At 70.5% G+C, this 56,603-nt stretch carries 54 protein-coding genes and 3 pseudogenes (1 of these 57 running past the window's edge); 13 read left to right on the forward strand and 44 right to left on the reverse strand.

Annotated elements, in window-relative coordinates; all coding sequences use genetic code 11:
* The 4 genes from BUS84_RS11045 to BUS84_RS11060 form a co-directional block, all read right to left on the reverse strand.
* Positions 1-652: the 5' portion of an alpha/beta hydrolase gene (locus BUS84_RS11045; RefSeq protein ID WP_074311099.1), read on the reverse strand. 365 nt of this gene lie to the left of the window's left edge; 652 of the gene's 1,017 nt are visible here — the first part of the coding sequence; its start codon is at positions 650-652; its stop codon lies beyond the left edge, outside the window.
* A 129-nt stretch (positions 653-781) separates the two neighbouring features.
* A complete protein-coding gene (locus BUS84_RS11050) occupies positions 782-1,729 on the reverse strand; it encodes an acetyltransferase (RefSeq protein ID WP_244298470.1) in 948 nt (315 codons plus the stop codon).
* A gap of 202 nt (positions 1,730-1,931) precedes the next feature.
* Positions 1,932-3,131 carry a low temperature requirement protein A gene (locus BUS84_RS11055; RefSeq protein ID WP_074311101.1) on the reverse strand — a complete coding sequence of 400 codons (1,200 nt, stop codon included), beginning with the start codon at positions 3,129-3,131 and terminating at the stop codon, positions 1,932-1,934.
* A 206-nt stretch (positions 3,132-3,337) separates the two neighbouring features.
* Positions 3,338-4,873 carry a flavin-containing monooxygenase gene (locus BUS84_RS11060; protein ID WP_074311106.1) on the reverse strand — a complete coding sequence of 512 codons (1,536 nt, stop codon included), beginning with the start codon at positions 4,871-4,873 and terminating at the stop codon, positions 3,338-3,340.
* A gap of 220 nt (positions 4,874-5,093) precedes the next feature.
* On the opposite strand from BUS84_RS11060, the gene BUS84_RS41195 reads away from it, so the two are divergent.
* From BUS84_RS41195 to BUS84_RS41205, 3 genes and pseudogenes are all read left to right on the forward strand, one after another.
* Entirely contained in the window at positions 5,094-5,357 is a 264-nt protein-coding gene (locus BUS84_RS41195) for an AraC-like ligand-binding domain-containing protein (protein ID WP_084757338.1), read from the forward strand.
* A pseudogene (locus tag BUS84_RS41200) lies at positions 5,284-5,667 on the forward strand (cupin domain-containing protein); the annotation flags it as partial. The gene BUS84_RS41195 and the pseudogene BUS84_RS41200, both read left to right, overlap by 74 nt.
* An 81-nt stretch (positions 5,668-5,748) precedes the next feature.
* A complete protein-coding gene (locus tag BUS84_RS41205; RefSeq protein WP_425293447.1) occupies positions 5,749-6,057 on the forward strand; it encodes a helix-turn-helix transcriptional regulator in 309 nt (102 codons plus the stop codon).
* Between the two features lie 44 nt (positions 6,058-6,101).
* Here the strand turns inward: BUS84_RS41205 and BUS84_RS11070 are convergent, their stop codons facing one another.
* The 13 genes from BUS84_RS11070 to BUS84_RS11130 all read right to left on the reverse strand — a co-directional run bounded on the left by BUS84_RS11070 (position 6,102) and on the right by BUS84_RS11130 (position 19,700).
* Positions 6,102-7,043 (reverse strand): sensor histidine kinase, encoded by a 942-nt coding sequence (locus BUS84_RS11070; protein ID WP_244298471.1) that lies wholly within the window; start codon positions 7,041-7,043, stop codon positions 6,102-6,104.
* A gap of 127 nt (positions 7,044-7,170) precedes the next feature.
* Entirely contained in the window at positions 7,171-8,388 is a 1,218-nt protein-coding gene (locus tag BUS84_RS11075) for a PP2C family protein-serine/threonine phosphatase (protein ID WP_244298472.1), read from the reverse strand.
* A 211-nt stretch (positions 8,389-8,599) separates the two neighbouring features.
* Positions 8,600-9,109, reverse strand: coding sequence for a hypothetical protein (locus BUS84_RS11080; RefSeq protein WP_074311114.1), 510 nt, complete (start codon positions 9,107-9,109; stop codon positions 8,600-8,602).
* Positions 9,110-9,123: 14 nt separating this feature from the next.
* The gene (locus BUS84_RS36610; RefSeq protein ID WP_084757340.1) at positions 9,124-9,906 is read right to left on the reverse strand and encodes a hypothetical protein; all 783 of its coding nucleotides are present in this window, start codon (positions 9,904-9,906) and stop codon (positions 9,124-9,126) included.
* Positions 9,903-11,159: an MCE family protein gene (locus BUS84_RS11090; RefSeq protein ID WP_074311117.1), complete on the reverse strand. Its 1,257-nt coding sequence runs from the start codon at positions 11,157-11,159 to the stop codon at positions 9,903-9,905. The genes BUS84_RS36610 and BUS84_RS11090 overlap by 4 nt, the downstream gene beginning before the upstream one ends.
* A complete protein-coding gene (locus tag BUS84_RS11095; protein ID WP_074311119.1) occupies positions 11,156-12,583 on the reverse strand; it encodes an MCE family protein in 1,428 nt (475 codons plus the stop codon). The genes BUS84_RS11090 and BUS84_RS11095 overlap by 4 nt, the downstream gene beginning before the upstream one ends.
* On the reverse strand, positions 12,580-13,830 hold the full coding sequence (locus BUS84_RS11100; RefSeq protein ID WP_208869574.1) for an MCE family protein: 1,251 nt from the start codon (positions 13,828-13,830) through the stop codon (positions 12,580-12,582). Before BUS84_RS11100 ends, BUS84_RS11095 begins: the two co-directional genes overlap by 4 nt.
* Positions 13,830-14,810 (reverse strand): MCE family protein, encoded by a 981-nt coding sequence (locus tag BUS84_RS11105; protein ID WP_074311123.1) that lies wholly within the window; start codon positions 14,808-14,810, stop codon positions 13,830-13,832. Before BUS84_RS11105 ends, BUS84_RS11100 begins: the two co-directional genes overlap by 1 nt.
* Entirely contained in the window at positions 14,807-15,838 is a 1,032-nt protein-coding gene (locus tag BUS84_RS11110) for an MCE family protein (protein WP_074311125.1), read from the reverse strand. Before BUS84_RS11110 ends, BUS84_RS11105 begins: the two co-directional genes overlap by 4 nt.
* Positions 15,835-17,118, reverse strand: a complete 1,284-nt coding sequence (locus tag BUS84_RS11115; protein ID WP_074311127.1) for an MCE family protein — start codon at positions 17,116-17,118, stop codon at positions 15,835-15,837. The genes BUS84_RS11110 and BUS84_RS11115 overlap by 4 nt, the downstream gene beginning before the upstream one ends.
* Positions 17,119-17,120: 2 nt before the next feature.
* Complete coding sequence (locus BUS84_RS11120; protein WP_074311129.1) at positions 17,121-17,924, reverse strand: MlaE family ABC transporter permease; 804 nt, start codon at positions 17,922-17,924, stop codon at positions 17,121-17,123.
* A gap of 1 nt (position 17,925) precedes the next feature.
* Positions 17,926-18,696, reverse strand: coding sequence for an MlaE family ABC transporter permease (locus BUS84_RS11125; RefSeq protein WP_074311131.1), 771 nt, complete (start codon positions 18,694-18,696; stop codon positions 17,926-17,928).
* A complete protein-coding gene (locus tag BUS84_RS11130) occupies positions 18,693-19,700 on the reverse strand; it encodes an ABC transporter ATP-binding protein (protein WP_074311133.1) in 1,008 nt (335 codons plus the stop codon). The genes BUS84_RS11125 and BUS84_RS11130 overlap by 4 nt, the downstream gene beginning before the upstream one ends.
* A 166-nt stretch (positions 19,701-19,866) precedes the next feature.
* Between BUS84_RS11130 and shbA the strand changes: the two genes are divergently transcribed.
* Together shbA and BUS84_RS11140 are read left to right on the forward strand one after the other, a co-directional pair.
* Complete coding sequence (gene shbA, locus BUS84_RS11135) at positions 19,867-20,439, forward strand: RNA polymerase sigma factor ShbA (RefSeq protein WP_074311135.1); 573 nt, start codon at positions 19,867-19,869, stop codon at positions 20,437-20,439.
* Positions 20,436-21,320: an anti-sigma-D factor RsdA gene (locus tag BUS84_RS11140; RefSeq protein ID WP_074311137.1), complete on the forward strand. Its 885-nt coding sequence runs from the start codon at positions 20,436-20,438 to the stop codon at positions 21,318-21,320. The genes shbA and BUS84_RS11140 overlap by 4 nt, the downstream gene beginning before the upstream one ends.
* A gap of 47 nt (positions 21,321-21,367) precedes the next feature.
* On the opposite strand, the gene BUS84_RS11145 is transcribed toward BUS84_RS11140, so the two are convergent.
* Positions 21,368-22,147: an alpha/beta fold hydrolase gene (locus BUS84_RS11145; protein WP_244298563.1), complete on the reverse strand. Its 780-nt coding sequence runs from the start codon at positions 22,145-22,147 to the stop codon at positions 21,368-21,370.
* Positions 22,148-22,313: 166 nt separating this feature from the next.
* Complete coding sequence (locus tag BUS84_RS41210; protein ID WP_425293428.1) at positions 22,314-22,676, reverse strand: YdeI/OmpD-associated family protein; 363 nt, start codon at positions 22,674-22,676, stop codon at positions 22,314-22,316.
* 329 nt (positions 22,677-23,005) lie between these two features.
* Between BUS84_RS41210 and BUS84_RS11155 the strand changes: the two are divergent.
* Positions 23,006-24,171, forward strand: a pseudogene (locus BUS84_RS11155) (D-alanyl-D-alanine carboxypeptidase family protein).
* A 56-nt stretch (positions 24,172-24,227) separates the two neighbouring features.
* Here the strand turns inward: BUS84_RS11155 and BUS84_RS11160 are convergent.
* The 9 genes from BUS84_RS11160 to BUS84_RS11200 all read right to left on the reverse strand — a co-directional run bounded on the left by BUS84_RS11160 (position 24,228) and on the right by BUS84_RS11200 (position 33,705).
* Positions 24,228-25,067 (reverse strand): amino acid ABC transporter ATP-binding protein, encoded by an 840-nt coding sequence (locus tag BUS84_RS11160; protein WP_074312488.1) that lies wholly within the window; start codon positions 25,065-25,067, stop codon positions 24,228-24,230.
* A 5-nt stretch (positions 25,068-25,072) separates the two neighbouring features.
* Positions 25,073-25,867: an amino acid ABC transporter permease gene (locus tag BUS84_RS11165; RefSeq protein ID WP_074311141.1), complete on the reverse strand. Its 795-nt coding sequence runs from the start codon at positions 25,865-25,867 to the stop codon at positions 25,073-25,075.
* A 79-nt stretch (positions 25,868-25,946) separates the two neighbouring features.
* Positions 25,947-26,765 carry a basic amino acid ABC transporter substrate-binding protein gene (locus tag BUS84_RS11170; protein ID WP_074311143.1) on the reverse strand — a complete coding sequence of 273 codons (819 nt, stop codon included), beginning with the start codon at positions 26,763-26,765 and terminating at the stop codon, positions 25,947-25,949.
* A gap of 210 nt (positions 26,766-26,975) precedes the next feature.
* The gene (locus BUS84_RS11175) at positions 26,976-27,578 is read right to left on the reverse strand and encodes a LutC/YkgG family protein (RefSeq protein ID WP_074311145.1); all 603 of its coding nucleotides are present in this window, start codon (positions 27,576-27,578) and stop codon (positions 26,976-26,978) included.
* Entirely contained in the window at positions 27,575-29,008 is a 1,434-nt protein-coding gene (locus tag BUS84_RS11180) for a LutB/LldF family L-lactate oxidation iron-sulfur protein (RefSeq protein WP_074312490.1), read from the reverse strand. Before BUS84_RS11180 ends, BUS84_RS11175 begins: the two co-directional genes overlap by 4 nt.
* Before the next feature lie 17 nt (positions 29,009-29,025).
* Positions 29,026-29,802, reverse strand: coding sequence for a (Fe-S)-binding protein (locus tag BUS84_RS11185; RefSeq protein ID WP_074311147.1), 777 nt, complete (start codon positions 29,800-29,802; stop codon positions 29,026-29,028).
* Between the two features lie 2 nt (positions 29,803-29,804).
* Positions 29,805-30,254 carry an FGGY-family carbohydrate kinase gene (locus BUS84_RS11190; RefSeq protein WP_084757341.1) on the reverse strand — a complete coding sequence of 150 codons (450 nt, stop codon included), beginning with the start codon at positions 30,252-30,254 and terminating at the stop codon, positions 29,805-29,807.
* A gap of 84 nt (positions 30,255-30,338) precedes the next feature.
* Positions 30,339-33,308, reverse strand: a complete 2,970-nt coding sequence (locus BUS84_RS11195) for an alpha-L-rhamnosidase C-terminal domain-containing protein (RefSeq protein WP_074311149.1) — start codon at positions 33,306-33,308, stop codon at positions 30,339-30,341.
* A 226-nt stretch (positions 33,309-33,534) separates the two neighbouring features.
* The gene (locus BUS84_RS11200) at positions 33,535-33,705 is read right to left on the reverse strand and encodes a hypothetical protein (protein ID WP_208869577.1); all 171 of its coding nucleotides are present in this window, start codon (positions 33,703-33,705) and stop codon (positions 33,535-33,537) included.
* 543 nt (positions 33,706-34,248) lie between these two features.
* Here BUS84_RS11200 and BUS84_RS11205 point away from each other — a divergent pair.
* The 3 genes from BUS84_RS11205 to BUS84_RS11215 all read left to right on the forward strand — a co-directional run bounded on the left by BUS84_RS11205 (position 34,249) and on the right by BUS84_RS11215 (position 37,032).
* Positions 34,249-35,217, forward strand: coding sequence for an integrase core domain-containing protein (locus tag BUS84_RS11205; RefSeq protein WP_244298473.1), 969 nt, complete (start codon positions 34,249-34,251; stop codon positions 35,215-35,217).
* 455 nt (positions 35,218-35,672) lie between these two features.
* Positions 35,673-36,557, forward strand: coding sequence for an MHYT domain-containing protein (locus tag BUS84_RS11210; RefSeq protein ID WP_074311153.1), 885 nt, complete (start codon positions 35,673-35,675; stop codon positions 36,555-36,557).
* Positions 36,558-36,645: 88 nt separating this feature from the next.
* Positions 36,646-37,032: a GIY-YIG nuclease family protein gene (locus BUS84_RS11215; RefSeq protein WP_244298474.1), complete on the forward strand. Its 387-nt coding sequence runs from the start codon at positions 36,646-36,648 to the stop codon at positions 37,030-37,032.
* Positions 37,033-37,115: 83 nt separating this feature from the next.
* Here BUS84_RS11215 and BUS84_RS11220 read toward each other — a convergent pair whose 3' ends face one another.
* A complete protein-coding gene (locus tag BUS84_RS11220) occupies positions 37,116-37,826 on the reverse strand; it encodes a hypothetical protein (protein ID WP_143728324.1) in 711 nt (236 codons plus the stop codon).
* 11 nt (positions 37,827-37,837) lie between these two features.
* Positions 37,838-38,764, reverse strand: coding sequence for a NucA/NucB deoxyribonuclease domain-containing protein (locus tag BUS84_RS38615; protein WP_167627017.1), 927 nt, complete (start codon positions 38,762-38,764; stop codon positions 37,838-37,840).
* Positions 38,765-38,796: 32 nt separating this feature from the next.
* Here BUS84_RS38615 and BUS84_RS40895 point away from each other — a divergent pair.
* Positions 38,797-39,422, forward strand: a pseudogene (locus BUS84_RS40895) (nucleotidyl transferase AbiEii/AbiGii toxin family protein).
* 43 nt (positions 39,423-39,465) lie between these two features.
* Here BUS84_RS40895 and BUS84_RS11235 read toward each other — a convergent pair.
* The 11 genes from BUS84_RS11235 to BUS84_RS11285 all read right to left on the reverse strand — a co-directional run bounded on the left by BUS84_RS11235 (position 39,466) and on the right by BUS84_RS11285 (position 51,159).
* Complete coding sequence (locus tag BUS84_RS11235; protein WP_074311159.1) at positions 39,466-39,936, reverse strand: UPF0158 family protein; 471 nt, start codon at positions 39,934-39,936, stop codon at positions 39,466-39,468.
* A 144-nt stretch (positions 39,937-40,080) separates the two neighbouring features.
* Entirely contained in the window at positions 40,081-41,091 is a 1,011-nt protein-coding gene (locus BUS84_RS11240) for a hypothetical protein (protein ID WP_143728325.1), read from the reverse strand.
* Positions 41,084-42,517, reverse strand: a complete 1,434-nt coding sequence (locus BUS84_RS11245) for a rhamnulokinase (RefSeq protein ID WP_074311163.1) — start codon at positions 42,515-42,517, stop codon at positions 41,084-41,086. The genes BUS84_RS11240 and BUS84_RS11245 overlap by 8 nt, the downstream gene beginning before the upstream one ends.
* Positions 42,514-42,717 carry a helix-turn-helix domain-containing protein gene (locus BUS84_RS11250; RefSeq protein ID WP_074311165.1) on the reverse strand — a complete coding sequence of 68 codons (204 nt, stop codon included), beginning with the start codon at positions 42,715-42,717 and terminating at the stop codon, positions 42,514-42,516. Before BUS84_RS11250 ends, BUS84_RS11245 begins: the two co-directional genes overlap by 4 nt.
* A 30-nt stretch (positions 42,718-42,747) precedes the next feature.
* Positions 42,748-44,781 (reverse strand): bifunctional rhamnulose-1-phosphate aldolase/short-chain dehydrogenase, encoded by a 2,034-nt coding sequence (locus tag BUS84_RS11255; RefSeq protein ID WP_074311167.1) that lies wholly within the window; start codon positions 44,779-44,781, stop codon positions 42,748-42,750.
* 36 nt (positions 44,782-44,817) lie between these two features.
* Positions 44,818-45,999, reverse strand: coding sequence for an L-rhamnose isomerase (rhaI, locus tag BUS84_RS11260; RefSeq protein WP_074311169.1), 1,182 nt, complete (start codon positions 45,997-45,999; stop codon positions 44,818-44,820).
* On the reverse strand, positions 45,996-46,349 hold the full coding sequence (locus BUS84_RS11265) for an L-rhamnose mutarotase (protein WP_074311171.1): 354 nt from the start codon (positions 46,347-46,349) through the stop codon (positions 45,996-45,998). Before BUS84_RS11265 ends, rhaI begins: the two co-directional genes overlap by 4 nt.
* A gap of 63 nt (positions 46,350-46,412) precedes the next feature.
* Positions 46,413-47,495 (reverse strand): rhamnose ABC transporter substrate-binding protein, encoded by a 1,083-nt coding sequence (gene rhaS / locus BUS84_RS11270; protein ID WP_143728326.1) that lies wholly within the window; start codon positions 47,493-47,495, stop codon positions 46,413-46,415.
* Between the two features lie 37 nt (positions 47,496-47,532).
* Positions 47,533-48,588, reverse strand: coding sequence for an ABC transporter permease (locus BUS84_RS11275; RefSeq protein WP_084757343.1), 1,056 nt, complete (start codon positions 48,586-48,588; stop codon positions 47,533-47,535).
* A complete protein-coding gene (locus BUS84_RS11280; protein ID WP_084757344.1) occupies positions 48,578-49,639 on the reverse strand; it encodes an ABC transporter permease in 1,062 nt (353 codons plus the stop codon). Before BUS84_RS11280 ends, BUS84_RS11275 begins: the two co-directional genes overlap by 11 nt.
* Positions 49,636-51,159, reverse strand: coding sequence for a sugar ABC transporter ATP-binding protein (locus BUS84_RS11285; RefSeq protein WP_074311175.1), 1,524 nt, complete (start codon positions 51,157-51,159; stop codon positions 49,636-49,638). Before BUS84_RS11285 ends, BUS84_RS11280 begins: the two co-directional genes overlap by 4 nt.
* Positions 51,160-51,466: 307 nt before the next feature.
* On the opposite strand from BUS84_RS11285, the gene BUS84_RS11290 reads away from it, so the two are divergent.
* A complete protein-coding gene (locus BUS84_RS11290; protein WP_074312496.1) occupies positions 51,467-52,498 on the forward strand; it encodes a LacI family DNA-binding transcriptional regulator in 1,032 nt (343 codons plus the stop codon).
* A 204-nt stretch (positions 52,499-52,702) separates the two neighbouring features.
* Here the strand turns inward: BUS84_RS11290 and BUS84_RS11295 are convergent, their stop codons facing one another.
* Positions 52,703-53,677: an RNA-guided endonuclease InsQ/TnpB family protein gene (locus BUS84_RS11295; protein ID WP_074311177.1), complete on the reverse strand. Its 975-nt coding sequence runs from the start codon at positions 53,675-53,677 to the stop codon at positions 52,703-52,705.
* A 76-nt stretch (positions 53,678-53,753) separates the two neighbouring features.
* Between BUS84_RS11295 and BUS84_RS38200 the strand changes: the two genes are divergently transcribed.
* On the forward strand, positions 53,754-53,921 hold the full coding sequence (locus BUS84_RS38200) for a hypothetical protein (protein WP_159451009.1): 168 nt from the start codon (positions 53,754-53,756) through the stop codon (positions 53,919-53,921).
* A gap of 106 nt (positions 53,922-54,027) precedes the next feature.
* Here the strand turns inward: BUS84_RS38200 and BUS84_RS11305 are convergent, their stop codons facing one another.
* The gene (locus BUS84_RS11305) at positions 54,028-54,693 is read right to left on the reverse strand and encodes a potassium channel family protein (RefSeq protein ID WP_074311181.1); all 666 of its coding nucleotides are present in this window, start codon (positions 54,691-54,693) and stop codon (positions 54,028-54,030) included.
* Between the two features lie 451 nt (positions 54,694-55,144).
* Between BUS84_RS11305 and BUS84_RS11310 the strand changes: the two genes are divergently transcribed.
* Positions 55,145-56,197 (forward strand): FUSC family protein, encoded by a 1,053-nt coding sequence (locus tag BUS84_RS11310; RefSeq protein ID WP_244298476.1) that lies wholly within the window; start codon positions 55,145-55,147, stop codon positions 56,195-56,197.
* On the opposite strand, the gene BUS84_RS11315 is transcribed toward BUS84_RS11310, so the two are convergent.
* The gene (locus tag BUS84_RS11315; protein ID WP_143728327.1) at positions 56,194-56,451 is read right to left on the reverse strand and encodes a hypothetical protein; all 258 of its coding nucleotides are present in this window, start codon (positions 56,449-56,451) and stop codon (positions 56,194-56,196) included. The genes BUS84_RS11310 and BUS84_RS11315 overlap by 4 nt on opposite strands.
* Positions 56,452-56,603: the final 152 nt, after the last annotated feature.

Here is a 56,603-nt window from a genome sequence, read left to right on the forward strand (position 1 = left end):
GCAGGATGCGGCGCCCGTACAGGACGATGAGCGGCTTGACGGCGAACGCCGGCGCCTGACGCGGATCAGGGCCGAAGAACGGCGACAGCAGCAGCAGGCGCCGCACGACGTCGCCGCGGACCTGGGCCAACCAGGCGGCCAGGACCGCGCCGCCTGAGATCCCCACGACACCGACCTCGTCCCCGAGACCCGCCGCGACGGTCAGCGCCTGGGCGGCGTACGCGGTCAGCTCACCGGCCTCGACCTGGTGATGGGCCCGCCGGTCGACTGTGCCGTGGTGGGGGGAACGCGGCACCCAGACGTTGTAGCCACGGGCGAAGAACTCCTCGGCCAGCTCGTCGTACTGGTCCGGCGCGTGGGTGTATCCGTGCAGCAGCAGCACGACCCTGCCGGTACGAGAGCCGTGGCTCAGCAACCGGCTGCGCGACTCCGGCCGGACCTGGGGATCCGCGGCCTCGGCCGCCATGATGGTGTCGGCGACACGGGTGGCGGCGGCGAAGTCGAGCGGCTGCGCGGGTGCCCCACGGGGTTCACGGCGGCGTAGCGGCCAGAGATAGAGCGCGACGACCGCAGACACGAGCAGCGTCAGCCCGGCCCCGACGAGGGCCACGCAGTAGTCGAAGAAGGTCTGGTGGTCGCCGATCAGGTCCATCGACGCTGGGCCTGGTGGTGGGTGCTGGCAACGATCTTCGGCACCGCCAGATCCTCCCACCGAGCACTCGGTCGATGCGGCGGTGGGTACGGGGTACGCCCTGGTGGTGCCAGGGCGTACCCCGATCAGCTAGTCCAGATGGCCGGCGGCGACCGCCGGACCGGGCTGGGCCGCCGGAGCGGGCGGGGTGCCGGTTGCCGGCGCGAAGACGACCCGTGAGCGCAGCTGCCGGAACCCGGTCCGTTCCAACTCCGCCAGCACCCCCACCCGGTGGGCGTCGACGTCGGCGATCACCTCCCGGGCGCCGCCGGCCGCCAACACCCGGACCGCCTCGACCAGCAACTCACTCCGGACGGCCTCGTCGAGCAGACCGAGGTAGGCGATGAGCGGGTAACAGGCGTCCCCCGCTGGTCCGACCAGCCCGACCGGCACGCCGTCGTCCAGCGCGATCCGCCACTCGCTGATCGAGCCGCTCAGCCAGGCCAGCGGGTCGGTGGCCAGGTCGACGCCGCCGACCGCCCGCGCTATCTCCACGCCGGTCAGCACGTCCGGCTCGGCGATCCGGGCGACCAGTGCGTTGATCTCCGTGGGGTCGGCGGCCGGGCGGAAGGCGTACCGCCCGGACGTGGCGGGCAACGGCGTGCCCGTCCAGGAACATCTCAGCCGCTCCCCCCGCTCGACCAGGCCGGCGAGCCGAGCCGCCGCCATCGGCGCCTCCATCACGGCCAGCACCTCGGGCCGGCGCCGCCAGTGCGCCGGCATGGCGGCGAGGTACAGGCCGGGACCGCCCAGCGCCTCGTGGGCGGCGCGCAGCAGCGCGGCACCCACCTCCGGCTCGGCGTCCAGGTCGAACCGCTCCAACCAGGGCGCACCGACGGCGCCCGGCGGAAGGAGCCAGGCCGCCCGGGCGACCACCCGGCCGGTTCGGAGGGCGACCCAGGTGTTCTCGGGTCGGTAGCCGCCGCCGGCGATCCCGTCGGCGTAGGCGACCTGGCGCAGTTGGGGTAGCGGATCGGGCATGGAGTCGAACACGTGTTCCTCGCCCGCGACGAGCGGACGGATGACCAGATCGGTCATAGGTTGATCCTCCGGAAAGCGAGCGCCCCGGGTCAGATCCGCGTGGACGCCGGGGCGCGGAGGGGGCGCAGAACATCGGACATTGTTCTGACCTCCTCCCGGCTCGACGGCGTGCCCGAGAACCTATCCGAGGTGCTCGCCGCTCCGCAAGACCGCGCTCGGGCTGCCGTGGCAGGTGGAGTCGGACAGACGCAGCGCCCGGCTACAGCGGCGGATTGGTTCCCGGTCCGCGCCGGTGGCCGAACCCGTCGGAGATGGCGATCGCGGCCAGGATCAACCCGGCGGTGACGACCGCCGCGACCGGCGGAAGGAACACCATGGGCGGCGCCGCCACGACCATCGCCAGCGCGCCGAGCAGCAGCACCCGGCAGCGCGGCCCGTTGGGGGACAACTGCTCCAGGTAGGTCCGCCCGATCAGGAACAGCACCGGGCCGCCGAAGATGATGACCACCAACGCCCAGTCGATCGGCGGATCCGGGTTCTCGATGACCTGTCCGAAGCCGACCGCGGTGCAGATGATGCCGCCGACGATGAGCAGCAGGCTGAAGCTCGCCCACCGGGACAGTTGCATCCCGTCCCCGGCCGAACTGGCGACCGTGTCCCGACCCGGGCTCAGGTGGTAGAAGTAGATCCGCCAGAACGCCACCACCGCCACGAACGCGGCGACGAGGGTGATGGTCCGCAGGGTCGAGAAGCCCGGAAAACTGATGGTGATGCCGGCTTCGAGCACCACCTCGGCGAGCGCGATCATGAAGAACTGGTTGTACCGCTCGGCGAGGTGCACGTAGGAGACCCCGACCCAGGCGCTGCGCCGTGCCCCGGCAACCCCGAAGGCGGGCCAGTTGGTGGCCGCCCCGACGACCTCGATGGCGAGCGCGATGGTCCAGAAGACGCCGCGGCCGAGCCCTCCGCTGATGCCGCCACCAATCCACAGCACGGCGGACACCGCGTGCCAGCTCAGCACCCGGGCCGAGACCTCGCGCATCGGGTGGCCCCGAAGAGCCCACGTCAGGTAGAGCGGGCGGCCGACCTGAATGAGGACGTACGCGCACGCGAAGATCACCCCACGCTGACCGAACGCCTGGGGCAACGTGACCGCCAGCACCAGCGTGCCGAACATCGTCGCCAGCAGGACGACCTGGATGTCGGTGCGACGTGGGTCGTAGGTGCTCGCCATCAGGGCGTTGAGCGACCAGATCATCCACATCGCGGCGAAGAACAGCACCGTCTGGCCCGCCTCCGACAGCAGCGCGTGCCGGACGATGGTCAGGTCGTCCGCGACCCGCCCGGCGAGACGGGCGAGCACGAAGACATAGACGATGTCGAAGAGCAGCTCCAGGACGGTCGCCCTGGGTGGGCTCCTGCTGTCCCCGAGCCCGCGAATCGCTGCGCCTGTCAGCACGGAGGGGGTCAGCTACCGGTCAGGGCCGCCGGCACGGGCACGGGGACGTCCAGCCGCCAAGCCTGGTGGCGATGCTCGGTGATCCGCCCCGCCGCCATCGCCCCCGCGCCTCCTCACCGACCGTCCACCCCATCCGTGATGAGGCATTTTATCCCGTTAGTTACCCACTTCTAACGGTTATCGCGAATACAGCTCCGGATGTCGCCTCACCGCGCCACGGGACGGGCCCCAGCCGGTTCGACCCGGCCGGTCGCGCCGCCACCGGCGGTACGCCGGATCATGCGGGGCGTCACCCTGCGGTAGGAGCGCGGGTCGACGGGCAACAACCACTGCCGGGCCCGTGCCAACCGACCGAGGTTGAGCCCGAGTTCGTCGAGCACCTCGTCGATGTTGTGCATCGAGAACGGGATGACGTTCGTGCCCCGGGCGTGCCGCCCGCTGGTGCGCGCCGCCATCCAGGCCACGCGCGTACGAACCTGCTCGCGCATCCGGTCCGGGGGCGGCAGTGTGATCCCGCCCCGCAGGTGGGCGGCGGTCCAGACCGCTGCCATCTCCGCGCTCAGCGGGCTGAAAAACGAGGAGTTGTAGCCGGCGAAGGTCAGGCGTGGGACATCGATCGGCAGGATCTGGCGGTGGAGCATGAAGTTGCCGGCGGCGTCCTGAAGCCGGGCGTGCAGCGCGTCATCGAAGAACGGAACGTGCTGCCGGAAGCCGGTGCCACAGATCACCAGGTCCGCCGCGAGCACCGTGCCGTCGTCGAGGCGGGCCGCCGGTCGGCCGCCGTCGACCAGGAGCTCTGTGATCGTCCGGTCCCGATGGACGGTGATGCGGCCGTCGACGACGCGCTCGAAGAAGCCTTCCGTCGCGAGGCTGACGGTGCTGCGGGCGATGTCCTGGAAGGTCCCGTTCGGCACGATGCCCAGCTCGCGCAGCTTGAGCTGCCGGGTCGCGACCGACCCGACGCTGTCGAGCAGCCGACGGCGCAGGCCGTCTCCCGGACCGTGCAGGAACCGCTCGACGCCTTTGAGGCTGAGGTAGCGGAACAGCGCCTCACCCATCCGGGTGAGCAGGAGGTACTTGTAGTTGAGTGCGCCGCCGAGCTTCCTGGGCATCTTCCAGAGCAGCTCGCGGGCGACGAGGTGGGTCTGGGCGGCGACGTCGCTCAGCGGGACCGCCACGTCACAGGAGGACTTGCCGTATCCGACGACGAGGACGTTCTTTCCCCGGGCCGCCGCGAGGTCGTGGAAATCGCCCGCCGCCAGGACGCGTCCTCCGGCGGCGGTGAAGTCCTCGCGGCCGTCGAAGGACGGAACGAGCGGATCGGAGAAGATGCCGTTGGCGACGATGAGGTGGTCGTACCGCTCCAAGGTCACCGGGTCCTGACCCGCCGGGCGCGACGTGAGCAGCCACCCGGTCTCGTCGTCAAGGAGAGCCGCGGAGACGACCTCCGTGGAGAGACGCAGGACGGCGCCGAGCCCGAACATCTCCACGTAGCTCTCCAGGTACTGCTGGACCTGCTCGCCCGTCGGCCACTGCGGGTAGTGCGCGGGCATGGGGAGGTCGGAGAGGTGGTAGGTGCCCTTGTCGTTCTGGGTACGGAGGCCGGGGTACCGGCGGGTGCGGCTCCACACCCCGCCGACGTCGGGCGCCTTCTCAAACACGGTGACGTCGAAGCCACTCTGTCGCAGCACCTTCGCTGCGCTCAGGCCGGCGAATCCAGCGCCGACGACGGCAATCCTCATGGCGGCCTCCCGAGAGTGTGTGACCCGCTGGCGACATACCGCGGCAGCAGGGGCGCCGGCGGTGTCAGCACGCTAACGGGCACGGCGCAAGGGCCGCTATCCGCTGCGCGCGGGGTCTGTCCGCTGCGCGCAGCCGGCTGTTCCTTGTCGGGTCGGCGGCTTTCCTCTGCTGTCCGCCCGGGTCGCGTCCTAGGGTCAGCGCAGCCCCGGGAGGTGTCGGATGGTTGCCGTGACGGTCAGGACGGACGACGTCGAGCACGCTCGTGCCGAGGTGGGTCGCGTCTTCTGCCCGCACCGGCTCACACCGCAGGCGGGTGTCCGCGACGTTCGGCTGCGGATGGCGGCCCGCCGCGTGGCAGGCGTGGGCATCATCGACCTCGACTACGGGCAGGCGGTGTGGATCCAACCCCCCTCCGCTGGAGACCTTCTATCTCGTGCAGATCCCCCGCAGCGGCAGCACGATGCTCCGGCACGCCGGCCGTAGCGTGACCTCGACGCCCGACGTCGCCTCGGTCCTCTCCCCGTACGACGCCTCGGACATGCACTGGTCAGCGGGTTCGCCGCACCGGATCTTCTACGCCGACCGGCGCACCGTCGACCGGGAGCTGGCCCGCCTGCTGGGCCGTCCGGTGGACGGCCCGGTCCGCTTCGACATCGGCATGACCATGACCACGGCCGCCGCGAGGGCCTGGGCGCGCGGTGTGGACTTCCTCGCCGACGAACTGTCGCAGCCGCTGGACGCGTCCCTGTTCGACCACCCTCAGGTCGCCGCTCGGTTCGAGCAGGGACTCATCGGCAAGTTGTTGCTGGCCCACCGGCACACCTATTCCGACCAGCTCGCCGAGCCGGCGCGCCATTCGGCCCCCGGGCACCTGGTGCGCCGGGCCTGCGCCCTGATCGCGGACCACCACGGCGAGGCACTGACGGTCGGGGATGTCGCGGAGGCGCTCCGGGTGAGCGTACGAACGCTGCAGGACTGCTTCCGCCGGGAGTTGCAAACCACGCCAACGGCGTACGTGCGCGCATGCCGGCTCGAGGCGGTCCACCGCGCGCTGCGGGCGGCCGGTCCCGGCGCGTCCGTGACGACCGTTGCCCTGCAACACGGGTTCGTCCATCTCGGCCGCTTCGCCAGCGACTACCGGGTGCGCTTCGGCGAGTCGCCGTCCACGACCCTGCGGGGCTGACGGCCTCCGGGCTCAGCCGCGGCTTCCCGTGCCACCCTCGGCCGTCAGCGGTGCATGTGCAGACGAATCGTGGTGCCGCCGGGCATGGTGTGGACGCGCACGAGATCGCAGAGTTGGTTGACCAGAAGGAGGCCTCGGCTGCCGGGCTGCTGCGGTGGCACAGGAATCCGGCCGGCGAGCGGATTGGTGATGTGCCCGGTGTCGGTGAGCTGGCAGATCAGCCGGGTGTCGTCGGTCCAGACCGCGAGGGTGCCGCCGCCGGCAGTGTGCTTGACCGTGTTCGCGGCCAGTTCGCTGACCGCCAGGGTGAGGTCGGAGACCCGGTCGGGGGACAGACCGGCCGCGATGGCCTCGGCGGTCACCACCCGGCGGATGACCGAGAGGGCGTGCAGGTCGATGGTGATGGTTCTCGCCTGAGCGGGCGGGTCCTGCAGCGGCAGGTTGAACCCTGCGGCCACCGCCACCGGGTCCGCGTAGTGCGGGCTCTCCCGCACCACGCTGCCCATCTGGACGACGGGATGGGTGCGGTGGGCGTCGTCGAGCCAGCGCCGGTCCAGGTGACTGGTGTCGTAGGGGCAGAGGATGGTGGCCGGCCGCCCGGCGAACGCGGCGTTGATCAGTGCCTCGTGCTGGGCGCAGGCGGGGTATTCGGTCGCGCTACGCCCGGCCCAGATCGGTTCGCCGATGATGCGCACCCGCTTGCCGGCGTGGGCGGCGGCGAAGGCGAGCAGGACGCCCGGAATGATCCGCCCGGGGTTGCGCCCGGCCACCCCCATGTCGTGCAACTGGACCCTGCCCGCTTCGGTGCCGAGGGCGGTCCGGATGTGGTCGAGGTTGTCCCCTGGGACGGCGACCATGACTGGCTCGTCGGCGACGAGACCGGCCTCGATGAACGGCAGCGTGCCCGCCAGGTACTCCTCGTGGTCCGCGTAGAAGAGAGCGGGGTGCGCGAAGCTGTCGGTCCTGGTGGCGACGGAGATACTCAAGCTGTGGCCTCCGAGGTGCGTGACCCGGCCGCCTCGTCGGCCCCGGCAGGATCAGGCCGGGGACCTGCGTGGCACCGGTCAGGTGCAGTGTACGGGGGACAGCTCCGGAACAGCCGGTCAGAGTCGTTCACGCGATACGTCTGTTGGTTGAGTGGATGGCGAGCAGGGCGATGTCGTCGGTGGCCTGCTCGCCGGCGAGCATGGTCATGACGCGGGCGCAGACGTCTTCGGCGAGGCCTGGTTCAACCGCTGCGCAGAGCCGGCCGATGCCGACGTCGATGATCTCGCCGCGGCGTTCGACGAGCCCATCGGTGTAGCAGATCAGTACCGCGTCGGAGGGGAACGCGACCTCGGTGCACCGACGGGCTGGCTGGCGTGGGCCGATACCCAGTGGAAGATCAACGGGAATGGTCAGCGGGTCGGCCGGGTGTCCTGGTGCGGCCAGGACGGGTTGCAGGTGCCCGGCGAGGGAGACCCGGATGGTGGCGCGATCCGGGGAGATCATGGCGTAGAGGACCGTGGCCAGGTTGCCGGTCTCGAAGTGTTGGATCTTGCGATCGAGCAGGGTCAGCGCACTGGCCGGGTCGTCGCAGACCAGCGCGTAGGCGCGCAGCGCGCTGCGGAGACGACCCATGACGACCGCCGAGCGCAGGCCGTGTCCGGACACGTCGCCGATGACCACACCCAGCCAACCGGAGGGCAGGGTGAACACGTCGTACCAGTCGCCGCCGACGCCGGCGTCGTGACCGGGTACGTAACGGGCCGCCATGTCCACACCTGGCGTGTCGGGCAGGTGGGTGGGTAGCAGGCTGCGTTGCAATGCGAGGGCGGCGCTGCGGTCGAGGCCGCTCGCCCTGGTCCGACTGGCAAGGCTCGCCCGGTCGGCGGCGAGTTGCAGCAACCGCACGTCGTCATCGGTGAATCGGTGCGGCCGCAGGCTGCCGACATGCAGGACGCCGATCAGCTCGCCCCCCACGAGCATGGGCACACCCAGCAACGAGCGGACCCCCCGGCCGATCAGAGCCGGGTCGTCGGCGTCGGCGACGTCGTCCAGTATGACGGGCTGCTTCTCCTGGGCGATCCGGCCGGCGAAGCCGCGGCCGACGGGGATCCGGGCACCTTCTCGGACCTCCTTCCCCAGGCCCTTCGTCGCGGTGGCCACCAACTGCTGGGCGTGCAGGTCCAGCAGCAGGATGGCCGCGGTGTCGACGCCCAGCACCTCTCCGACACGATCGAGGAGCTCGTCCAGAAGGTCTTTGACGTCAAGCTGGGACAGCGCGGCGTCGGTAACCGCCTCGATGCGACGCAGCCGCTCGTCGCTCCCGCTCCCCTGCACGTCAATCACGTGCAGGAGCCTAACCCTTCCGAGCCCCTAGCCAGGTCACGAGGAGGGCCGATATCGGTCCAGACCGTCGGGCACCCACCGGCCGCCCAGGGGGAAAGGGAACCCAGGCGCCGGGTCGATGGCCAGAACCATTGGGCGCTTTCGGCCCTTTTCGGCCATTGGCCGCGACGCCGGGAGCCACCCCGGCCTACGTCAAGCTCACCGGTGCGCGTCAGATGGCCGCGGCCCTGGCCACCTTCCACTCCCCGTTCACCGGGACCAGCGTGAGCACCACCCGGTTCTGGTCGACCTTCTCCCCGGCCGTGTTCACGTTGCGCCGGTACTGGTTGAGGTACACGAGCAACTCGACCCGTTCGGCGGTCGCGGTCACGACGCCCGTCGCGGACACCTCGGCCGCGACGACCGCCTGCTGGGTGGCAGCGGTCTGCTTCAACGCCGCCGTGGTCTGCTCGTACTCCTTGCCGAACGGGCCGGTGGCGAAGGTGCGGCCGTTGGCGACGCTGTCGTCGAACGTGCGGTAGTCGTAGGAGAAGATCGCCTTGGCGGCGGCGGGCGCGGTGGCAAGCGCCTGACGTACGGCGCTGTCCCGCTGCTCGGCGCGGTGGTCGCCCCACCAGCCGGCGCCGGCGACGGTGGCCGCCAGGACGATCGCGACGACCAGGGCCGGAACGAGCCGGATCCGGGTGGGGCGCAGCCGGGAAACGCGGACCAGGGTACGCATGTGTCCTCCCTCACTCATCCGACGAACTGCAGCCGCGACACGAGCCACCGTCCGGATGCCTTGTCGCGGACGATGTCGAGCTGGATCCGGTAGTGCGACGGCCGCCCCTCGGGTGCCTTGACGTTCTTGACGGTGGCGTCGACGGCGACCAGCACGACCGCTCGGTGGCGATCCCCGGAGACCAGCCCGGCCCGCAGCACCGATCCGCGCGAGTCGACCTTGTTCTCCACCACCGCGGCGCGGACCTGCGACTGCCCCCGGGTGAACTCGTCCTTGAAGTCGCCGGTGGCCCCGGCGGTGATCCGCTGGATGTCCCGGTCGACGCTGGCCGCGCTGACCGAGACGAAGTTGACGCTGGCCTGTTTGGCGGCGGCGACGGCCTGTTGCCGGGCCTGATCGGTCGCCCGGTCGACGTACCAGCGGTGGCCGGTCACGCCGCCGGCCATGACCGTCGCGGCGAGCACGGCCACGAGCAGGAGGATCAGCGACCGTCGCTGGGGCGTCGACGTGGCTCGCTCACCCGTGCGACGGCCACCGGAGACATCCTCCGGGGTGGCGTCCGAACTCGCGGGGTCGTCTCCGCTCGCCGGGTCCGCGGCGTCCGCCGGGTCCTCGACCGGCTCCTGGTCGAGCCGCTCCAGCAGGTCCTCGATCGGCTCCACCGGTCGGGGAAACTGGCGGGGCACGATCCGGCGCTGCGGAGCCCGGCCGGGCACCCCGGGCTTGGCCCCCTTGATGACTTTCAGCGTGTGATCCCTCCGGGCCTGCATCTCCCCCTCCTTCTTCCCGCCGCTCATGGCGTCACCCCGGCCAGCAGCAACTGCTTCCACGACTGGTCCCCGGCCAGCCGGGACTGCCCCCCGGTCCCGCCGAACTGCAACGGTCGGCCGTCCGAGCCGAGCACCAGGCCGGTTGCCGGGTCGTACCCGCCGGTCTCGCTCCCGGCGGTCGGGGCGTCGGCCGACCGCCCCGCATCGGGGGCCGGTTCGCGGCCACCCGGTCGAGGGGCGTTGGCGGCACCGCGCACGCTGGCGCCGGCCGCCCGCTCCCCCGCAGCGCAGGTGGTTCCGCCGCCGCGGTACACGCAGGACGGCGGGTCGTCGACGTTGAGGACCAGACCGAGGTGCGCGGTGCCGTCGCCCGGGGTGACGGTGAAACCGCCGGCGACGGCGATCGGGTACACCACCAGCAGGTGCTCGATGCCGGGCAGCCGCCGGGCGGCGATGCCGTTGACGGTCACCAGGTTGGCGAGCAGGGCACCGACGGTCGGTTCCAGCCCCCGCAGCAACGCGACCAGTTCCCGGCCGGCCGGAGGCCCGGCGGCGAGCAGCCGCCGCAGGTCCGGGTCGGCGTCGCGGACGGTGGCCGCCAGCTGGGCCAGTCCTGCCGCCCACCGGCGCAGCGCCTCGGCCGACTCGGCCTGGGAGGTGAGCACGGTCCGCCCGTCGTTGATCAGCGCGAGTGTCTCGGGAAGGCGGGTGGTCGCATCGGTCAGCAGCGCGTCCCCGTAGTCCAGGAGTCGGGCCAGGGCCAGCTCGTTGCCCTCGAACGCGGTACCGAGTTCGGTGATCAGGACGGTGAGGTCCTCGGGGCCGACGGAGCGGACCAGAGCGTCGAGATTGCTCAGCAGTACCTCCGGGGCGAGCGGGACACCGGTCCGCTCGGCCGGGATCACCGCGCCGTCGGTGAGGTACGGCCCGGTGTCGCGGTCCGGACGCAGGTCCACGTACTGCTCCCCGACGGCGGAGCGCTGCGCCACCACGGCCCGCAGGTCGTCCGGTACCCGGACCTCGCGCCGCAACCGCAGGTCGGCACGGACCCCGTCACCGCGCAGGGCGACCGCGGCGACCCGGCCGACGGGCACCCCGCGGTAGGTGACCGGGGCGTTGGGGAAGATTCCGCCGGCCCGGGCGAGGTCCAGGTGGACGACGTAGCTTCCGCCGAGCAGCCGGTCGCCCAGCCCGACGTAGCGGACGCCGACGTAGCTGACGCCGAGGACGCTCACCAGCAGGAACGCCAGAACCTGCACCTTCGCGGTACGTCCGATCATGGCTTCAGGCCCCCTGACAGGACGTCCGGCAGGCTGCCGATCTGCCCGATCACCGCGCCGGTCAGCGGCAGGACGCACTGTGCCGACATGACCGTGCCGGTGGGCAGTTCGGTCCCGACGGGAAAGACCGTGCCCGGCGGTACGAGGCCCTTGGGCAGGATCAGTCCGCCGACGGGCACCGTCGAGCCGGGCTTGAGCAGGACGCAGCCCTCCGGCAGCAGACAGTCCTTCGGCGGCGTCCAGGTCGCGGGGAAGTTGCGCGGGTCAGGCAGGCATTTCAGGATCGGCAGGTCGGGCAGCGGGCGTGACCCGCCGGGGGGTCGCGGTACGGCAGGTGTGGCGCCGCCGGTCGCCGGCGCTCTGCCGTGGGTGGCTCCCTTCGGCGGCGTGGCCGGACGGGCCGGGGCGGCGGGGGCGGCCGGGGCGGCGGCGACCAGGTTCGCCAGGATCGACGCCGAGTCGAGGTCGGCGGTGATGGAGAGGTTGACGAAGTCACCGACGATCGCGCCGGTGACGTTGGGTGGGAACGGGTAGGACAGCATGAAGTCCAGCGACTTCGGCAGGTCGTCCCCCGCACGTGTCAGCTGCTCCAGGATCGGTTGCAGCGCCCGGACGTCGGCCAGCGTGTCGTCGCGGCTCCGGTTGACGACCCGGGTGCCGACGTCGCCCAGCCGGTCCAGCGCGGTCAGCGCCCGGGTCAGTTGGGCGCGCTGCCCGGCCAGCACCGTCAGGCCCGGGGCGAGGGAGTCCACGGCCTCGCCGAGCACCTGCTTCTGGCGATGGAGCCGGCCGCTGAGCCGGTCCAGGGCGTCGAGAGCGCGGACCAGGTCGGCCTTCTGCTTGTCCAGCCCACCGATGAACGTGTCGAGCTGGTCCAGCGCGTCCCGGACGGCGGGCTCCCGTCCGTCGAGTGCGGCGCCGAGCTCCTGGTTGATGGTTCTCAGTTGCGCCAGACCACCGCCGTTGAGCAGCAGCCCGAGGGCGGCGAGGACCTCTTCCACCTCGGCACCGCGAGCGGTGCGCGACAGCGGGATGAGGTCGCCGTCGGCGAGTCGACCGGCGGCGACACCGGTGGGCGGCGGCGCCACCGTCACGTATTTCTCGCCCAGCAGGCTGCTCTGCCGGACGGCGGCCGTCGCGTTGGACGGCAGGCGTACGTCGGTGCCGATGCGCAGGGTGACCCGGGCGGTCCAGCCGGCCAGGGAGATCTTCTCCACGCTGCCGACCGTCACGTCGTCGACCTTCACGGCGGCCTGCGGCACCAGGTCGAGCACGTCACTGAATTCCGCGGTGACGGCGTATCCGTCGCCCTTCGGGGCGCCACCGGGCAGCGGCAGGTCGGCGAGGTCGGGCAGGCCGCACCCGGCCGGCAGGATCACCACCACGATCGCGCACGCCAGGGTACGCAGGATGCGGGGGCTCATGACACACCGCGCAGGATGCCGCCGAGGGTGGGGTCGCTGGTGATGCCGGAGCCGCCCGGCGCCTGGTTGGGGATCGGCGCACCGGGGGAATGGAGGAGAGGGTCTCCCGGTGAGGACCCGCCGCTCGCCGGGGCGCCGGGCGGCAGCTTGAGGAGCTTGCGCAGCTGGTCGGTCATGGGCAGCCCGCGCGAGTGCAGGGTCTGCGCGAGTGCCTTGCACTTGGCGGGCACCTGCGCCGCGGGCAGCTGGTCCACCATCAGCGAGCAGGCGAAACCGGCGGGGTCGTAGGGACCCATCACGTTGTCGCGGGTGTCCAGGGTGCCGGATCGCGGGTTGTAGGCCAGGTTGAGGTTGCTCAGGGCGAGCGGGGCGACGTCGAGGATGTCGATGACGGCCTGTTGCTGGCGGACCAGGATGCCGGTGATGTCCGCCAGCGCGGCGACGTTGGAGGTCAACGCGTCCCGGTTCTGCCGCACGAACGTGGTCACGTCGGCCAGCGCGGTGGAGAGGTTGCGGAGGGCGGCGGCCAGTTCGTCGCGCTCCCCGGCCAGTTGTTCGGCGACGTCGGCCAACTGCTGGTTGAAGGCGCGCACCTCCCGGTCACTGCGGGCCAGTGCGGTGGTGAAGCGCTGCAGGTTGGCGACCGACCCGAAGAGGTCCTGGCGCCCGTCGGAGAGGGTGGCCAGTGCCCGGGACAGGCCGTCGAGGGTGTCGTGCAGGTTCTGTCCGTTGCCCTCCAGGTTGGCGCGGCCGGTGGCGACCAGGTCGGACAGTGCGCCGTCGCGGTTGGCGCCCTCCGGGCCGAGGGTGCGGTTGAAGTCGTCGAGCGCCTGGTAGATGTCGTCGATCTCCATGGGAGCGGCGGTCCGCTCCAGTGGTATCTCGGCCCGGTCGGCGAGCGCGGCTCCGCCCGCGTAGGCGGGAGTGAGCTGGACGTAGCGGTCGCTGACCACGCTGGGCGGCACGATGAGCGCCTGCGCGTCGGCGGGAACGGTGATCTCCGGGTCGTAGGACATGGTCACCTGGACGGTTCGGCCCTGCGGGGTCACGGCGACCACCTCGCCGACGCGCACGCCCAGCACCCGGACGTCCGATCCGGGGTAGACGCCGACGGCGCGGTCGAAGTGGGCCACGACCCGCCGCGGGGGTGTGCCGTCGCGGAGAACGACCGCGCCGGCGGCGACGGCCACCAGGAGGGTGGTGCCGACGGCGACCGGCCGTCGCCACCGCTGCATGGGTCCGGGCATCAGCGGCCTCCCGTGGGCTGGTACGGCTGGAGCAGACCGGAGACGTACGAGTCGAACCAGCGGCCGTTGCCCACCACGTTGGCGAACGCGGTGACGAACGGCCCCATCCGCTGGATGGTTTTCTCCAGGTCGTCCCGGTTGCGTTGCAGGACGGCGACGACCTCCCGCAGCTTGTGCAGCGCGGGAGCGAGCTGGGCGCGGTTGTCGCTGACCAGACCGGAGAGCTGCGTGGCGAGTTCGTCGGTGCCGACGAGCAGCTTGTGGATGGCGTCCCGACGCCGGCTCACCTCGGTCAACAGTGCCTCGCCGTCGGTGACCAGTGCGCGGAACTCCTCGTCCCGGGTGGCGAGCACGGCGGTCACCTGGCGGGCGCGGTCGAGCAGCGCCCGCAGTTCGGCGTCGCGTCCGGCGACGGTCCGGGAGAGCCGGGAGAGGCCGACCAGGGAGGCGTTGACGTTCTCGGGGGTGTCGGCGAAGGTCTCGGACAGTGTGGTGAAGGCGGTGGCGAGCTGGTCGGTGTCGACCCGGTCGAGGGTGTCGGCGAGCCCGGTGACCGCCTGCACCACGTCGAACGGCGCCGCGGTGCGGGCGAGCGGGATCTGCCCGCCCTCACGCAGCCGGCCCGGTCCGGCCGGTGCGAGGGCCAGGTACTTCTGGCCGAGGACCGTCTTGATCCTGATCGTGGCGCCGGTGTCGGCGCCGAGCCGGACGCTGTCGTCGTCCACCCGGAACCGGACCCGCACGTGGGGCGCGCCGTCGCGGGCGAGTTCCACGGCGGTCACCTTGCCGACCCGCACCCCGGCGACCCGCACCTCGTTGCCGGTGACGAGTCCACTGGCGTCGTGAAAGGCCGCCTGGTAGCCGCGTCCGGTGAGATCGGCCAGCCGGTCGAGCTGGAAGGCGCCCAGCAGGGCGGTGACGATCAGCACCAGACCGAGCGTGCCGACGACCACGGGGTTGCGTTCCCGAAACGGTGTCACTGGCTGCCTCCGGCGCATCGGGCGGCCGGGGCGCTGAACGTGGGCAGGTCGAGCGGCGCCCGGCCCGACACCGCCACGTTGCCGTCGAAGTCGCAGAGGTAGAAGTTGAACCACGAGCCGTGGGAGGCGACGCGGGTCAGCGACTCGTACCGTTCCGGCAGCCGCCCGAGGGTGCTGTCGATGACGGCCGCGTTGCGGTTGAGGGTGCCGGAGAGTTCGTCCAGGGCACGCACGTCCGCGGCGAGCGGTGGTCGTACGTCGCGTAGCAGCGACGACGTGGCATCGGTGAGCTCACCGATGCTGACCAGCGACTCGCCGATGGCCGTGCGGTCGGCGGACAACCCGGAGACGAACTGCTGGAGCTGGCTGATGCTCTGGTCGAGATTCTGGTCCCGTTCGGCCAGCGTGCCCAGGACGCCGTTGAGGTTGGTGATGACCCGCCCGATGACGGCGTCCCGGTCGGCGAGGGTGTTGGTCAGTGACGCGGTGCGTTGCAGCAGGCTGCTGACCGTGCCGCCCTCGCCCTGCAGCACCTGGATGATTTCGTAGGCGAGCTTGTTGACGTCCTCCGGGTTGAGTGCCGTGAACAGGGGCCGGAATCCGTTGAACAACACCGTGAGGTCCAGCGCCGGCGTCGTCTGGCCGAGCGGGATCAGGCCGTCGGGCCGCAGTGGCCGCCCCTCCCCTGGCCCTTCGCTCAGCGCCACGTACCGCTGGCCCACCAGGTTGCGGTAGCGGATCTTGGCACGGACGCTGGTGGCCACCGGAACGTCGGAGGTGACCGTGAAGGTCACCTCGGCGAGCGTGTCGTCGACGACCCTGATGCCGCTGACCCGGCCGACCTGCACGCCAGCGACGCGGACGTCGTCGCCGGGGAGCAGGCCGGTGACGTCGGTGAACCGGGCCCGGTAGGTGACGCCGCCCGGTGGAAAGGCACCGAGGGTCTGCGCGAGCAGCGCCGTCAGCAGCAGGGTCACCGCGGCGAAGACCACCAGCTTCAGCAGGGGTGCCACCGTTCTGGTGCTCATCGCGCGTTCACCACCCCTCCGCGCAGCAACGGCCCCCAGAGCAGGACCGCGATGTCGGGAACCTCCGCAGGCAGGATGCCGGTGACGGCACCGACCAGCGGCTTGACCAGCGCACGCTCCTCGCCGGTGGCGGCCCGACCCATCGCCGGGGAGCCGCTGGCCGGCACGGCCGCCGCCAGGCCGACCGGCAAGGGGGTACTCGGGCGAGCGTCGCCGTGGTCGTATCCGTCGACGATCGACACGCCGGGCGCCGGCCGCTTCGGTTGGGGCAGGCCCCGGCACTGCGGCCCGTCGTGCGCGCCGTAGACGGGCTCGTCGCGGCCCTTGTCGTACTTGCCGCCGTCGCGGGTGACCTCCAGGGTGACGTGCATCCGCCCGCCGGCGAAGGCCTTCTCGACGTGGGGTTGCAGGGCGACCAGGCCGCTCATCAGGCACGGATACTCGGGGGCGTAGGTGGCGAGCAGTTCCAGCACCGGGCGGCTCACCTGGCCGAGCTCGATGAGCTGGTCGCCGTGCCGGTCGAGGAAGCCGCGGGTGGCGTCGGCGGTGTCGGTGGTGTCGGCGAGGAACGCCGCCAACTGTGCACGCTGGTCGGTGACGGTGCGGGCGGTGACGGTGACGTCCCGGAGCAGGGCCAGCAGGTCGGGCAGGGCGGCGTCGTAGCTGTCCAGCACGACGGCGAGCTTGCGGACGTCCTCGGCGATGGTCGGCATCGCCGGGTTGAGCTGCCGCAGGTACGCGCCGAGCCGCTCAACGTTCGCGCCGAGCTGCTCGCCGCGTCCGTCGAGGGCCGTGGCGATCGCGCCCAGCGTCGCGGCGAGCTGGTCGGGCCGCACCGCCTGGAGCAGCGGCAGCGCCTCGTCGAGGACGCGTTCCAGCTCGACGGCGGTGCGGCTGCGGTCCTGGGTGATCACCGCGCCGCCACGGATCGGTACGCCGCTGGCGCCGGCCGGTGGCACGAGTTCGACGTACCGCTCGCCGAAGAGCGTCTTGGGCAGCAGCCGGGCGCTGACGTCGGCGGGGATCCGCGGTGTGGTGCCCGGGTCCAGGGCCAGCCGGATCGTCGCGCCGGCGCCCTCGCTGCCGACCGAGCGCACCTCGCCGACGACGACCCCGCGGACCTTGACGTCGGCGCCCGGGCTGAGCTGCAGGCCGGATCGGCCGGCCTGCAGGGTGACCCAGGTGACCGACGTGAACGCCTTGCGGTACTGCAGCACGGAGGCGGTCAACGCCGCGGTCAGCACGGCGATGAAGACGATGCCGAGAATGCGATGTCTCATGGTCACCCCGCGATCCGGACGGTGGTGGTGGCGCCCCAGATGGCCAGCGACAGGAAGAAGTCGACGATGTTGACCGCGACGATGGCGAGCCGCACGGCCCGTCCGACCGCGACGCCGACGCCGGCGGGCCCGCCGCTGGCGGTGTAGCCGTAGTAGCAGTGCACCAGCACCACGATCACGCTGAACACCAGCACCTTGCCGAAGGACCAGAGCACGTCCTCCGGCGGCAGGAACAGGTGGAAGTAGTAGTCGTACGTGCCGGCGGACTGTCCGAAGTAGTAGACCGCGATGGTGCGGGTGGCCAGGTAGCTGGCGAGCAGCCCCACCACGTAGAGCGGAATGACCGCGATGAATCCGGCGATCATGCGGGTGGTGACCAGGAACGGCAGCGAGGGCACCCCCATCACCTCGAGGGCGTCCACCTCCTCGGAGATCCGCATCGCCCCGAGCTGGGCGGTGAACCCGCAGCCCACGGTGGCCGACAGGGCCAGCGCCGCGACCAGCGGGGAGATCTCCCGGGTGTTGAAGTACGCCGAGACGAAACCGGTGAAGGCGCTGCTGCCCAGCTGGTTGAGTGCCTGGTAGCCCTGGAGTCCGACCTCGGTGCCGGTGAAGAAGGTCAGGAAGCAGATGACACCGACGGTGCCGCCGAGCACGGCGAGCGCGCCGGAGCCGAAGCTCACCTCCGCCAGCAGCCGGATCACCTCGCGCTTGTAGCGGCGCACGGTGCGCGGCGCCCAGGCGAACGCCCGCAGGTAGAAGGCGAGCTGCCCGCCCAGGTTGTCGAGGTGCCGCAGCGCCAGCACGTCAGCTTCCCTTCTGCGGTACGACCTGGAAGTACACGGCCGTGACGATGAAGTTCAGCGCGAACAGCAGCATGAAGGTGATCACCACGCTCTGGTTGACCGCGTCGCCGACCCCCTTGGGGCCGCCCTTGGCGGTCATCCCCTTGTACGAGGCGACCAGCGCGGCGGCAGCGCCGAACAGCAGGGCCTTGACCTCGCCGACCAGCAGGTCGGGCAGTTGCCCCAGGGCCTGGAAGCTGGCCAGGTACGCGCCGGGCGTGCCGCCCTGCAGGACCACGTTGAACAGGTAGCCACCGGTCACCCCGACCACGCTGACCAGGCCGTTGAGCAGCACGGCGACCAGCATCGAGGCGAGCACGCGGGGCACCACGAGGCGGTGGATGGGGTCGATGCCCAGCACCTGCATCGCGTCGAGCTCCTCGCGGATCTTCCGGGAGCCGAGATCGGCGCAGATCGCCGAGCCGCCCGCACCGGCGATGATCAGCGCGGTGACGATCGGCCCGGCCTCGCGGACCACCGCGAGCACCGACGCCGCGCCGGTGAACGACTGCGCGCCGAGCTGGCTGACCAGCGAGCCGAGCTGCAACGCGATGACCGCGCCGAAGGGAATGGAGACCAGCGCGGCGGGCAGGATCGACACCGAGCTGATGAACCAGGCCTGCTGGATGAACTCGCGGACCTGCACCGGTCGGCGGCCGAGGCCGCGCAGGGTGTCCAGGCAGAACGCGAAGAACTCGCCGGTGTGGCGTACGGCGGTGACCGGTCCGCTCATCGGGTCACCTCCGGCCCGTCCCCGGCCCGCGGTCCGCCCAGCGTGACGGTGGGCGCCCCGGTGTCGCGGAGGCCGGCGAAGGAGCCGGGTGGCGGCGTGACGCCGTGCTCCCGGCACCACTGCCCCGGTGGCCGCTCGGCGGCGCGGGGCAGCCCGTCCGACGGCGGCAGCTGCAGCGGGATGGGCGGCAGCGGTGGCAGTTCCACACCGGCGTCCGCCTCGGCTCGCAACTCCTCGGCGTCCTTCTCCTCGGCCATGCCGATCGGTCCGATGCGCTGGGCGTTGAGGAACTGCCGCACCACCGGCTCGGTGCTGGACAACAACATCTCCCGCGCCCCGAACATGGCCAGATGCCCGTGGTAGATCAGGCCGATGTTGTCCGGCACCGTGCGCGCGGTGTTGATGTCGTGCGTGACGATCAGAAAGGTCGCCCCGGTCCGCTGGTTGAGGTCGATGATCAGCTGGTTCAGGTACGCGGTACGCACCGGGTCCAGCCCGGAGTCGGGCTCGTCGAAGAGGACGATGCGGGGGTCGAGCACGAGCGCGCGGGCCAGGCCGGCTCGCTTGCGCATCCCACCGGAGATCTCCCCGGGCAGCTTCCGTTCGGCGCCGACCAGGCCGACCATGTCGAGCTTCTCGGTGACCACCTCGCGGATCTGGGACTCGGACTTGCGGGTGTGCTCCCGCAGCGGGAAGGCGACGTTGTCGTAGATCGTCATCGAGCCGAACAGGGCGCCGTCCTGGAACAGCACCCCGAACAGCTTGCGCACCTCGTACAGCGCCCGCTCGGAGAGCCGGGGCAGATCCTTGCCCTCGATCCAGATCGACCCGGCGTCGGGGCGGAGCAGCCCCACCAGGGTCTTGAGGAACACCGACTTGCCGGTGCCGGACGGGCCCAGCAGCACGGATATCTCGCCGGCCGGCAGGGTCAGGCTGACGTCCGACCAGACCGGCTGGCCACCGAAGGACTTGGTCAGCCCCTGCACCGCCACCTCGACGCCCATCCACCCTCCCGTCTCGGGTCGCTACCTGAGACATCGCGGCGGCCCGGCCGGGCGTAACAACTTCTTTGCGCTACCTCGACAGCACGGAAGGTGAACTAGGCAAAGTGGCGTGCGTCTCGATAGCGTGCGGTTAACCCGCCGGTAACGAAGGTGCCTCGCGTCCCCCATGACCACAGCGATCGAGCCAGAGCTCGTCCACCTGGCCGCCCACGGCGACCAGGCAGCGGTCGCTGCCCTGCTCACCAACGTTCGGCCGGGCCTGGTCCGCTACTGTCGGGCCCGGCTGGGCCGCGTCGGCGGCGCGTACACCACCGCCGACGACGTCGCCCAGGAGGTCTGTCTGGCGGTGTTGAAGGCCCTTCCCCGCTATCGCGACCAGGGCCGGCCGTTCTCCGCGTTCGTCTTCGCCATCGCCGCGAACAAGGTGGCCGACGCCCAGCGCGCGGCCCTCCGCGGCGCCGCCGTCATCGACGCCGATTTGGAGCAGGTGGACACCGCACCCGGGCCGGAGCAGCAGGCCGTCGCCACCGATCTGGCCCGACGACTCTCGGTGCTGCTGCACCGCCTCCCCGACGTCCAGCGGGAGATCATCACCCTCCGGGTGGCGGTCGGTCTCACCGCCGAGGAGGTCGGCGCGATCCTCGGCATGTCGGCGCCGGCCGTACGGGTGGCCCAGTCCCGTGCCCTGTCCCGGCTCCGTACGCTTGCCGGCGACGGACTTGACGAGGTGGCGGCATGAGCGAGCCCCGGGCGGACGGCGGCGAGGACGTGGACCTCGCCGCGATCCACCGCGACGACCTGCTCCTCGACGCGCTCGGCCGCGGCGAGCAGGAGGCCGACGCCGACGGCCTCACGGCGATGCTGGCCGCCTGGCGTGCCGAACTGACCGCGGACCAGCCGGACACCGTAGCCGACGGCGCCGCCCCGCCTCAACCCGACGGTCGCGTCCACAAGCTCCGGGTCGGCGCCCCCGTTCCCGGCCCGTCCCGGTGGCAACCGATCGGGCGGCGAGCCCTGGGGTTGGCCGCCGCGGTGTTCGCCCTGGTCATGCTGGCAACAGGGCTGGGGGTCGCCAGCCACGACGCCGGACCGACCAGCCCGTTGTGGTCGCTGACCAAGGTGCTCCATCCCGAGCGGGCGGAAGTGCTCGGCGTCGAACACACCACCGCCCGTGCCCGCGAGGCCGTCGCGGCGGGACGGTACGACGAGGCCCGGCAACTGATCGACCAGGCCCAGCGGGACCTGGGCCGGATCACCGACCCGGCCGACGCCACCCGCCTGCGCGCCGACATCGACGCCGTCCGGCGGGACCTAACCGCGCAGGGGTGCCCCGGGTGGCCCCGCTGCGCGACGTCCCCGGTGGCCCCGACGCCGTCGCCCGCCGTGTCGACCGCCACCGCCCCCGAGGCCTCCGGCGCCCCGGCACCCGGCAGGACGACGCCAGCGCCACAGCGTCCGGCGCCGGCGCCCTCGCCGACCGCCACCGCCAAACCGTTACTGCCCCGACTTCCGCTGCCGTCGGCGCCGGCTCCGTCGCTGTTGCCGTCGCTGTTGCCGTCGCTGGTGCCGTCGCTACCCGCACTGCCACTGCCGCTGCCGACCGGCGACCTGCTCGGCTGACCGGACCACCGCCCGGTGGACCCGGGCGGTGCCGTCGTGCTCCTCGGTCAGCCCTGCTGCTCGTCCACAAAGGCGAGCGTGGCCGCGGCGAACAGCGGCGAGCTGAAGATGTTGTAGTGGGTCAGGCCGGGCAGGATCGCGAGCGCGTGACCACCCTTCGGCCGGCCCTCCCCCATCCAGCCGCCGTCCCGGAGGCCACCGTCGAGCAGGTTGAAGACCTCGACGTAGTGGCTCGGCGGTGCCATGTCGGCATCGCCGGCCACAATCAGCGTTGGCACCCGCAGACTCCGAACCTCCTCGGTGAGGTCGAAGCCGTTCGCCATCAACTCGCCGATCTTGTCCAGCAACCGGGGGAAGTCCTCGGGTCGCGGCGCCACCCGCTGGTACAGCTGGTACATCGGCGTGTCCTTCATGAACTCGGCGGCGGCGCCGCTGACCTGGCCCTGCTGCGCGCGCATCTCCGGATAGATCGCGTCGGACCGGATGTGGGCCGAGGCCGCGACGAGCCGGCCCACCTTCGCCGGATACCTCACCGCTGCGCGCAGTGCCACCCCACCGCCGAGCGAGTAGCCCACGAGGTCCGGCTTGTCCAACCCGAGATGGTCGATGAGCGCCGCGATGTCGTCGGCCATGGCCCAGACGTCGAGCGGCCGGTCGATGTCGGCCGTCCGGCCATGCCCCTGCAGATCGACCGCGATGACCTGGCGGCGCGCGGCCAGCGCGGGCAGCACCGGCCCGAACATCTCGCCGGACCCGAGACCTCCGTGCAACAGGATCAGCGGCTGCCCGGACCCCTGCGTCTCGTAGTAGAGGTTGATGCCGTTCACCTGGGCGTACTGGCCGACGCCCTGCGCCTGGGTCGTCCAATCGGTGGCGGTCACGATGATTCTCCGTCCTGGCTCGGGATCTGGTGTGGATTCGAGACCGCCGTGACGCCGGAAGACATCCAGACCGTGCGATCGGTACGGCACCGGTGCGGGCGGCCATCCCACCCTACGCACGCATCCCGGAGACCGGGGGGACGCTGCGCCGCACACGATCAGCGCGTGCCGTTTGCGAGCAGTGCCGCGACGGCCTTGGCCACCCGCCGCTGCCGGGTCTCCGGGGTCTTCGCGCCTTCGACCGCGAGCACGTGCTGGCGTTTGTTGGAGAGGACAGCGTTTCGAACTGCTGCCTGGCGCTCGGCTCCGCGTCGAGCGCGGCGGCCAGATCCGGCGGAACGTCGACCACCCGCGGCGCGGTGTCCAACTCCAGTTCGACGTCGATCTCATACCCCGCCGCGATGTTGATGGTGACCGCGACCCGCGGTTTCTTGCCGGAGCCGAGGGCCTGCACGATCTCCGCCGGCACCGTCATACCGGTGGCCGTCCTGCCACCGAGAAACAGGGTCGTACGAAATCGTATGTCGAGGACATTAGACCCAGGCGGGGACGATGTTCGCCAGTTGCTGCACCAGTTCCGGCACCACTTTCCCATTCCGAGCAGCGACGGCGCTTTTGTGAAACAACGACCACCGGCTCGCGAAACGACACTGGACGAGTCATCCGGGACGGTTAGGGCGCGGATGGCCGGCCAGAATGCGACGACCGGATGCGCTTTCGCCAATCCGACCGGTCCCGGCCGTGCTGACGATTACGTTCGTTGACGTGACCGACTTTCGGTTTGCCGCCGTGACGCTCAGTGCCATGCTGGTTCTGCCCGCTGTGGCGGTTCCGCCACCGATGCGGGCCTCAGCCGCTCCGAACGTGCCGTGCCCGGCCGTGAAGCCGCCGGCGCCGCCGCCCGCCGCACCGTCCCCGCCACCGGTTGATCCCGTCCACCGGGCGGTCGGCGGGCAGGCGCTGGCGACGGCGGGCCTGGCCATTCCCGCGGGTGCACCGATGGCGCCGGCTGTGACCGCCACCTCATGGCTCGTTGCCGATCTCAACAGTGGCGAGGTCCTGGGTGGGTGCGGCCCGCACGAGCGCCGAACGCCGGCCAGCGTGCAGAAGTTGCTGCTGGCGGCGGCCCTGATGCCCCGGCTGGATCCGGCCCAGATGGTTGAGGTGACCAGGGCGGATCTGCGCGATCTCGACCCGGCCAGTTCGCTGATGGGGGTGGTCGCGGGTGGCCGGTACTCGGTCGAGAGCCTGTGGCTGGGGCTCTTGCTCACGTCGGGAAACGACGCGGCCAACGTGCTGGCTCGGGTCGGTGGCGGCGGTGCGGGTCGACCGGGCGGAGTCGAGGCGATGAACGACGAGGCACGTCGGCTGCGCGCGAACCAGACCCACGCCGCGACGCCGTCGGGCCTGGACGGCCCCGGCCAGTACACCAGCGCGTACGACCTCGCGCTGATCGCGCGGGCCACGTTCGCCAGGGAGGACTTCCGGCGGTACATGGCTACCACGGTGGCGCAGATACCGGCACAGCCGGGAAACCCGGCTTTCGCCATCACTCACGACAACACGCTGTTGGGCCGCTATCCCGGGACGCTCGGGGGAAGACGGGCTTCACCGACCTGGCTCGGCAGACGTACGTCGGTGTGGCCGAACGCAACGGTCGACGGCTCGCGGTGACCCTGCTCGGAGCGGAGACCGCGCCGCTGGGGAGCCTTGGAGAGTCGGCAGCGCTGCTCAACTGGGGCTTCGCCCTGCCTCCCGGCGCGTCCGTCGGCCGCCTGGTCACACCCGAGGAGAAGAAGCACGACAGCCCGGTCGTCCCCGTCAAGGGCGAGCGCCCTGCCCCCGCCGCGGAATCCTCCATCTCGGTGACCACCGGGCTGGGCCTCGGCGCTGCCGTCGTGCTGGCCGTCCTGGTGCTGGCGGCCGCGTGGCGGCGCAGAGTTGCACGGCAGGAAGCCGGCCGACGGTAGGGAGCCGATGCCCCCGCCGCGTCAACTGGCGTGTGCGGCGACGCGACGAACGACTGTCACAGGTTGTGGCGGTCGTCGGCCGGCAGGTGCGGCGGCTCGGGTGGCTCCGGGGCCTGGTCGGGCTGACCGAGCTGCGCGACATGGGTCGGGTCGAGGACCCGGGAGAGGAACGAGCGCGTGCGTTCGTGCTGCGGCGCGCCGAGAACATCCCGCGGCGGCCCCTGCTCGACCACCACTCCGCCGTCCATGAAGACCACCCGGTCGGCGACGTCCCGGGCGAACGCCATCTCGTGGGTGACCACCAACATCGTCATGCCGTCCTCGGCCAGCTTGCGCATGACGGTGAGCACGTCGCCGACCAGTTCCGGGTCGAGGGCGGAGGTCGGCTCGTCGAAGAGCATCAGCTTGGGCTCCATCGACAGCGATCGGGCGATGGCCGCCCGCTGCTGCTGCCCGCCGGAGAGCTGCGCCGGGAACGCCCCGGCCTTGTCGGTCAGGCCGACCCGCTCCAGGTTGTCCCGCGCGATCCGCTCGGCCTCGCCACGGCCCCGACGGAGCACCCGCCGTTGGGCGATGGTGAGGTTGTCCAGCACGGTCAGGTGCGGGAAGAGGTTGAACGACTGGAAGACCATGCCGATGCCGCGGCGTACGGAGTCGATCTCGACGTCCGGGTCGGTCACCTCGACACCGTTCACCCAGATCTTGCCGGCGGTCGGCTCCTCCAGCAGGTTGACGCACCGCAGCAGCGTCGACTTGCCGGACCCGGACGGCCCGATGACGCAGACCACCTCGCCGTGGTCGACCTCGAAGTCGATGCCCTTGAGCACTTCGAGCGGCCCGAACGACTTGTGCAGATCGCGGATCTCGACGGCGGATCGGGGTTGGGGAGTCGTCATGCGGATCACCGAGCCTTGGCGTAGCGGAGTTCGAGGCGTCGTACCACCTGGGACAGGGGCAGGGTGATGGCCAGGTAGGCGAGGCCGGCCACCAGCAGCGGGGTGGCGTTCACCCGGTCGTTCAGCATGTCCCGGCCGAACTTGGTGACCTCGATGGTCTGCGCCGTCACGCCGAGCACGTAGGCGAGCGACGAGTCCTTGGTGAGCAGGATGAGTTCGTTCGTCAACGGCGGGATCACGATCCGGAACGCCTGCGGGATGACGATGGTGCGCATCGCGGTGAAGTGCGACATGCCGAGGGTGCGCGCCGCCTCCATCTGTCCCTTCGGCACGGCCTGGATGCCGGCCCGGATGGTCTCGGCCATGTACGCCGCGGCGGTCAACCCCAGACCGATCGCGATCGAACCGAACACGCCACCGGGAATTTCCCGCTCCGGGAAGGCGATGGGAATGCCGTAGCCGACGAGGAAGAGCACCAGCAGGGCGGGCAGACCCCGGAACAGCTCGATGTACGCCGTCGCCACCCAGCGGTACGGAGCCACCCGGGACAGCCGCATCAGCGCGAGGATCGTGCCGAACACGAGGCCGAACGCGAAGGCGCCCAGCGTGTACAGGATCGTGTTGCGCAGCGCGACGGTGATGATCGTCGGGAACATCGACTCGATGATGTCGACGCGGAAGAACGCCGCTCGCAGCCTGCCCCAGTCCGCGGCGTAGATCGCCACGGCGATGACGGCGATGAAGGCCAGGTACTGGAGCCAGAGGGACAGCCGCTCTCGCTGGCGGCGTCGCAGCTTCACGTTCGTAGCTCCTTGCGGTCCCGGAGGTTGCCTACGCGGAGGGCGCGCGAGGCGCGCGCCCTCCTGCCCTGAGCGTCGATCACGCGCTCGGCCGCTTGCCGATCCACTTCTCGTAGATCGTGTCGTACGTGCCGTCCTGCTTGGCCTTGGTCAGCGCCTCGTTGATCTTCTTGAGCAGTTCCGGGTTGCTGTCCTTCTTCACCGAGAAGCCGTACTGCTCGCCGGTGTCGAACTCGGCCGCGACCACGAAGCCGCCCGGGTTCTCCTTGAGGTACTCGGTCCAGACCGGGAGGTCGTTGATCGCGGCCTCCACCTGGCCGTTGGCGACGGCCTGCTGCAGGGCGGCGAGGTCCTCGAACTCGACGAGCTGGAGACCCTTCTCCTTCTCGAACTTGCGGGCGTAGTCACGGCCCGTGGTCGCCGCCTGGACACCGAGCTTCTTGCCCTTGAGGTCGTCGAGCGACTTGTAGGGCTTGCCGGTCTTGACCAGCATCGCCTGGGTGGCGTCGAAGTAGGGATCGGAGAAGTTCATGACCTTCTGCCGTTCCTCGGTGATCGTCATGCCCGCGGCGGCGGCGTCGCACTTGCCCGTGTTCAGGTCCTGGCCGGACTTGATGCCCTCGAACGGGGTGTCGACGATCGTCTGCTCGACGCCCAGGTCCTTGGCGACCAGGTCCATCAGGTCGACGTCGAACCCGACCACCTTGCCGGCGGCGTCCTTCGACTGGAACGGCGGGTACGGCAGGTGGGTGCAGACAGTCAGCTTGCCCGCCTGGACCAGCTTGACGCCGTTCGCCTGGACCTGGCCCTCATCCTTCTTGGCGCATCCCGCGCTCAGCGACAGGGCGGCGATCGCCACGATGAGGCCGGCCTTGCGGGTTGCGCTGGGAAACCTCACGGCTGTGTCCCTCCGGTTCGGCTCCCCGTGCGGGCGGGCAGCCAGGGTTGGTGCGAAGACGGTGTGACAGGCGACGCTACCTGATCGGACAGGCCGTACCTAGATCACGTCGAGTCGTTGTGAGCAGTGCGGCACCCGTCACCGTCGGTACACCCGACAGTCGGCCCGCAACCGGACGTCGATGCCGGATTCGCCGCCTACCGTGGCTGTTCAGCCGGGGACGATCACCACGTGCAGGTGCCGGGGGCCGTGGACGCCCTCGACCCGGTTGAGTTCGATGTCGCTGGTGGCGGACGGGCCGCTGATCCAGGTGAGCGGGCAGTCCGGGTCGAGGCGCGCGAGGGCGTCCGGCACCCCGGCGACGACCTGATCGGTACGCAGCACGCAGACATGGACATCGGGCAGGAGCGTGATGAGCCGTCTGCCCTGGGCCGGGCCCGCGTCGAGGATGACGGTCCCGGTCTCGGCGACGGCCACCGCCGCCGCGGTGACCACCCCGTCGGCGGCGTCGACCTGGTCTCTCGGGAGATCGTCGTCGGTCAGCACCTCGACGGTGTCGGGCAGCCAGCGCCGGGGCAGCCCCGGCGGGACCACGACACGTCGGCCACCGAGGATCGCGTCGACGACCTGTGCCACCTCGCCGTCGGAACACCGGTGCACGGTGGCCCGGTAGTCGGTGAGCCGGTGCACCAGGACGTCCAGGTCCACGGCGCCGCCGGCCGGCCGGTAGTCCCGCGCCACGTCACCAGGGGTGGCCGGGGACGGGCCGAGAGCGGCGCGGAGGCGCCCGAGGATCAACTCGCGGGAGGTCATCGTTGCGCCCACCATTCCCGGAAGGTCTGCGGCGGCGGCTGCGGTAGGTCGCGGCCGATGGTCCAGCCGGACAGCGGCGGGGGAAGACCACCGCCTCGCCGGCCCGCGAAGCGGGTGACCCGCGAGGCGCGCTGCGCGGCCTCGTACAACGGCGGATGGTCCATGGTGTACGCGGCGGCGGCCATGGTGACCGCCTCGGCGCTGGGCAGGCGATGCTCGCTCCGGTACGCCGCCACGTGCTGGCCGCGCAGGTGCACCAGGATCGACGGGATGTCGATCATCACGGGGCAGGCGTCGAAGCACGCGCCGCAGAGCGAGGAGGCGTAGGGCAGCGAGGCGTTGTCCTCCACGCCGGTCAGCTGCGGTGAGAGCACGGCGCCGATCGGCCCGGGGTATACCGAGCCGTACGCGTGCCCGCCGGTGCGCTCGTAGACCGGGCAGACGTTGAGACAGGCGGAGCAGCGGATGCAGTGCAGCGCCTGACGGCCGACCTCGTCGGCGAGGACCGCGCTGCGGCCGTTGTCCAGCAGCACGAGGTGGAAGTCCTGCGGCCCGTCGCCGGGGGTGACACCGGTCCACATGGAGGTGTACGGGTTCATCCGCTCCCCGGTGGAGGCCCGGGGCAGCAGTTGCAGGAACACCTCGAGGTCCGTCCAGGTGGGGATGACCTTCTCGATGCCCATCACCGTGATCAGGGTGTCCGGCAGGGTGAGGCACATCCGGCCGTTGCCCTCCGACTCGACCACCGCGAGGCTCCCGGTCTCGGCCACCGCGAAGTTCGCACCGGAGACGGCGACCCGGGTGCTGAGGAACGTGCGGCGCAGGTGACGCCGGGCCGCCGCCGCCAGGATCGCCGGCTCGTCGGTCAGCGCCGGGTCGACGCCGGGCATCTCGCGCAGGAAGATCTCGCGGATCTCCGCCCGGTTGCGGTGGATCGCCGGTACCAGAATGTGGCTGGGTTTGTCCCGCCCGAGCTGGACGATCAGCTCCGCGAGGTCGGTCTCCACCGGTTCGATGCCGGCGGCCTCCAGCGCCTCGTTCAGGCCGATCTCCTGGGTGGCCATCGACTTGACCTTCATGACCCGGTCGCTGCCGGTGGCCCGGACCAGGTCGGTGACGATCCGGTTGGCCTCGACGGCGTCGGCGGCCCAGTGCACGGTGCCGCCGGCGGCGGTGACCGCCGCCTCCAGTTGTTCCAGCAGCTCGGGCAGCCGGGCCATCACGTCGGTCTTGATGGCCCGGCCAGCCTCGCGCAGCTCCTGCCAGTCCGGGACCTCGTCGATCACCGCTGCCGACTTCGCGCGGATCGTGGCGGTGGCGTGGCCGAGGTTGCGGCGCAGTTGGGCGTCCGCGAGGCTGCGCCGGGCCGCGACCGGGAAGGGCTCGTCGCCGCGCAGGTGCCCGACACCGCGCGGCGCGGTGGCCGGCATGCCGAGGAATGTCTCGCTCACGCCGTCACCCCGTCCCGCTGCGCCTGCTCGGCCGAGTTTCCGGTGGACTCGGTGCTGGCCAGGATCTCCGCGAGGTGCACGGTGCGTACGCCCGCCCGGAGCCGGGACAGGCCACCGCCGATGTGCATCAGGCAGGAGGAGTCCCCGGCGGTGCAGACGTCGGCTCGGGTGGACAGCACGTGGCGCATCTTGTCGGCCAGCATCGCCGTCGAGGTGTCCGCGTTCTTCACGGCGAACGTGCCGCCGAAGCCGCAGCACTGCTCGGCCTGCGGCAGCTCCACCAGGTCCAGGCCGCGGACCTGGCGCAGCAGCCGCAGCGGCTTGTCCCCCACCCGGATCATCCGTAGCGAGTGGCAGGTCGGGTGGTACGTCACGCGGTGCGGATAGAAGGCGCCCACGTCGGTCACCCCGAGCACGTCGACGAGCAGCTCCGACAGCTCGTACGTGCGTCGGGCGACCTCCTCGGCGCGGCTGGCCAGGCGCTCGTCGCCGGCCCCCCGGGCCACCATGGCGTGCTGGTGCCGCACGGAACCGACGCACGAGCCGGACGGGGCCACCACCACGTCGTACGGCGCGAAGGTCCGTACGTGCCGGCGAACCAGGCGCAGCGCGTCATCTGGATAGCCGGTGTTGATGTGCATCTGCCCGCAGCAGGTCTGATCCTGCGGAAAGACGACCTCGTGACCGAGCCGTTCCAGCAGCCGCACCGTCGCCTTGGCCGCCTCGGGGAACAGGGTGTCGGCCAGACAGGTGACGAACAGGGCTATTCGCATACTCAGTCCTCCCATCCGAGGCGCCGGGCAGCGGCCCGCCAGGCCGTCTGCGTGGCGCGTGGCTCGTACCGCACGATCTGTTGGGTGTCGCGCAGCACGGCCCGCAGCGCCGCCAGGTCGCCGCCGACGACGCCGAGGGCGCGGGCCTGCACCAGAACATTACCCAGCGCGGTGGCCTCGACCGGCCCCGCGAGCACGGGCAGGCCGCACGCATCGGCGGTGAGCTGGCACAGCAGGTCGTTGCGTGCGCCGCCGCCGACGACATGCACCGCGTCGACGTGCCGACCGGCGAGCAGTTGCGCCTGGTCGACGGCGCGCCGGTGCGCCAGCGCGAGGCTGTCGAGGATGCACCGCACGGTGGCCTCCGGGGTGGCCGGCACCGGCTCTGCGGTGCGGCGGCAGGCGTCGGCGATGCGCGCGGGCATGTCGCGTCGGCCGCGGCAATCAAGCATGTGATGACCTCGGTGGCTGAGGAGATGCAAGAGGTGGGTCCCTCCCCGAGGACGGGCCCACCTCTTACATGGACGAGGATGTTCCTACTCCTTGGCCACCTTGCCCGTCGTGTCGGTCTGGACCGTCAGCGGCGGACGGGTCCCGAAGGAGCCGGTGACTTCGACGTAGATCCGGCGGTTCTTGTCCCGGTCGGTGAGCACGTAGCTGTCCGACGTACCCGACTGGATCGGGGTCGGCGCGCCGATCCGGTACCAGTCGTAGGTGAGCTGGGTGCTGTTCGGCGACCAGTCACCTGTCACGGTCAAGGTGCCTCCGACCTTGAGGTCACCCTCGATCACGGGCGTGTCGGCCTTGATCGTGACCGCCGACGTGAACGAGTAGTCTCCGCCGTCCGCGACCTCGTAGACGTCATATCCGTCCTCACGGCCCTTGAAGGTCGCGCCTTCGGAACCCACGCTGACGCTGTTCTCGGCCGCCAACGGCACCCAGATCTCTCCGCTCGTCCCGTCGGGAACGGTGACGTCGAGCTCGACTACTTCGTCGTCGTCCTGAGACCACTTGACCTTGATGTCGCCGCTCGGCGTGGGCACCTGGCCTTCGCTCCACTCGAGGTCCGAGAGATGCGGCTTGACCGTCCAAGTCGCGAACCCGGGCTCGACCGGCTTCACGCCGAGAAGGTACGCCGACATGTTCCAGGTCGGGCCGCTCGCCCAGCTGTGCGCGAGGCTCTTGTTCGCGTCGGTTAGGTCGCCGTTCTGCTGGTGGTTCTCCCAGAAGGCGCCGGTGTAGAACGGGTCGCTCGGATTCGCCATCCGCGCCCAGAGCGTCTTGGTCAGCGCCAGGGCGTCCTCAGTGTTCCCGGCCTCGTAGCGCGCGGCGAGCTCGAACCCGGAGATGTGCGTGCTGATTAAGGTCGAGTTGTTCGCATCCGGTGAGAACGGTTGCGGACCCTGCTCACCCCACAGGTTGTTCTTGAGGTAGTCGAGGATGCCCGAGACCTTCTCCTCGGGGGCGACGCCCCAGAGCACGGCCATCGAGTTCGCGTCCTGCGGCACTGCGTTCCCCGACTTGTTACCCGTATTGACGTTGGACATCCTGTAAACGCCGCGTTCGGCATCGAAGAGGGTCGCATTGATCGAGGCCTTCACCTGATTCGCACGCGCTTCCCAGGCGGCCTTGTCAGCAGCCCAAGTGGCTGCTTCGGCGTTCGTCGGAACGTTCTCGATCATGTGACCGGCAAGCCATGCCGCCTCCGAGAGCGCGCGGTAGTACAGCACGTTCGTCGCGGTCACCGTTCCCGCACGACCGCCGTCGTAGAAGTCCCAATCGCGACCGTCGCTGCCCGAGGTTGTGACGATGAGACCATCCGCGTTCGTCAGGCTCAGGTTGTAATCCATCTGCGCCCTGAGCCTGCCGTACTGGGAGATCGCGAAGTCGAGATCTCCCGTGTAGCGGTAGTTGTCGACGAGTCCGACCGGGAAGTAGATCGAGTAGGCTGTCGAGTAGAACTGTGCGACCGCCGGGACCGAGGTCCAGTTGGCCGACTCACCCGGCACCGATCCGTTCGCCGCCTGGCGCGATCCGAGGACCCCGATCGAGTTGCTGATGTACTCCGATCCCTGAGGACCGTACCCGAATGCCGTGTAGGTCGACCGCCCTGCGTTGAAAAGGTCGCCGGCCCAGATGCGCCGGTCCCGCTTCGCGCCATCAAGGATCACGGGGAAGGTGCTGTTGTTCTGCGCGCCCGCCGGCACCATGTTGGTGTCGACCGTGTACGCGCCCGTGTACCAGATGTCGTTCAGGACCTCGTCGCTGGAGAGGAACCATCCCTTGTAGTCGTCCGGTCCGTAATTCGGGAACTTCGAGACCACGCCGACGTCAGAGATCGACACCGTGCCGGGCGTCGTCAGCGTCACGGCGTGGAAGCGGATGCCGCCCTGAAGCGCGTTCGCCGGTGTCGTGTAGGTCCCTGCACCCGACACCTGCGTGACGCGGTTGCGCGGCGACCCCACTCCGGCGCCGAGATAGCCGGCGTTGTCGCCGACGACGTTCCCGGGCGAACTGGTCACCGCGCTGTCCGTGGCGTGGTCTTTGGTGAGCGGGCTGACCGTGACGCCGGTCCGCGGGTTCCGGAGCGTGGTGCCGGCGTCGAACGCCGCAGTGACGGCAGGGGTGAACGAGAGGCCCGAGCCGTGGAAGATGACCGGTGACGTGGCGACGTGGTTCGCGGTCAGCGCGGTCACCCCGAGCCCGGTGCCTGCGGCACCGGCGGTCCCCACACTGGTGACCGTCACGTTCTCTCCGCCCACATCCAGGACGTCGCCGACCTGACGGCCGACAACCGATGCAACCTTGATGTTGGTCGCGCCAGCCGAGGCATCCGCGACCAGCGTGGTCTGGCTCGAAGTCCGGCCCACTGCCGTGATGGTGACCGACTGCTGGGCAGCGCCGCTGCCGATGAGCAGCTCGGCCCCCACCGGGAGGTTGGCCGTTGTGGTCACCTCGACGTTGGTCGCACCTGCAGCGATCGGCGCGAATGCCGTCGTCGTGACGGCGGCCTGTCCGACGGCGAGAATCGTCGCAGACTCTTGGTTCTCGCCAGTGCCGATCAGGAGCGACTGGCCGACGGTCATCTGGGTGGTGTTGGTCACGTAGACCGTCTCCGCTCCGGCGGAGGCGGCCTTCACCAACTGTGATTCGTTCTTGCGAATCACGTATTTGAGGCTCTCGCTGTATGCGGTGCGAACGCCGACGTCGCCCGACGTCGATTCGACCGTGAAGTACGGCAACCCGCCGACGACCGGCCCGTAGTCGAGGATGACGTACGGGGCGACGCCGGTGCCATCCCAGGTCAGGGTCGCGGAGCCGCTTCCTCCGGCGGTGAGCGCCTCAGCGTTGGCCACATCTCCGAACGCGCCGGCGACGACTTCGGGTCGGAGATCGGTCTCCCCGGTACCGAGGACCTCGCCTTGCCATTCTGGCTCCTCGGCTGCGTGTGCTGGCAGAGCGTCGGCTGCGTGTGCCGGCAGAGCGGCGAGCGTCGTGAACGCCATGGCCGCGGCACCGGTTGCCGCGGTGCACAGACGCCCGAAGCGAATACCTGTCGAGGGTGGCCGCTCGACCCTTGGTCGAGTCGACTTGCTGTTCGATCGCATGTTTTCTCTCCCTTGAGACGGCTGGAAGTTCGCCGCACGGAGCTGCAGGGTCGATCTCCCACCGGCTCGGATTGTGGTTGAACTGAGTTGAATGGATTCATTCTTGGGTCATGTTAGGAGCCGGTCAGTGGGTGGGCGTTGCTCGGCTGCCCCCACCGTTGGTGCAGCGGTGCAGGGTTGGGTTGAAGAACCGTGCGTTGAACGCATCCCTGCTGGCATCAGCGAACTCTCGCAACTCGGCCGCATCCTCATGCTTGCCCAACGCCTCCGCGAGCCCGGCCAGCTTGTCGGCCATGGTGTAGTAGCCGGCCATTCCGTGAGAAGTCCGCTGGTACGCAAGTCGACGGCGGCCCAGTCGGCGAGCCCGCCGTTCACCCGATGGGCGGCCGTGACAACCGCGATCGCTGTGGGCAGGTGGTACGGATGGCTACCCCGTGGCGCTGCGCCTCCTCCGGTGACCTCTTGCATCGGTCTGAATCGTTTCATGCATGTTACGTGCCGGGATCATGCCGGTGAAGACGTGGCGAGTGGCCGGATCCGGTCACACGCGCCGAGTCGCCAGGCGTGAAGGGCTCGAATACTCGGTTAAGCATTGAGCCTTTTCCAACTTCATGATCCAGTGCCCCGTTCGAGGACGAGCCTGTGTTCAACCTCGACGTGTGGGGCTCGTAAATCTGGTCCGAAGGCTGTGACGTGCGGTTTTGTACGAGGTCCACCAGACGACGTCGACGAAAATCCGGACCATGAGTGCGTCGCTGGTGTACCTGCTCCTGCGTCAGATTCTGCCGATGTTGACACAGCTCGCCGGGACGGTGGCGCAAAGGACGTCGAGCTGCTGGTGCTACGGCATCAGGTGGCCGTGCGGCGCCGGCAGGTGCACCGCCCCGACCTGCAGCCCGTTGACCGGGTGGTGTTGGCGGCGCTGTCGCGGCTGCTGCCCCGGCAACGCTGGACGGCGTTCTTCGTCACCCCCGCGACCCTGCTGCGCTGGCACCGGCAGTTGATCGCCCGACATTGGACCTATCCGAACACGCGACCCGGCCGGTCACCGGTCGGTAAGGGTCTTCGTGAGTTGGTGCTGCGCCCGGCAGCTGAGAATCCGACCTGGGGCCACCGCCGCGTGCAGGGCGAGCTGGCTCGTCTGGGCTACCAGATCGCGGCCAGCACCGTATGGAAGATCCTGCACCACGCCGGCGTCGACCCGGCACCCCGCCGGACTGGACCGACCTGGCGACAGTTCCTCACCGCCCAGGCCCACACGATTCTCGCCTGCGACTTCTTCACGGTCGACACCGTGCTCCTGAAGCGGATCTACGTGCTGTTCTTCATCGAGCTGGCCACCCGCCAGGTCCACATCGTCGGAGTCACGGCGCACCCGATCGGTGCCTGGGTGGCGCAGCAGGCCAGGAATCTGCTCATGAACCTCGACCAACGGGCCGCCGAACTGCGGTTCCTGCTGCGCGACCGGGACACCAAGTTCACCACCGCGTTCGATACGGTGTTCACCGCAGCGGGCATCGACGTGATTCGCACACCGCCACAAGCCCCATGGGCCAACGCCTACGCGGAGCGCTGGGTCGGCACCGTACGGCGCGAGTGCACCGACCGGATGCTCATCGCCGGCGAACGACACCTGGCGAGCGTCCTTGACGAGTACGCCGCGCACTACAACGGCCATCGGCCACACCGGTCACTCGACCAGCGACCACCGAGCCCACCACTCCCGCCCGTTGACCTCAACGCCGCCCGCGTCCAGCGCCGCCCGATCCTCGGCGGCATCATCAACGAATATTCGCAGGCAGCGTAAGCGAACCCGATTTACGAGCCCTACAGGTCCCCAAGTGGCGCGCCCCAGCCTAATCAAGCGATCCAGGTCCTGGCCGTCCACCGACGGCTGGCCCGCCGAGCACCGATGAGCCGCGTAACGCCAAAGGCCCTGACCGGGACTCACGTCCCGACCAGGGCCTTCCCCGTGGAGCAGGAGCATTGCACACACCTGGCGAAGGTCCTGGATCCTCAGCATGTCCGTCACGTTCACCACCCTCCCGGTAGCGCCCGCGGTGAACACCGACAGCGCCAGCGGGCCGAGGACGCGGCCGCCTGATTCATCACTTCGGGCAGGTGGCGACGGTGAATAGACGCATTGGACAGTCACCACGACGGCACTGAATGCCCGAAGGTGCCGTTGCGCCCCGTGAGACGCCCCCGGATCATGGCCGTGGCACATCGTAACGCACGGGCCATTCTTCGGGGGAAACCGCCGTGGCGGAGATCAATCACTTTGAGTACGGGTGGATCACGCCCGCGCTGAGCTACGCGCTATCGGTGCTCGGCTCGTTCCTGGGCCTGATCTGTGCCACCCGCATCCGCATCGCGAGCAGCGCAGGCCAGCGGGTCTGGTGGGGCGGGTTGGCCGCCCTGGCGATCGGCGGCACCGCCATCTGGACCATGCACTTCATGGCGATGCTCGGCTTCGCCGTCGGGGGTACCCGGATCCGGTACGACCTGCCGATCACCGCGGCCAGCGCGGTCTTCGCCGTGGTGGCGGTCGGCATCGGACTGGCCATTGCCGGCACCGGGCGGGTGTCCGTACTGCGCATCGTCGGCGGCGGCCTCTTCACCGGCGCCGGGGTCGCGGCGATGCACTACACCGGCATGGCGGCGATGCGGCTCGACGGACGGCTCAGCTACGACCGGACCCGGGTGGTGCTCTCGATTGTCATCGCGGTGGTCGCCGCCACGGTGGCGCTCTGGCTGGCGGTGACCGTCCGCCGAGGCCTGGCGATTTTCGGCTCCGCGCTGGTGATGGGCGTTGCGGTCAACGGCATGCATTTCGCCGGGATGAGTGCCCTCTCTGCGCACCTGCATCCGGGCGGGGGCGAGGTCACCGGTGCGGACGTGAGCACGCTGCTGGTGCCGATCATCCTGGCGGTGATCTTCGTGGTGGTCGGCCTGGTCTACGCGCTGCTTGCGGCCCCCACGGACGAGGACCGGGCCGCAGCGGCGTACCTGAACGGCCGGCTCACCGCCGAACCCGCCGACCGATCGGGCGAAGTGACTGCGGACCCGGTAAGGCTCCGCGCCCGGCCGACCCTGGGGCGGCCGGGCACGCCGTTCCCGTCCCGCCCGGACCGCGCCCCCCTCTGACGGATCGCGTCGGTCGTCCGCGCCGTGGGCGGCTCTAGCTGGCGTCCTGCCGGGCAGCCAGCGCATCGACGAGGCGGCGGCCGAGGCCGTGGACTATCGGGCCGCGAACGTGCGCGCCGGGTACGTCTACGTGATCTCCAACATCGGGGCGTTCGGCGAGCACATGGTGAAGATCGGAATGACCCGACGCCTCGACCCGCTCGACCGGGTGCGAGAGCTCAGCGACGCCTCGGTGCCGTTCAACTTCGACGTGCACGCTCTGTTCTTCTCCGACGACGCCGTCGGCATCGAGACCCAGATGCACACCTGCCTGGCGGACCGTCGCGTGAACCTTGTCAACCAGCGCCGCGAGTTCTTCCGCGTCACCCCCAAGGAGGCCAAGACGCACCTGCTCGATCTGGCAGGGAGCCTCCTGCAGTACGAGGAGCTGCCTGAGGCCCTGGAGTATCGGCAGAGCATCTCCGGCGAGCGCTGACCGGCCAGCCACCGCACCGGCCCGAGCGGGCCGGTGCGGTGGCTGGCCGACTTCGTGCTTGTGGTCCCGGCATCGGCGCCGGATCAGACGCCGAGGGACCTCCGAGTGGCCTGGACGGTGGCGGACAACTCCTCGTAGCAGTCGAAGCCCCGCTCGATGCAGTCCATGTCGACCCCGGATTCGCGCTGTCGCGCCCTCATCAGCGGCTCCTCCGGCATGGACACCGGAAAGGTCAGGAAGTCGACGTCGGGAACTCGTTCCTGGAGCAGGTCGACGTCATCCTGGATGCCGTCCCCGACCTGCAGCCACCGGTTGAACTCGTTGTAGACGATCGCACCCGCGGTGATCCCCTTCGTCCATCCGGTGAAGAGTGCAGCGAGGCTGGTGGCGGCACGAGCCGAACCCCAGGCGTCGGGGGTGAACTCGTAGCGCCAGATCTCGCCCTCATGGAAACCCGCGAGTACGAGCGTGTAGAGCAGCTGCTCGAAGTTGAACAGCGGCAGCTGATGCCGCCAGGAGAACGGCGTACCGATCGAGAACGCCAGGCTGTCAAGTTCCTCGCCCCCGTCGGTCGGCCACGGCATGACCCATCCGCCGTCGGACAGCAGCCGCCGCGAGTGCCACCCCTGCGACTGAAACCAGGTCAGCTGCTCGGCGACGTGGTCCACGTCGAAGAGCCGGTAGACCAGGTCGGGCGGCTGCGCGACGGGCGCTTCGGCGTGCTCGGGCCATTCAACGCCCGCAGCCGTCGCCGCCGCACGGTACTCCGCCGCCGCGTCACGCAGCACGCGCATGTCATCGAGCATCACGGAGCTGCCGGCGCCTCGGGGGTCATGCACAGGCTGGCCCCGCCCTGGCTGACCGTGAACCCGAAGCTCCGCCCGTTCGCCGCGACCCACGGCTTCACCGGCAGCACGATGAACCGCTCACCGTCGTCCCCGTCGCATTTGCGGTAGAACCCGGAGATGTCATTGCCTTGCGGTGACGACTCCGTTCCTGGCACCGGCTGCACGTCAGCGACCAAGCCGGACAGGTTGACCGCCTGGTTCGTCACCCAGAACGGGAACTCGTCGCAGGCCAACCCGGCCGCACGCCCGGTGCACAAGTTCGTCTGGAACTCCGGCCGCACGTCGTACCACTTGTGGTTGTAGCCGGCGGTCTTGGCGGCATTGCCATACTTGCTGCGTGCCGGGTAGAACCACTGGGCCCGCCCGGGGGTTGCGGGAAGCCTCCGTCGCCCATGGCGGTCACAATGTGGGCCCCGGTCTTCGGCATCGGCTTGAGGTTGTAGTTCACACCGCCGGGGACGTAGACGGCGACGTTGTCGTCGCACCCGGCCGTGCCCTGAGCGCCGCGCTGGGCCGTGCACGCGGCGTCGATGATCCGCTTGAGCCGCGCGTCCTCCGCGTCGGTCCACGCGAAGGGGATGTTGTTCCGGTCGGCCACCAGCTTCGTCGTCTTGATCACCTCCGCGTAGATCTTCAAGCTGTTGTACCACTCGCCCTCGTCCGCGCCCCCAGTTGTCGAACGTGTCGAAGTCGGTGTCGTGATGGATCGCGTATTCGAGAAGGCCGTGAATGCCGATCTCCCCGGGGAAGAGAATCTCGAGCAGGGCCCCCAGCGCCAGTCCGATGCCGATCCCCGAGATCGCGACGACGACCCAGGAGGTGCCGGCGGCGGCAACGGGCGCGACCACAACGAGCCGCACCGCCTGCGCCGCAGGCGCCAGCACAAGCGTGCACGACCCCGCCGGACCATCGCCAGCTGGCGCAGATCGCCCTGCAGGTTGGCGGCCGGTACGGGTTCGCGTTGGCCGGCGGGCATGCGATCGCCGCACACGGGATCCTCGACCGCCCCAGCGAAGACGTCGATCTGTTCGCCGCAACGCCGCGCCGACTTCCCCACTGCCGTGGACGAGGTGATCGCCGCCTACGGCGCCAAAGGCTACCGGGACCATCGACCGTCGACTCGACACATTCGCTCGGCTACACGTCACGGACCCAACCCACCCAGACCAGCAGCACCGCGTGGAACTGGTCGCGAACTGGCGCGCCCAGCCACCCGTTCAGATGGACATTGGTCCGGTCCTGCACCCCGATGACGTCCTGGCCGGCACGATGGATGCCCTCTACAACCGGGCAGCCGCGCGCGATCTCCTCGACATCGATGCCGCCATCACCAGCGGCCGGTACACCCTCGACCAGCATTGCGAACTCGCGCACGCCGCCGACGACGGATTCGATCGAGGCATGTTCGCCGCGATGCTTCGCCATGTCGACCGCTTCGATGACGAAGACTTCGCCGACTATGGTCTGACGCCGGATGATATCGCCGGGCTGCGGGCTCGCGTCTCCGCATGGCGGACCGCCCTACTTCGAGAAGTCGAGTAGGGTCTCCCCGCCCTGGAGCCTCCGTCTACTGGGCCCGTTCGTCTCACGGCACGTCGGGGTCGGGGCACTCGGTCCGACAGCTGCTCGCGGCGGCGTCATCGATGAGGGAGTTGTCGAGGAGCCAGTCGATGGCCCGGCGGGTTGCCCGGGCATGGTGGAAGGCGTACCAAGCGTTCAGCAGATGCGGATACTCCTCATGCAGTTCGTCCTTGAACCGCCGGAAGGCGCCCCTGCCCTGGATGGCCCGCAGGAGCCGGCGTCCCGCCTGCTCGTCGCTGACCTGCTCGGCGAAGTCGGCCATGTCGCGGTGCCAGACGTAGGACGGCACCGCCTCGATGGGGACCAGGTCGAGTTCGTCGAGGTCCACGGGCGTCTTCCCGTCGATACCGCCGTCGGCCGTCCACATCATGATTTCTCCGCTGGCCGGATCGATGAGCCAGCGGTACTCGGACGCGCTCTGGTCCTGCAGCGCCGTGGCGATCTCCTCGAGATCGAGGTGGCGTACGTCGAGCATGTGTCCACTCCCGTTGCCGTGGTCGTCGGCACCACGGTAGATCCGTCTCCCACCCCGCCGCGAGACTGCCGGCCTGGCCAATGATCGGCACGGGGACCGAAGCGGTGAGGTGACTGCTGCTCAGGCAACCCGGGATCGGGCCAGCTACAGCCCAGCGGCGTCGAGGGTCTTGAGGAACGTTCGCCGGCGCTTGTGCTCGATCCGCCGCTCCGCGAGGTATCGCCCGAACGCCCCGTGTTCTCCTGCCGCCTCATACGCCGTTCGCAGGGCTGGGAGCAGCGCGACGGCCCGCCGGTAGCGCCGCTTGTCGGCCGAGTTGAGGATCGCCTGCTCGACGAGGTCCCGGTACGGCTGGATAACCTCCTCCGGATGCGTGGCGGCCCGCCTTTCCAGCAGGGTCTGCCACTGCGGTCCGCCGAGCCACCGCCGGTGGTGCAGGGCAACCCGCCATGCCTCGTCGTCACGGCCCACCGCCAGCAGCACATCGACCAGCTCCGAGGCGTACGCCGGCTGCTGGTCGACCCGGTCGCGCAGCACCTCCGTTGCCCACGCCGTCGGATCGTCGCCGCCAGCCGTTGCTACGGTGTCGATCAACGATCGGTAGCCTGGGGCGGTGGGATGGCATGCGAACTCCTCCCGCCGGCCCCGCACGGCACCCGACGTGTCGCCAGCGGCGACGAGCACGCCGACCAGGAGGTCACGGAGCCGGTCGGTGTAGGGCGAGCCCGCGTTGGTGGCCACGCCCCGCCGGGCCCAGCCGATCGCCTCGTCCCGGCGCCCGGCCGCATGTAGCGCCTCGGCGATCCGTTGGTACTGCACGGCGTTGGTCAGGTGCTCGGCCAGCACGGCGACGTACCGGCCGACGTCGCCCGACACCTCAGCGAACTGCTCGCGCAGGTCGCGGACCGCGAACCCGGCGGTCCACGACTCCGGGTCGGCGACACGTGCCCGCTCGGCGATCAGCCGCTCCACCTCCGCGATCCCCCGCTTCCCCAGCGCGGGAGCGAAGTCGGCCAGTCGGACGCGGGGCCAGCCGGGACCGTCGCACTCCAGCTTCACCAGCCAGCCGGCCAGGCTGACCGGGTTCGGCAGTGCCGCCGCGCATGCCTTGGCGTACAGGTCCATGAGCTTCTCGCAACGCGCATCTTCAACCACCCATCCGGTCCTCGGCGGCCCGCCAGGCCACCTCGTCACCGCGCGGCTCGTACCTCACGATGTGCTCAGTCCCGCGCAGAACGGTCCGCAGGGCAGCCAGGTCGCCGTTGATCACACCGGCGGCGCGGGCCTGTACCAGGACGTTGCCCAGCGCGGTGGCCTCGACGGGACCGGCGAGCACCGGCAGTCCGCAGGCGTCGGCGGTGAGCTGGCACAGCAGTTCGTTGCGGGCGCCGCCGCCGACGATGTGCACGGCGTCGACGTGCCGGCCGGAGAGCTGCTGGGCCTGTCGGACGGCACGCCGGTGCGCCAGCGCGAGGCTGTCCATGATGCATCGGACGGTGGCCGCCGGGCCTGCGGGCACCGGCTCGCCGGCGCGCCGGCAGGCGTCGGCGATTAGCGTGGGCATGTCGCCGGGCGGCAGGAACGCCGGGTCGTCCGGGTCCACGACGGAGCGGAAGGCCGGTTCCCGGGCCGCCCGCCGCAGCAGGTCGGTCAGGTCGCCGCCGCCCCAGGCGCGCAGCGATTCCTGCAGCAGCCACAGGCCCATCACGTTGCGCAGGTAGCGGAACGTGCCGTCGACGCCGGACTCGTTGGTGAAGTTGGCCCGGCGGCTCGCCTCGCTGAGTACCGGGGCGTCGAGTTCGACGCCCACGAGAGACCAGGTTCCGCACGAGATGTAGGCGAAGTGGTGCCCCGCCGCCGGCACGCCCACCACCGCCGATGCCGTGTCGTGCGAGCCGACGGCCACCACCTGCGGCGAGCCCGGCAGGGCCAGATCGGGCCGGACCGGGCCGATCCGGGTGCCCGGCTCGCGTAGCGGCGGGAACAGCTCGCTGCGGATGCCCGCGTCGGCCATCAGGCCGGCGGCCCAGGCCCGCCGCCGCAGGTCGTACAGCTGGGTCGTCGAGGCGTTGGTGAGCTCGGCGCCGAGCTGGCCGGTGAGCCAGTACGCGATGAGGTCCGGGATCAGCAGCAGCCGGTGGGCGATGTCCAGCTGCGGCGTGCCTGCGGCCGCGACGAGCTGGTAGAGCGTGTTGAACGGCAGCTGCTGCAGGCCCGTGGTCGTGTAGAGCCGCTCCTCGCCCAGCTGTTTGGCGACCCGCTCGGCGACCCCGTCGGTGCGGCCGTCCCGGTAGTGCACCGGGTTGCCGAGCAGCGCGCCGGAGGCGTCGACCAGCCCGTAGTCGACTGCCCATGAGTCGATGCCGATGCTGGCCACGGGGCCGGCGGCGTGTAGACCGTCGAGCACGCCCCGCCACAGGCGGAGGATGTCCCAGTGCAGGGTGTCCCCGGCGCGTACCGGCTCGTTGGTGAACCGGTACGCCTCCGTCAGGTCCAGCTTTCCAGCGCCGACGCGTCCGACCATGACCCGGCCGCTGGAGGCGCCCAGATCGACGGCGGCAAGGTTGACGACGGTGTTCACAGCATCCCCCGTCGAACCGCCCACACCACGGCCTGGATCGGCGCCTTCACGTCGAGCCGGTCGCAGACCGCCCGTATCCGCCGGCGCACGGTTCGCTCGGAGAGCCCCAGCCGCCGCGCCACCGTCTCGAGCGGCAGCCCAGCCGCCAGCAACCGCAGCAGCCGCAGGTCCTCCTCGTCGAGCACGGGGCTCCTCACCATCACCGTCGTTCCCACCTCGCACCGGCCGGCTCAGCGGAGGAAGGCCGCGGCGACGCCAGCGTCCACCGGAACGTGCAGCCCCGTCGTGTGCGTCAGGTCCCCGGCGGTGAGCACGAAGACGGCGTTGGCGACGTGCTCGGGCAGCACCTCCCGCTTGAGCAGGGTGCGCTGGGCGTAGAACTCCCCCAGCTTCTCCTCCGGCACCCCGTAGACGGCGGCGCGCTGAGCACCCCAGCCACCGGCGAAGATGCCGGAGCCGCGCACCACTCCGTCGGGGTTGACGCCGTTGACCCGGATGCCGTGGCCGCCCAGCTCGGCGGCGAGGAGACGGACCTGGTGCGCCTGGTCGGCCTTGGCCGCCCCGTAGGCGACGTTGTTCGGGCCGGCGAACAGGGAGTTCTTGCTGGAGATGTAGACGATGTCCCCGCCCATCGCCTGGTCGATAAGGACCCGCGCGGTCTCGCGCGAGACCAGGAAGGAGCCCTTAGCCATGACGTCGTGCTGCACGTCCCAGTCGGCCTCGGTGGTGTCCAGCAGCGACTTGGACAACGACAGCCCGGCGTTGTTGACCACCAGGTCCAGGCCGCCGAAGGCGAGGACCGCCGCGCGGACCGCGGCGGCCACCGCGGCGGCGTCGGTCACGTCCAGCGGTACGGCCACCGCAGCGTCCGCCCCGCCGAGTTCGCCGGCGACCGCCTCGGCGGCGGCGGTGTCCCGGTCGGTGACCACCACGCAGGCGCCCTCGGCGGCCAGCCGGTGGGCGATGGCCCGACCGATGCCGGAGCCGGCGCCGGTGACCAGGGCGATGCGGGTGGCCAGCGGCTTCGGCTTGGGCATCCGGGCCAGCTTGGCCTCTTCGAGGGCCCAGTATTCGATGCGGAACTTTTCGGCCTCGTCGATCGGGGCGTAGCGGGACACCGCCTCGGCGCCCCGCATGACGTTGATGGCGTTGACGTAGAACTCGCCGGCGACCCGGGCGGTCTGCTTGTTGGCCCCGAAGCTGAACATGCCCACTCCGGGCACGAGCACGATGGCCGGGTCGGCACCGCGCATCGGCGGGCTGTCCGGGGTGGCGTGGCGCTCGTAGTAGGCGCGGTAGTCGTCCCGGTAGGCGGCGTGTAGTTCGCGGAGCCGCGCGACGGTGTCCGCAAGCGGGGCGGTGGGCGGCAGGTCGAGCACCATCGGGCGGACCTTGGTGCGCAGGAAGTGGTCCGGGCACGAGGTGCCGAGCGCGGCGAGGGCGGGGTGCCCCTCGCGGGCGACGAAGTCGAGCACTACGTCGCTGTCGGTGAAGTGCCCCACCTGCGGTCGGTCGGTCGACGCCAGTCCCCGGATTACCGTCGCAAGCGCCGCCGCCCGGGCGCGCCGCTCGTCGGGCGGCAGCGGCTCGTGGCCGGCGACCACCGGGCCGAATGGCTCGGGTCGGCCCCGCTCGTCGAGGTACGCCTGCGCGGACCGGATGATCTCCCGCGAGTTGCGCTCGCACTCCTCGCTGGTCGCACCCCAGGCGGTGATGCCGTGCCCGCCGAGGATGACGCCGATCGCCTGGGGGTTGGCCTTCGCGACGGCGGTGATGTCGAGGCCGAGCTGGAAGCCGGGTCGCCGCCACGGGACCCACCGCACCCGGTCGCCGAAGATCTCCTTGGTCAGCTCCGGCCCGTCGGCGGCGGTGGCGACCGCGATGCCGGCGTCGGGATGCAGGTGGTCGACGTGAGCGGCGTCGACCAGGCCGTGCATCGCGGTGTCGATGGACGGCGCGGCGCCGCCACGGCCGTGCAGGCAGTAGTCGAACGCGGCGACCATCTCGTCCTCGCGCTCGATCCCGGGGTAGACGTCGACGAGGGCGCGCAGCCGGTCGAGCCGCAGCACGGCCAGGCCCGCCTCGGTGATCGTGCCGAGGTCGCCGCCGGAGCCCTTGACCCACAACAGGTGCACCGGGCCGCCGGTCACCGGGTCCGTGGCCTCGCCCTTGGCGGAAGTGTTGCCGCCGGCGTAGTTGGTCGTGGTCGGGTCGGCGCCGAGCCGGTTGCTGCGGGCGATGAGCGCCTGAACCTCAGAATGCATCGTCCTCACGTCTCCTGTGTGCGTTCTCGGTGGTGGTCAGGCGCCCCAGCCGGCCTGCTGGCCGCCAGCCCGTTCGGCCCGGATGCGCTCGAAGTAGCCGGAGCGGGCGTAGGCGGCCATGGGGTCGGGATCCAGGCCCAGGTCGGCACGCAGCTCGGCGAGCAGCGGCCGAACGTCGCTGTTGTAGGCGTCCATCAGGGCCGCGTTCGCGCCGAGCACGTCACCGGCCTGCTGGGCGGCCGCGAGCGCCCCGGCGTCGACGAGCAGCGCCTTGGCGGTGGCCTCCTGCACGTTGAGCACCGAACGGATGATGGCCGGGATCTTCGGCTCGATGTTGTGGCACTGGTCGAGCATGAACGCGATCCCCGCCTCGGGGCGCAGGGCGTCGCCCCGGACGATCTCGTACATGATGCGGAACAGCTGGAACGGGTCCGCCGAGCCGACCATCAGGTCGTCGTCGGCGTAGAAGCGGGAATTGAAGTCGAAGCCGCCCAGCTTCCCGACCCGCAGCAGGAACGCCACGATGAACTCGATGTTGGTGCCCGGCGCGTGGTGCCCGGTGTCGATGACCACCTGCGCCTTCGGGCCCAGCTCCAGGCAGTGCGCGTAGGCGGTGCCCCAGTCCGGCACGTCGGTGGTGTAGAAGGCCGGCTCGAACAGCTTGTACTCCAGCAGTATCCGCTGATTCGGGCCGAGCCGGTCGTACACCTCCCGCAGCGCGGTGGCGAGCCGGTCCTGCCGGGCGCGGATGTCATCCTGGCCCGGGTAGTTCGTGCCGTCGGAGAACCACAGTTTCAGGTCCCGGGATCCAGTGGCATCCATGATGTCCACGCACTCGAGCAGGTGGTCGGTCGCCTTGCGGCGCACCCTGGGGTCGGGATTGGTGACGCTGCCCAGCATGTAGTCCGGGTCCTGGAACACGTTCGAGTTGATCGCGCCGAGCCCCATCCCCAGGTCCGTCGCGTGTTTCGCCAGGTCGGCGTAGTCGTCGACCCGGTCCCACGGGATGTGCAGCGCCACCGTCGGCGCCGCCCCGGTGAGCCGGTGCACCACAGCGGCGTCCGCGATCTTCTCGTACGGGTCGCGCGGCACGCCCTCCTGTGGGAAGACCTTGAACCGGGTGCCGGAGTTGGCGTACGCCCAGGACGGGGTTTCGATGCGCTGGGTGCGCAGGGCCTGCTTGACCCGCTCCCGGGCCGGCGCGTCGGACTGGCTCATGCTTGTTCTCCCGTCTGGGCGGCGAGCTGCGCCTCGAGGTTGAAAACCTCCGCAAGCGGCCGCATGGCACGGTCTGCCGTGCCATGGTCGAGGTTGAGGAAGAAGGGCGCCATCTCCGCCTGCCAGCGGCTGTTGACGTCGCGGGTCTGCATGGCGGCCTGGGCCGCCGTGAAGTCGTCGGTGACCAGGTAGCCCACGAGCAGGCCGTCCTCGCGGAGGAAGAGCGAGTAGTCGCGCCATCCGCACTCGGCGAGGGCCGTGAGCATCTCCGGCCAGACCCGCTCGTGCCGGGCGCGGTACTCGTCGAGGCGGGCCGGGTCGACCTGCAGGGTGAAGCAGATGCGGGGCATGGTTCTCCCGTCGGCGCCCCGGCCGGCGCCCGCGAGGAGCGACGGCGCCGGCCGGGCAGCGCTTCAGAACTGGAACTGGTCGATGTTGTTCTTGTCGAAGACGGTGGGCGGGCCGAGGATGACCACCCCGTCCTTGCCGACGGTGAACTCGCCGAGCTTGCCGGCCTTGAACTTGTCGCCCTCGGCGCCGGTGATCTGGCCGGAGGCCAGCGCCGCGCCGGCGTACGCCGCGAGGTAGCCGAGGTCGGCCGGGCTCCACAGGGCGAACGCGTCGACGGTGCCGTCCTTGACGTACTGGCGCATCTGGTTCGGGGTGCCCAGACCGGTCAGCTTGACCTTGCCCTTGTACTGCGATCCGCTGAGGTAGCGCCCGGCGGCCGCGACGCCGACGGTGGTCGGGGAGATGATGCCCTTGAGGTTGGGGTACGACTGCAGCAGGCCCTGGGTCTCCTGGAAGGACTTCTGGTCGTCGTCGTTGCCGTACGCCACGGTGACCAGCTTGATCTTGCTGTACTCGGGCTTCTTCAGCTCGTCCTTCATCAGCGCGATCCAGGCGTTCTGGTTGGTCGCGTTGGCGGTCGCGGAGAGGATCGCGATCTCGCCCTCGCCGCCGATCTGCTGCGAGATCAGCTTGACCTGGTTCTCCGCGATGCCCTCCGCGGTGACCTGGTTGACGAAGATCTGCCGGCACTCCGGCTTGGTGTCCGAGTCGAAGGTGACGATCTTCGCGCCGGCCGCCTTCGCCTGGTTGAGCGCCCCGCAGATGGCGTTCGGGTCGTTGGCCGAGGTGACGATCACGTCCATGCCCTGCTGCGACAGGGTGTTGATGTAGCTGACCTGGGACGAGGCGCTGGCCTCGGAGGGACCGACCTCCTTGAACTCACCCTTGATCTCGGTGACCGCATCCTTGCCGCCGTTGTCCGAGACGGTGAAGTAGGGGTTGTTCAGCTGCTTCGGCAGGAAGGCGATCTTGAGACCTTCCTTGATGGCGGCGTCGGGATTGGCGGCGCCGCTGGCCTGGTTGCCACTGTCGGTGTCGTTGCCGGAGTTGTCCCGGGTGGTGCCGCCACAGGCGGCGCTGAGCAGCAGTGCGGCGAGGGCGAGGCCGGTGGCCCCGACACGGAGGCCTCTGCGGTATGCGGACATCGTCATCCTTCCGGGGGTGGTTGGTGAGCGGGGGACGTCACGAAGCGACGGGCTGCCGCTGTCGTCGACGGTGCAGCCGCGCGCGGATGTCCGCGACGGCGTTGGGCAGCACCACGGATGCGATGAGCAGGGTGCCGGTGACGATGGTCAGCGCGTTGGCGTCCACGTCGGCGAGCTGCAACGCGTTGCGCAGGACGCCGAGGAGCAGGACGCCGGCCAGCACACCGAGCAGCGCACCCCGACCGCCGAAGATCGAAACTCCGCCGAGCAGCACGGCGGTGACGACGGTCAGCTCCAGGCCGGTGGCGTTGTCGCCGCGGGCGCTGGCGTACCGCAGGGTCCAGAAGATGCCGACCAGCCCGCACACGGCGCCGGAGACCACGAAGAGCCAGAACTTCGTCCGGGCCACCGATACGCCGGTGAACGTGGCGGCCTGGTCGTTGTTGCCCATGGCGTAGAGCGCCCGGCCGGCCGGGGTGGCGTGCAGCACGACCCCGAACACCACTGCGAGCAGCAGCAGCGGCACCAGCACCACCGGGATCGACGTGCCGGGGATGTTCTGCACCACGGCGGCGGTCCAGTCGGCCGGGAAGTCCGCGACCGCCTGGTCGCCGAGCACGACGAAGGAAAGCCCCCGGTAGAGGGCGAGCGTGCCGATGGTCACCGCCAGCGACGGCAGGCCGAAGCCGGTGACGAACAGGCCGTTCACCGCGCCGAGCACCGCGCCGAGCAGCACCACGAGGACGCAGATGAGCTCCAGGGACAGTCCACTGGAGAGCCACAGCTGCCCCATCAGCGTGCTGCACAGGCCGACCATGCTGGCGACCGAGAGGTCGATCTCGCCGGTGATCACGATCAGGGTCATCGGCAGCGCGATGAGCGCCAGCGGCACCAGGTCGAGCAGCAGGAACTGGGCGTTGCGGCCGGTGGCGAAGTTCTCCACGGTCAGCCCGGCGACCAGCACGGCCACCACGAGGGCAGCGACGATCACCGCGTCCCAGGAGCCGAGCAGCCCGCGCAGGGTGGCGAGACGGCCCGGGCCGAGCTCGGCCTCGACGGTGGGCGGTGCGGCGTACAGGCTGTCATGCGCCATGGGCGCTTCTCCCTCGGAGGCGGGCCGCCACCCGCAGGGCCAGGAGCCGGTCCAGCCCGATGGCGGCGAGGATGAGCGCGCCGACCACGGCCTGCTGCCAGAACGGGTCGATGCGCAGGACGGCGAGCGAGCTGCCGATCGTGGTCAGCAGCACCGCGCCGAGCGCCGCGCCGTAGGCGCTGCCGCTGCCGCCGAAGATCGCCACCCCGCCGACCACGGCGGCGGCGACGACCTGGAGTTCCAGGCCGGTGCCGGCGGCCGCGTCGAGGGTGCCGAACCGGGCCGCGTACAGCACGCCGGCGAGGCCGGCGAGCGCGCCGTTGGCGACGAACACGGCGAACACCCGCCGGCCCACCGCGATGCCGGAGAGCCGGGCGGCGGCCGGTTCGGAGCCGATCGCGTACAGCTCCCGGCCGCTGCGGTAGGAGCGCAGGTAGTAGCCGACGGCGGCGACGACGACCAGCGCCACGAGGAACAGCACGGGTACGCCGAGCACGGTCTGGTTACCAAGCCGCAGGAACGACGAGGGCATGTCGGCGGCGTTGATCTGCCGGCCGGACGCCCAGTAGTAGTCAACGCCGCGGAAGGCGTAGAGGGTGCCGAGGGTGATGACCAGGGCGGGCACCCGGGCCACCGCGATCAGGCCGCCGTTGACCACGCCGCAGAGCGCGCCCAGCGCGACACCCACCACGAGCGCCACGGGCCACGGGGTGCCGGGCGCGCTGAGGAACAGCGAGCCGGTGGCGAACGCGACCAGACCCAGGATCGAGCCGACGGAGAGGTCGACGTTGCGGGTGACGATGACCAGGGTCTGCCCGACCGCCAGGATCACCAGGATCGCGCAGCCCAGCAGCAGGTCCTTGACGCTCTGTCCGCTCAGGAACCGGTCGTTGCGCACGGTGGTCACCAGGACCAGCAGCCCGAGCGCGATCAGCAGGCTCAGCTCGCGTACGGCGAGCAGCCGTTCGGTGAGGCCGCGGCGGTGCCGGTCGGGGTCGGTCGGGGTGTTCCCGGCGACCTGCTCGGGCGCGCCGGTGTCGGTGCGGCTCATGCGGTCACTCCTTGACCGGTGGCGGCGAACATGATGGAGGTCTCGTCCGCCTCGGCCCGGGACAGCTCGCGGACCAGTCGCCCCTCGTGCATGACCAGGACCCGGTCGGCCATGCCGAGCACCTCGGGCAGTTCGCTGCTGATCATGAGGATGGCCAGTCCCTCGCCGGCCAGCTCCGAGAGCAGGCGGTGCACCTCGGACTTGGTGCCGACGTCGATGCCACGGGTCGGCTCGTCGATGATCAGGATCCGTGGTTCGGTGGCCAGCCACTTGGCGAGCACGACCTTCTGCTGGTTGCCGCCTGAGAGGGTCGCCACCGGGGCGCCGAGCCGGGCCGCCTTCACCTGCAACCGCCGCGTCCAGCTGCGGGCCTCGGCGCGCTCCGCGCCGCCGAGCAGGAGGCCCAGCCGGCTCAGCGCCCGGCGGCGGGCCAGCGTCGCGTTGCGCTCCACCGACAGCTCCATGACCAGGCCCTGCTGCCGCCGGTCCTCGGGGACCAGCGCCATGCCGGCGGCGATCGCCCGCCCCGGCTTGCCCGCCGGGACGCCCCGGCCGGCCACCAGCACCTCGCCCGCGTCGTAGCGGTCGACGCCGAAGACCGCGCGGGCGACCTCGCTGCGGCCGGCGCCGACCAGCCCGGCGAGTGCGACGATCTCCCCGCCCCGGACGCAGAACGAGACGTCGGTGAAGACGCCGGCCCGGGTCAGCCCGCGGACCTCGAGCAGCGTGTCCCGCAGCTCGGCGGCCTGCTTGGGGTAGAGCGAGGAGACGTCCCGGCCGACCATGCGTCGCACCACCTCGTCGACGGTGAGGTCGGCGGCCGGATCGCTGGAGACCCAGGCGCCGTCGCGCAGCACGGTGACGCGGTGGCAGAGGTCGAACACCTCGTCGAACCGGTGCGAGATGAACAGCACCGCCGCGCCGCGTTCGCAGAGCGACCGGGCGACCGCGAAGAGCCGCTCGACCTCCACACCGGAGAGCGCGGCGGTGGGCTCGTCCATGACCAGGACGCGGGCGTCGAAGGAGATCGCCTTGGCGATCTCGACGAGCTGCTGGTCGGCGATGGAGAGCCCCCGGGCGGGGCGCGTCGGGTCGATCCGGACCCCGAGCCGCTGGAACAGCCGCTCGGCGTCGCGGTTCATCGCCGCGCTGTCGATGCGGCGCAGGCCGCGAAGCGGTTGCCGGCCCACGAAGATGTTCTCCGCCACGGACAGATCCGGGAAGAGCGTGGGCTCCTGGTAGATGACGGCGATGCCGGCGGCCCGGGCGTCGGCGGGGCCGCGCAGCCGCAGGGGCTGCCCGTCCAGGGTCATCTCGCCGGCGTCCGGCGGGTGCGCGCCGGCCAGGATCTTCACCAGGGTGGACTTGCCCGCCCCGTTCTCGCCGACCAGGGCATGGGCCTCACCGGCGTGCAGCGCCAGGTGCACCCCACGCAGCGCGGCGACGGCCCCGAAGGACTTCGTCACGCCGTCGAGTACCAGCAGCGGAACGCCGTCCGTGCCTGGTGCGTCGGCGGTCATCCGATCCCTTCCTGAATCGTTTCATGAGTCGTGCATGGACCGTAGGGGGAGGCATTCGAGAGCGTCAAGAGTTTCACAACGATTTCTTCCCTGTTGCTGATGCGGGCTCCCCGCCCCCTCCCGTGCCGCCGGTCGGCGAGGCGACGCGCGGGGCCACCGCCCGGCTGGATGAAACGTTTTAGCCGCTATACACTGCCGGAGCTACCCGGTCCAGCCGTCCCGCGCGACGGACTGTCCGGGGATCACCGCGACCGCGACCCGCGCCGGGCCCGTGGCCGCGACCACCGCACGGAACGTCGAGGGAGTCATGGCAACGGCGAACATCAAGGAGGTCGCCCGGCACGCCGGCGTCTCCCTCGGCACGGTGAGCAACGTGCTCAACCGGCCCGACACGGTCGCCCCCGCCACCCGTCAGCGGGTGCTCGACGCCATCAACACCCTCGGATACGTCCGCAACGACTCCGCGCGCCAACTGCGCGCCGGGCACAGCCGCACCGTGGCCATCGTCGTCCTGGACGTGGCCAACCCGTTCTTCACCGACGTCGTGCGCGGCGCCGAACAGGTGGTCGAGGAAGCCGGCGCCATGCTCGTCGTCTGCAACAGCGGCGAGGACAGCGCCCGCGAGCGCCGCCACCTGGAGCTGCTGGAGGAGCAGCGGGTCCGCGGCGTCCTCATCACCCCGGTCGGCCACGGCCCCCAGCCCAACCTGGACAAGCTCATCGACCGGGGCATCCCGGTCGTGCTCGTGGACCGGGGCACGGGCCGGGCGAACCGCTGCTCGGTGGCGGTCGACGACGTCCTCGGCGGCCGGCTCGCCATGGACCACCTCCTGGACCAGGGCCACCACCGCATCGCCTACCTCGGCGGACCGCTCTCCATCGCCCAGGTCGCCGACCGGCACGCCGGCGCCGCCGCAGCGCTGGACGAACGCGACAGCGGCGCCGAACTCCGGGTGGCGGTGACCACCAACCTGACCGTCGCCGCCGGCCGGCGCGCCGCCGAGGAGCTGCTGGCACTCCCGGCACGGCAGCGCCCCACCGCCGTCTTCTGCGCCAACGACCTGATCGCACTCGGCGTGCTCCAGGAGTTGACCGCGCGCGGCCTACGGGTGCCGGCCGACGTGGCCATCGTCGGCTACGACGACATCGAGTTCGCCGACGCGGCGGCGGTGCCGCTGTCATCGGTACGCCAGCCCCGCGACCAGCTCGGCCGCACCGCGGCGCAGCTGCTGCTGGAGGAGGCCGAGCCGGGCGACGCGCACCGGCACCGGCACGTGGTCTTCCAGCCGGAGCTGGTCGTCCGCCGCTCCAGCGACCACCCCCGGCGCGCCCGGCGCTGACCGCCCGAACCGCACCAATGAGCTGGCGCGGCGGTTTCCGGGTGGCCAGACCGGCTGGGCTGGCCCTTTGCTCTGCTTCAACGGACGCGACGACACGGCACCGCCGGTGTTGCGCCGATTGAAGCAGAGCAAGGGCGTGTCAGCTTCTCGACCCTGAAGGGCCGAGCTTGCGGATCGTGACGGCTCGTGGTGATGAGCACGAGGTCACGCCGCGTTCGGCAGGCTGACGGCTGCCCAGCCCGTAACACCGCGTGCGGCGATGTTGCGGGCTGCGTTCCGGTCGGCGTGCTCAGCGAAGCCGCACGACCGGCAGTGGAAGGTGGATTGGTTGGGCCGGTTGGCCTTGGCGACGTGTCCGCAGGTGGAGCATCCCTGCGAGGTGTACGCCGGGTCGACGTGCACGACCGCCACTGCGGACCGCTTCGCCTGGTAGGCGATGTACTGGCCGAGTTGGTGGAACGCCCACGAGTGCAGCGTGACCCGCTGGGGCCGTCTGAGCCGTACCCGGTCGCGGATGCCGCCCAGGTCTTCCAGGGCGATTCCGCGGCCGGTGCGTTCGGCCTCGGTCACGATGCTCTTGGCGATGCGGTGGTTGGTGTCGGCGGCGAACCGGGATTCCTTGCGGCGGCGTTTCTTCAGCAGCCGCTTGGCGGACTTGGTGCCGATGGCCTGGAGTTTCGCGCGCAGGCGCTGGTTGCGGTGCCGGACCCGGTTTGTGGCCTTGCCGCAGTAGTGGCGGCCGTCGGAGTCGGTGGCGAGGTTGGCGATGCCGAGGTCGACGCCGAGGAACCCGTCCGGCTCCTTAGTGGGTGCGTCGGGGATGTCGCAGGTGGCGTACAGGAACCACTTGCCGTCCCGGCGGACCAGGTCCGACTCGCCGCGGCGGTGCGCGAGCAGGAGGGCGTGCTGCTGGTCGGAGCAGCCGAACCGGATCGGCCCGGATCGGCCAGCGACCGTCCAGATTGACACGGTGCGGGCAGCCAGTTGCCAGGACAGGCAACGGTCGTCGAACGGCTGCGCCGCGTCGCGACGGAACCGGATCGGTTTGCCCTCGGTGGCCTGGCGCCTCTTCGACCCTGGCTTGCCGAGGTTGCCGGCTTGGATGTTGGCCGTCAGGGTGGCGTACGCGCCGGATACCTTCCGGGCGACGTGGATGGCGGGCTGCGCGGACAGACCCATGTCCTTCAACGTGCCGTCAAAGCTTGAGGTAGTCGGACCGATCGACGTTGAGGACCAGGGCGACGACCGTGCGACGGTGACTGCCCAGGTCCATGCGGTCTGGTGGCAGGAGCAGATCAACCTCAGCGGCACAGCCCACCCGTGGCGGTTCGAGACCCGGCGAGACGCCGGCGGCTGGCGGGTGTGGGCAGCCGACCTGCCGCCGTGGTGCGGTGTGCACGTCCGGGCAGCCGCATGTCGTTGAGTCTCAGCGGCCGGTAGTGATTCCCGGATACGGAAAGTTGCGGCAGCACTACGCGATGGATCGGAAGGCGTTGCATCGTGGTGTGTTTGTGTCAGGTGGAGTTCAACTACTCGTCCCGCCGGCTGCCGAACATCGAGACCAGCCGAGCCACCAGGGTGATCAGGAAGATCTGGCCAGAGAGCGCGTCGAGAACCGCGAGGCTACGGGCCGGCTCGCCGGCCGCGACGAAATCACCGTACCCAGTTGTGGTCATGGTGATGAAGGCGAAGTACTGGATTGTCGCGCTGTTGGCCGGCCGGCCGTTTGCGAACAGCGGATCGTGCTGGAGTTGCGAGAGGGCCGAGAACAGCGCGGCGAAGAGGAACCCGATCAGCAGGTACACGCTCAACGCGCCGAAGATCGTCTGAAGTGTGACCACCCGATGGTGGATCAATATCCGCCACAGCATGACCGCGATCGTGAACGCCAGTGTTCCGGCAAGCCACAGCGAGACGACACTGTGCACGAACCGGTTGGTCACCACGAGGGTCACCACAACCGAGGCCAGCACTCCCGCCACCAACACCCGCCCGGCTGTACCCGCCCTCGGTCCGGGCAGCTGGGACGGGCGCAGCAGCACGACCAGCACCATCGCGTCGAGCAGGAGCGGGAAGACCCGGGCCCGTTCGTGCGTGACCAGGGCCGACAGCAGGAAGGCGCCGATCAGCAGCAGGAAGACCAGCCCGTAGTGGTCAGACGAGCTGCGGTCTGGTTCGGCTTGGGGCGCCGCCACGTCGGTCCGCCGCTAGCCCCAGGCGGGATCGGTCAGGAACCGACTGAGCGTCAAGGCACTCCCGTTGTGGCCGATAGCTACCGGAATTTGCAAGGGCTTGTGGACGGCGCGCCGCAGCCTCAGCCACACCGCATCGGGCAGCCCACGCGGCACTGGTACGGCGGATTCGACCACTAGCCGCGTGTACCCAAGCGTATGGGATCGAAACTCCTGGCCGGCCGGCCGGAAGCCTGAGCCAGGCGTCATGACGAGCTGCTGCGGCAGTGGCGTCAGTACCGCGGCGAGATGGACCGCTGTGCCGCCGGTGGTGCAACAGATTCGGGGATCTCGAGCATTCAACGTCTGTTGGCATAGGACGATGTCGTGGGGAGGCGATGGACTCGCGGAGGTGAAGTTGTCCAGCCGGCTTCGGAGTACTTCGCGGGAGCGTGTGCGGCGGACAGGCCGAGATGTGTACGAGCGCCTTCGCACGTACCTCATCGTCGCGGCGCAGGCGGGTTTGGCGGCCGAGCTGTCCTGGTTCATCACGCGCGACGTGCTGCACAATGCGGAGCCGTTGTTCGCGCCCGCCGTCGCCGTCGGCACGATCGCGGGAGCCATCGGTAATCGGATCAGGCGAACGCTGGAGGTCATTGGCGGGGTGATCGTGGGGGCGGTGATCGCGCATGTGATCACACGGACGATCGGGGCAGGGCCGGTGCAAACCGGCGTGATCGTGGCATTGGCCATCTCGGCGGCAGTCGCGGTTCGGGGCGGCGGTGCCATCATGGCGCAGGCAGGAGGCACAGCCTTGCTGTTGGGATCGGTGGCGCAAGGACCGGATCTGGCTGTGTCGAAAACGGAAAGTGCGGTAGTCGGTGGTGTGGTCGCCATCGCCGTCGCGTACCTGATCCTGCCACTCAACCCGATGCGCGTCGCACATCGCACCATCCGTCCGACGGTGGATGCCTTCGCCCGTGAACTGACCGCTACCGCCGACGCACTGACCCACCGTGACCTTCAACAGGCCGAGGACGCCCTACAACGCTTCTCCGCCACATGGGAGCAAAGACAGAAGACGACCGAGGTGGTTGCGGCAGCGCAGCAGGTCGTCGTCCTCTCACCGTGGCAAAGACGACGACTCGGCATGCTGCGCCGGTACCAGCACGCCGCCGAGCACCTGGAACACGCCTACAGCAGCGCGTGCGAGATGCTGCAGTGGGCGACGGCGACCATACGCGCCGGTGAGCCAGTGCCGGCCGGCCTTCCCGCGTCGATCGAGCACCTCGGCCAGGCGCTGAGGCTCCTGTTCCATGACTTCCTCGCCGGCCGCGAGCCGGATCCTCCGCGCGCGCGGGCACAGCAGGCGATCAAAGACGTCAACGAGGCATGCGCTGAAGGCGTCGAGTTCTCCGGGACAGTGGTCGCCACGCGAGTGCGCGCTGTCGCCAGTGAGCTGCTCCAAGCCTCCGGACTGCCACAAGCCGAGGCGAACAAGCAGGCGGGCCTAAAGGCAGACGTTTAGCCAAGGCGTCTGCGCTCCGACTCCTGCCGGACCGCTGCGGTGAGGTCACGCCATGCACCGGCCGAGGTCTTCATCATCCGGTCGACCATCGCTCGGGCCGATCCTTCGTCGGGGAAGTCGTAGAAGACCTCACGCCCACCGTCACCACCGAGGCGGCCACGCACCCGCCAGAGCCGACCGTCGGAAACCAGCCAGATATCCCGCCTGGCAATGCTGCCCCATGCCCGGTTCCACCAGCGACCATGCACCTCCACCAGGAGCACCCTAGTCGAACGTGTGTTCGATCCGCCGGCTGCCGGCGGAGTTGTTCAAAGTTTCTGTACGTCTTCAAGGCGGCCCTTGACGGGCCGCACGCGCCGCCGCCTGGGCGCGCGTCCGACGGCTGGCGCGGAGAGCGGAGAGCCCG

Source organism: Micromonospora cremea, assembly GCF_900143515.1.
GTDB lineage: Bacteria > Actinomycetota > Actinomycetes > Mycobacteriales > Micromonosporaceae > Micromonospora > Micromonospora cremea.

Bases quoted from the DNA above. Each gene is read 5' to 3' on its own strand.
- BUS84_RS11080 (WP_074311114.1), bottom strand. From the start codon at position 9,109: ATGCGTACCCTGGTCCGCGTTTCCCGGCTGCGCCCCACCCGGATCCGG.
- BUS84_RS11115 (WP_074311127.1), bottom strand. From the start codon at position 17,118: ATGAGACATCGCATTCTCGGCATCGTCTTCATCGCCGTGCTGACCGCG.
- BUS84_RS11050 (WP_244298470.1), bottom strand. From the start codon at position 1,729: ATGACCGATCTGGTCATCCGTCCGCTCGTCGCGGGCGAGGAACACGTG.
- BUS84_RS11195 (WP_074311149.1), bottom strand. From the start codon at position 33,308: ATGGCGTTCACGACGCTCGCCGCTCTGCCGGCACACGCAGCCGACGCT.
- BUS84_RS11110 (WP_074311125.1), bottom strand. From the start codon at position 15,838: ATGAGCACCAGAACGGTGGCACCCCTGCTGAAGCTGGTGGTCTTCGCC.
- BUS84_RS11185 (WP_074311147.1), bottom strand. From the start codon at position 29,802: ATGCGAATAGCCCTGTTCGTCACCTGTCTGGCCGACACCCTGTTCCCC.
- BUS84_RS11265 (WP_074311171.1), bottom strand. From the start codon at position 46,349: ATGCCCCGCATCTGCTTCACCCTGCAGGTCGACCCGGCCCGCCTCGAC.
- BUS84_RS11250 (WP_074311165.1), bottom strand. From the start codon at position 42,717: ATGGTGAGGAGCCCCGTGCTCGACGAGGAGGACCTGCGGCTGCTGCGG.
- rhaS (WP_143728326.1), bottom strand. From the start codon at position 47,495: ATGTCCGCATACCGCAGAGGCCTCCGTGTCGGGGCCACCGGCCTCGCC.
- BUS84_RS11295 (WP_074311177.1), bottom strand. From the start codon at position 53,677: ATGGGTCTGTCCGCGCAGCCCGCCATCCACGTCGCCCGGAAGGTATCC.
- BUS84_RS11060 (WP_074311106.1), bottom strand. From the start codon at position 4,873: ATGAGGATTGCCGTCGTCGGCGCTGGATTCGCCGGCCTGAGCGCAGCG.
- BUS84_RS11200 (WP_208869577.1), bottom strand. From the start codon at position 33,705: ATGGCCGACAAGCTGGCCGGGCTCGCGGAGGCGTTGGGCAAGCATGAG.
- BUS84_RS11090 (WP_074311117.1), bottom strand. From the start codon at position 11,159: ATGATCGGACGTACCGCGAAGGTGCAGGTTCTGGCGTTCCTGCTGGTG.
- BUS84_RS11140 (WP_074311137.1), top strand. From the start codon at position 20,436: ATGAGCGAGCCCCGGGCGGACGGCGGCGAGGACGTGGACCTCGCCGCG.
- BUS84_RS11290 (WP_074312496.1), top strand. From the start codon at position 51,467: ATGGCAACGGCGAACATCAAGGAGGTCGCCCGGCACGCCGGCGTCTCC.
- BUS84_RS11160 (WP_074312488.1), bottom strand. From the start codon at position 25,067: ATGACGACTCCCCAACCCCGATCCGCCGTCGAGATCCGCGATCTGCAC.
- shbA (WP_074311135.1), top strand. From the start codon at position 19,867: ATGACCACAGCGATCGAGCCAGAGCTCGTCCACCTGGCCGCCCACGGC.
- BUS84_RS11100 (WP_208869574.1), bottom strand. From the start codon at position 13,830: ATGCCCGGACCCATGCAGCGGTGGCGACGGCCGGTCGCCGTCGGCACC.
- BUS84_RS41210 (WP_425293428.1), bottom strand. From the start codon at position 22,676: ATGACGGTGCCGGCGGAGATCGTGCAGGCCCTCGGCTCCGGCAAGAAA.
- BUS84_RS11275 (WP_084757343.1), bottom strand. From the start codon at position 48,588: ATGGCGCATGACAGCCTGTACGCCGCACCGCCCACCGTCGAGGCCGAG.
- BUS84_RS11255 (WP_074311167.1), bottom strand. From the start codon at position 44,781: ATGCATTCTGAGGTTCAGGCGCTCATCGCCCGCAGCAACCGGCTCGGC.
- BUS84_RS11180 (WP_074312490.1), bottom strand. From the start codon at position 29,008: ATGCCGGCCACCGCGCCGCGCGGTGTCGGGCACCTGCGCGGCGACGAG.
- BUS84_RS11125 (WP_074311131.1), bottom strand. From the start codon at position 18,696: ATGAGCGGACCGGTCACCGCCGTACGCCACACCGGCGAGTTCTTCGCG.
- BUS84_RS11175 (WP_074311145.1), bottom strand. From the start codon at position 27,578: ATGACCTCCCGCGAGTTGATCCTCGGGCGCCTCCGCGCCGCTCTCGGC.
- BUS84_RS11280 (WP_084757344.1), bottom strand. From the start codon at position 49,639: ATGAGCCGCACCGACACCGGCGCGCCCGAGCAGGTCGCCGGGAACACC.
- BUS84_RS11285 (WP_074311175.1), bottom strand. From the start codon at position 51,159: ATGACCGCCGACGCACCAGGCACGGACGGCGTTCCGCTGCTGGTACTC.
- BUS84_RS36610 (WP_084757340.1), bottom strand. From the start codon at position 9,906: ATGAGCGGCGGGAAGAAGGAGGGGGAGATGCAGGCCCGGAGGGATCAC.
- BUS84_RS11220 (WP_143728324.1), bottom strand. From the start codon at position 37,826: ATGCGCGTGCTGCGTGACGCGGCGGCGGAGTACCGTGCGGCGGCGACG.
- rhaI (WP_074311169.1), bottom strand. From the start codon at position 45,999: ATGAGCCAGTCCGACGCGCCGGCCCGGGAGCGGGTCAAGCAGGCCCTG.
- BUS84_RS41195 (WP_084757338.1), top strand. From the start codon at position 5,094: ATGGTTGCCGTGACGGTCAGGACGGACGACGTCGAGCACGCTCGTGCC.
- BUS84_RS11235 (WP_074311159.1), bottom strand. From the start codon at position 39,936: ATGCTCGACGTACGCCACCTCGATCTCGAGGAGATCGCCACGGCGCTG.
- BUS84_RS11190 (WP_084757341.1), bottom strand. From the start codon at position 30,254: ATGCTTGATTGCCGCGGCCGACGCGACATGCCCGCGCGCATCGCCGAC.
- BUS84_RS11095 (WP_074311119.1), bottom strand. From the start codon at position 12,583: ATGAGCCCCCGCATCCTGCGTACCCTGGCGTGCGCGATCGTGGTGGTG.
- BUS84_RS11130 (WP_074311133.1), bottom strand. From the start codon at position 19,700: ATGGGCGTCGAGGTGGCGGTGCAGGGGCTGACCAAGTCCTTCGGTGGC.